The sequence below is a fragment of the Streptomyces vastus genome (assembly GCF_039532825.1).
Classification (GTDB): Bacteria; Actinomycetota; Actinomycetes; order Streptomycetales; family Streptomycetaceae; genus Streptomyces; species Streptomyces vastus.
On sequence record NZ_BAAASJ010000016.1, the window covers coordinates 1 to 55,772 of the forward strand.

Here is a 55,772-nt window from a genome sequence, read left to right on the forward strand (position 1 = left end):
AATCCCCACCGAAGTGGTTCATCGTTCGACTTGCATGTGTTAAGCACGCCGCCAGCGTTCGTCCTGAGCCAGGATCAAACTCTCCGTGAATGTATTCCCGACTGCGTCCAATTAAAGACTGCGGGACGACACCACGAGAGCGGAACAACCAGGCGGAATAAGCCCGGCCGTTCACAGCGTCCTCGCTGTGTATTCTTCAAAGGAACCTCGTTCCCGACCGAAACAGATCCGATCGGAGACGGGGTATCAACATATCTGGCGTTGATTTTTGGCACGCTGTTGAGTTCTCAAGGAACGGACACTTCCTTTGTACTCACCCTTGCAGGCTTTCCTCCGGGCTTCCCTTCGGTCTTGCGTTTCCGACTCTACCAGACCCTTTCGGGCCCGATTCCCAGTCGAAAGTGGGTTGTCTTCACGGCCGTTCGGGCCGTTCCGACGAGTGAGACTTTAGCGGAATCTCCGGCCCCGAGCTAATCGGGGTCGCGCCCTTCGAACGCGGATTCCTCATTTCGCAAAAGCGCATCAAAACGAGCCGACGACGGGTCGTCGATCGTTAGGTGCTTACTACGGAATGGCTGTCCGGGGACCGGCCGGAGTCGGCGCTCACGTCGGACAACTCGGAGAACAGTACGGAGCGGGTTGGGGCGTGTCAACTTGACGCCGTCGAGCACCCAGGAGAGGTAGCCTCGGGCGTATGACGACGCATGCGTGCACCCAGCTGTGGTGGGCCGCCTGAGGGCGGCCGTTCCCACGTATGTACTCAACGGCCGCCGCCTCGGCGGCCGTTCTCGTTTCTCCCTCCTGGAGAACTCGGCCGACGGGCCGCGGCGGTCCTGATCAGGAGGTGGAGAGATGACGCGGATCTTCAGTGGGGTCAAGCCGACGGGGCATCTGACGCTGGGGAACTACCTGGGAGCCGTACGGCGTTGGGCCGATGTCGATCAGCACCGTGCCGATGCGCTGTTCTGTGTCGTCGACTTGCACGCGCTGACCGTGGAGCACGATCCAGGGCGGGTGCGCAGGCTCAGTCGACAAGCGGCCACGCTGTTGCTGGCCTCGGGGCTCGATCCCAAGCTGTGCACTGTCTTCGTACAGAGTCATGTGGACGAGCACGCGCGGCTGTCGTATGTGCTGGAGTGCGTCGCTTCGGACGGGGAGATGCGGCGGATGATCCAGTACAAGGAGAAGGCCGCACGCGAGCGGACGCGGGGTGGGAGCGTACGGCTGTCGCTGCTGACCTATCCCGTGCTGATGGCGGCGGACATCCTTGCGTACGGGACGGATGAGGTGCCGGTCGGGGACGACCAGACGCAGCATGTGGAGCTGGCGCGGGATCTGGCGGTGCGGTTCAACCAGCGGTACGGGCATACGTTCGTGGTGCCTCGAGCCACGCATCCGGTGGTGGCGACGCGGGTGATGAACCTGCAGGAGCCGACGTCGAAGATGGGGAAGTCCGAGGACGTCGGGCCAGGGATCGTCTATCTGCTCGATGAGCCGGATGTGATCCGGAAGAAGATCATGCGGGCGGTGACCGACAGCGGGCGGGACGTCGTGTACGACCGGGAGGGGCGGCCGGGGGTCTCGAATCTGCTGGAGATCCTCGCGGCATGTGAAAGTGGGAACCCCGAAGGCCTGGCCGGTGTATATGAGTCGTACGGATCTTTGAAGAAGGACACCGCCGAGGCTGTGGTCGAGCTCCTCAGGCCCGTACAGGAGAAGCACAGGGAGTTGTGCGCGGATCCTGCGTACGTGGAGGGGGTGTTGCGGGATGGTGCGGAGAAGGCCAGAGAGATGGCGCGGCCGAGGGTGGACGCGGCGTACCGGGCGATCGGATTGCTGCCGTCGGCGTGAGGGCTGAGTCCGCGGGCGCTGTATCCGTGGGCGTTGTATCCGTGACCGCTGGGGTCGGTGATCGCTGGGGTCGGTGATCGCTGACTCGCTTTGCCCTTGGCGCCGAGTGTCTGGACGGTCGGGGTCCAGGCCCGGCGCCGGTGGCGGCGTCAGGTGTTGTTGCCGGAGGCCAGTTCGCGGCCGCGGTCGCGGGCTGCCTCGATTGCGGCGATGAGGGCGGCTCGTACGCCGTGGTTCTCCAGTTCGCGGATCGCGTTGATTGTGGTGCCCGCGGGGGAGGTGACGTTCTCGCGGAGTTTCACGGGGTGTTCGCCGCTGTCGCGGAGCATCACGGCGGCGCCGATCGCGGACTGGACGATGAGGTCGTGTGCCTTTTCGCGGGGCAGGCCGAGGAGGATGCCCGCGTCGGTCATGGCCTCGACCAGGTAGAAGAAGTACGCCGGTCCCGAACCGGAGAGGGCGGTGCAGGCGTCCTGCTGGGACTCGGGGACGCGGAGCGTCTTGCCGACGGCGCCGAAGATCTCCTCGGCGTGGGCGAGGTGCTCGACGGTGGCGTGGCTGCCGGCGGAGATGACGGACATCGCCTCGTCGACGAGGGCGGGGGTGTTCGTCATGACACGGACGACGGGGGTGCCCTGGGCGAGGCGCTCCTCGAAGAAGGAGGTGGGGATGCCCGCCGCACCGCTTATGACCAGGCGGTCGGCGGGGACGTGTGGGGCCAGTTCGACGAGGAGGGTGCCCATGTCCTGGGGCTTGACCGTGAGGATCAGGGTGTCGGCGGTCTTGGCTGCCTCGGGGTTGGTCACCGGGGTGACGCCGTAGCGGGTGCGGAGCTCTTCGGCTCGCTCCGGGCGGCGTGCGGTGACCAGGAGGTCGGCGGGGGACCAGCCGGCTCGGATCATTCCGCTGAGCAGGGCTTCGCCGATCTTGCCGGTGCCGAGCACTGCGACTTTCTGGGTCATGTTCGGTTGCCCTCCGGGCGGGGGTGCGTCGTCCAGGAACCATCCTCGCACCGGGGTCGCGGGGTGGGCCGCCGTGTCCGCTGGGCGGGATGGATGGCGAACCCCGGGCGTGGGGGCACTAGGCCGTGCGGCGGCGAAGGGTTGCGGCGCCGAGGGTGAGGACCAGGAGGGCGCAGGCGGCAACGATCAGGATGTCGCGGATGAAGTGGGCGGTGACGTCGGTGTGCTTGAGGACTTCGTTCATGCCGTCGACGGCGTAGGACATGGGGAGGACGTTGGAGATGCCTTCGAGGACGGGGTGCATGTTGGGACGGGGAGTGAAAAGGCCGCAGAGGAGGAGCTGGGGGAAGATCACCGCCGGCATGAACTGCACGGCCTGGAACTCCGAGGAGGCGAAGGCCGAGACGAAGAGGCCGAGGGCCGTGCCCAGGAGAGCGTCGAGGAGAGCCACGAGCAGGAGAAGCCAGGCCGAGCCCGTGACGTCGAGACCCAGGGCCCAGAGGGCGAGACCGGTGGCGAGGGCGGACTGGACGACGGCGAGGGCGCCGAAGGCGAGGGCGTAGCCAGCGATGAGGTCGGCCTTGCCGAGGGGCATGGCGAGGAGGCGTTCCAGGGTGCCGGATGTGCGTTCGCGGAGGGTGGCGATGGAGGTCACCAGGAACATCGTGATCAGCGGGAAGATGCCGAGGAGGGAGGCGCCGATGTTGTCGAAGGTGCGCTGGCTGCCGTCGAAGACGTAGCGCAGCAGGAACAGCATCACGCACGGGATGAGGATCATCAGCGCGATGGTGCGCGGGTCGTGGCGGAGTTGGCGCAGGACCCGGGCCGCGGTGGCGGTGGTGCGGGAGATGTTCAGCGCGCTCGTCGGGGCGGGCGTCATCGTCGTGGACGTACTCATCGTCGTACTCATCGCGTCGTCTCCTTCTTGCGGCCCGCCGCGACCGCCTCGTCCACCAGGCGCAGGAAGGCCGCCTCGACCGTCTCTGAGCCGGTGCGGTGGCGCAGGGCCTCCGGGGTGTCGTCGGCGAGGATCTCCCCCTCGCGCATGAGGAGGAGTCGGTGGCAGCGCTCGGCCTCGTCCATGACGTGGGAGGAGATCAGGAGGGTGGCGCCGCGTTCTGCGGCGATGGAGTGGAAGAGGTTCCACAGGTCACGGCGGAGTACGGGGTCCAGGCCGACCGTGGGTTCGTCGAGGACCAGGAGTTCGGGGGTGCCGAGGAGTGCCACGGCCAGGGAGACGCGGCTGCGCTGGCCGCCGGAGAGGTTGCCGGCCAGGGCGTCGGCGTGACTGGTGAGGTCGACGTCGGCGATGGCCTGGGTGACGTTCTCGTGACGTCGCTCGGCGGAGCCACGGCCGGGGTCCAGGATCGCGGCGAAATAGTCGAGGTTCTGGCGGATCGTCAGGTCGTCGTAGACGGAGGGGGCTTGGGTGACGTAGCCGATGCGGGTCCGGAGGGTGGGGTGGCCGGCTGGGCGGTCGAGGACGTCGAGGGTGCCGGTGACCTTGGCCTGGGTGCCGACGATCGCGCGCATCAGGGTCGACTTGCCGCAGCCGGAGGGGCCGAGGAGGCCGGTGACCTGGCCGCGCGGGACGATGAAGTCGAGACCGCGCAGGACCGTGCGGGGGCCTCGGACGACGGTGAGGCCCTCGGCGCGGACGGCGGGGGCGCCGGCGGTGCCGGGTGCGCCGTCGGTTCGGGGTGCTCCCTCGCTGGGTTGCCCGGAAGCATAATTCATCATGTGATGAATAATCCTCGCGTGCGCAGGGCGCGTCAAGGGGGAGGTGTACGGCGGCATGGGTGCGCGTCGGGATGAGGGCGCGCGTGGACGCGAGGCCCCCAGGGGCATGAGGGGAGGCGGAGTGCGGGTGGCCCGGCGGTTGCCGTTCACCGACGGTCGCGACCGTCAGCGGGCCTTGGGTGGCGGGGTGCTGTGCGGGGGATTCCGGGCGGGGATGCCGGGGTGGGGTCAGCAGGTGGCGGTGGGCTTGGTGGCCACCAGGAGGATTACGTCGTAGACCTCCTCGACGATGCCGTCCGGGAAGACCTCGAGCAGGTGCTTGCGCTCCTCGGCAAGGAAGGCCGCGGTGCGTTCTTCGCCGCTGACGAGGAAGATCGAGTGACTGCCGATGTTCGCGAGGTGCGTGTCGACGGGGACGCGGCGGCTCCAGCGGACCGTGCGGCGGGTGAAGGCGAGGCGGCCGGTGGGGTCGGCGAGCGCGGCACTGACCTCGGGGCCGTTGCCGTTTCTGTCGACCTCGCGGGCGGTGCCGAGGTGACGCTCGATGCGGTCGGCCTGCTCGGTGATCCACGGGAGTTTCAGGGCGCTGGTGTTCCACCACAGCGCGAGCGAGCCACCCGGGCGCAGGACGCGGAGCGCCTCCGGAACCGAGCGGGCCGGATCGGTCCAGTGCCAGGACTGGGCGTAGGTGAGGAAGTCGGTGGAGGCGGTGGCCAGAGGGAGGGAGTTGCCGTCGCCGCGCAGGAGGGGTACGTCGGGGAGGGTGCGGCGGAACTGGGCCGCCATGCCGTCGCCGGGCTCCACGGCGACGACGTCTGCGCCGCGGGCGTGGAGCAGTGCTGTCGCTATGCCCGTGCCGGCGCCGATGTCCGCGACGCGGGAGCCGGTGAGTGGGTGGCCGGCCAGGTCTTCGATCGCGTCAAAGAGGGCGGGCGGGTAGGAGGGGCGGTTGGCGGCGTACTGGGCCGCGGCGGCGTTGAAGGAGTGGGCTCGGCCGGCGTGGAGAGCGGAGGGCTGTGGTGGGGGTGTCGTGGACATACGGCCATGGTGGCCGGGGGTAGGTGGAGGTGACAGTGGGTTTTCAGTGAGAGATGGCCGTGAGTTTTCAGTGAGGGGTGCGGGGTGAGGGATGGCGGGGCGGTGGCGGTGGCTGGGCAGCGGTCCTGCCCCGGTCGCTAGGAGCGGCGGCGTTTCTTCGATGGGTTGCCCGTGCGGCGGGTGGTGCGCTTCTCGTGTTGTTTGCGGGCCGTCTCGTATTCCTCGCGGTGGAGTTTTTCGCCGGGAGCCTCGATGAGGGAGCGGAAGAAGTAGGCGAGGAGGGAGCCGACGAAGCCGACGGCCAGCAGGCCGCGGAGGGAGGCCTGGCGGTCGGGGTCGGGGCGGCGGGTGAAGCCGTCCCAGGTGTGGCGGAAGGCCAGAGCGCTGCAGATCGTGAACATCACGACCATGAGGAGCGTGACGAAGCCTCCGGTCTCGGAGATCCGCAGGCCCTCGTAGGTGAGGCGGAGCACGAGGCAGGCAGCGGCGGCCGCGGCCAGCGAACCGGCGGCTGCGGCGATGCGGCGGGCGGCGTAGCCGTGGTCGTGGTTCAGCCAGGTCGTGCCGAAGAAGCGGATGGGTTCGGGGCGGGGGCCGGTGGCAGCCGTGGGGCCCGGGGAACCCTGGGAGCCCGCAGCCGTGGTGTCCGGGGTGCCATTCTCTGCGCTCACGCGTTTGATTATGGCTCCGGAGCTGCCGCGGGCTCCGCCGGGTTCAGGAGCAGCGCGGCGCTACGTAGCCGTCGCTGCCGGTGTTCACGTACGTATCCGAGATGTACTGGCCGCTCGAGATGTTGTCCCAGATGTTCGAAGTGCCGTACGGGCCCGTGACCCGCGTGCCCGGCGTCTGGCAGTGGATGGGGACGCGCGCCCCCTCCGCCAGGACTCGGACGATGCGGTAGCTGGTGCCGGGGCCGCTGCGGACGTTGACCCGGTAGCCGGGCGCGACCGAGTAATAGCGCACGGCCGTGGTGGTGATGTCGTCCGTCTCGTCTCTGCCCGCCACCTCTTCGGCACGGTCAACTGACATGCAAACCTCCCCCGTTGAGCCCCATGTCTGTCATGGGGCCCCGTTGATTCCCCTAAATCACATCATGAAACACATGTACACAACTCGCACATGGAGACCAGTAAGCCGCCTCAGCCTCGTAAGAGTCATCGACTAGGCTCCGTGCGTCGCGCGCGCGGACGATTCAGCACGGGGGTGTTTCCCATGGCGCCACAGCAGGACGCGGGAGCGGGCGCGGAAGCGGAACTTCCCGAGTACGCCGGTCACTACCGCCTCGAGTCCTGCCTGGGTTCGGGTGGCATGGGGGTCGTACATCTGGCCCGGAGCACCTCCGGGATGCGGGTCGCCGTGAAGGTGGTGCATGCCCAGTACGCGAAGGACCGCGAGTTCCGGGGGCGTTTTCGGCAGGAGGTGGCCGCGGCGCGCCGGGTCAGCGGTGCCTTCACCGCGCCGGTCGTCGACGCCGACCCCGACGCCGAACGGCCCTGGATGGCCACGCTGTTCATCCCGGGCCCGACCCTCTCCGACGAGGTGAAGCGGAACGGGTCCATGGCTCCGGCGCAGTTGCGCCGTGTGATGGCCGGGCTCGCGGAGGCGCTGCGTGACATCCACCGTGTCGGGGTGGTGCACCGGGATCTGAAGCCGAGCAATGTGCTGCTCGCCGAGGACGGGCCGAAGGTCATCGACTTCGGTATTTCCCGGCCGAAGGACAGCGAACTGCGTACCGAGACCGGCAAGTTGATCGGTACGCCGCCCTTCATGGCGCCGGAGCAGTTCCGGCGGCCTCGCGAGGTCGGGCCCGCCGCCGATGTCTTCGCGCTCGGGTCGGTGATGGTGCACGCGGCGACCGGGCGCGGGCCGTTCGACTCCGACAGCCCGTACATCGTCGCCTACCAGGTCGTGCACGACGAGCCGGATATGACCGACGTACCGGCAGAGCTCGCGCCGCTCGTGCTGCGCTGTCTGGCGAAGGAGCCCGAGGACCGGCCGACCCCCGACGAGTTGATGCGGGAACTGCGGTCGGTGGCGGCCTCGTATGACACGCAGGCGTTCATACCGGGGCAGCGGTCGGTCGAGGTCGGGCCGACACCGAGACCGAAGCCTCGTACGGAACGTACGGGAAAGCCTGAAGAGGCGGAACAGGCTGAAGAGTTCGCCGCGAAAGCGGAACCAGATGCGGCGGAACGAGAGAGTGCGCAAACGACGGCCCAAGTGGCCGGACGGCGGCAGCCCAGAAAGCGCCTGATCAGACGTGCCGCTCTCGGCGCCGGAGCGCTCGGGCTGGCCGCGCTCGGCGTGCTGGCCTCCGTGACCCTGCTCAACGACGGAGGTCCTGCGCCGGCGCCGGCGCAGGAGAACGACGCCGCGCAGAGCGCACCGGCCCGGTTCAGCGCATGGGAGGCGAAGCCGGCCTCCATCGCCGGCAGCCAAGGCACTCAAGGCACCCCCCAATGCTCGTATGGAGCAGGGAAGTTGCTGTGTGCACAGACCGGACTGGTCTTCGCTCTCGATCCGGCCGACGGACGCCGGCTGTGGCGGCACCCCGTCGCCGACACGATCCCGAGCGGGCCGCCGTTCCTGTCGGCCGGACTCGTGCAGCCCTCACTCGACCAGGGGCGCCGCACAGCGGCGCTCGACCCCGCTTCGGGCAAGGTCCGCTGGCAGCGGAGCCTGCCCGCGCACAACAGCATGGCGAGCGCCGGCGGCATGCTGCTGCTCACCGGCGCCGACGGGACGGTCACCGGGGTGGACGGCGCCTCGGGCGACACGAAGTGGAGCCGGCCGATTCCGGGCCAGGCCGCGCCGTACTTCACCACGTTCGCCGGGGATCCCCTCGCCTACGCGACGAGCACGTCCGACGACGGGACGAGCACGCACATCACGGCGGTGGATCCGCGGACGGGCGAGGTGCGGTGGGACGCGCGCCTGGAGGGGCTGCTGGAGTTCCTCGGCACGGTGGACGGATCCGTCTTCTTCGCCTCCACCGATGCCGCGTACGGCGAGACGAAGGCCGTGGTCCGCTACATGCCGGACAGCGGGACGACGCGGCGGGTGGCCCTGCCCGTCCCGCTCCAGCAGGCTCATGGCACTGTGCGCGGAAGTGTCGTCCACCTCAGCGGTACGGGCGGATCGCTGGTCGCCGTCGACATGGACGCGCGCCGGCAGCTGTGGCGGCTCGAAACGGGTGCCTCCCGCAGCTCGGATCCGGTTGCCGACGACCGGCATGTGTACGTCAGTGCCCCGGACGGGCGGCTCCTCGCCGTCGACGCCCGCAGCGGAAAGCTCCTCGGCCAGACGCCCCCACGGCTCGGCACGCACTCCGACCGGGTCGCGGCCTCCCTCCCGGAGCCCGTGATCGCGGGCGGTCATGTGTACGCCGGCGGGCCCGACGGTTCCGTGTTCGCCGTCGACGCACGCGACCCGTCGGTCTGGTCGCACGCGGTCCGGTAGCAAGCGGAAGGACCGCCCCCGACGAACAGGAGGCGGTCCTTATCCAAGATTCAAATGCCGCTCGCCTGGGCTTCAGCCCAGCAAGGACACGTCCCGCACGGCCCCCTTGTCCGCGCTCGTCGCCATCGCCGCGTACGCCTTCAGGGCCGCCGAGACCTTTCGGTCGCGGTTCTTCGGGGCGTACGTCCCGTTCAGGGCCGTACGGCGGGTGGCCAGCTCCTCTTCGGAGACCAGCAGGTCGATCGAACGGTTCGGGATGTCGATGCGGATGCGGTCGCCGTCCTGGACCAGGGCGATCGTGCCGCCGGACGCCGCCTCCGGGGAGGCGTGGCCGATCGACAGGCCCGAGGTGCCGCCGGAGAAGCGGCCGTCCGTCACCAGGGCGCAGGCCTTGCCGAGGCCGCGGCCCTTGAGGAAGGAGGTGGGGTAGAGCATCTCCTGCATGCCGGGTCCGCCCTTGGGGCCCTCGTAGCGGATGACCACCACGTCCCCTTCGCGCACCTGCTTGGCGAGGATCTTCTCTACGGCCTCCTCCTGCGACTCGCAGACCACCGCCGGGCCCTCGAAGGTCCAGATCGACTCGTCGACGCCGGCCGTCTTCACGACACAGCCGTCCACGGCGAGGTTGCCCTTGAGGACGGCCAGGCCGCCGTCCTTCGAGTACGCGTGGGCGACATCGCGGATGCAGCCGTTCGCCGCGTCGGTGTCGAGTTCCTCCCAGCGCTCGGACTGGGAGAAGGCCTCGGCGGAACGCTTGCAGCCGGGGGCCGCGTGCCACAGCTCCATGGCTTCCTCGGACGTCGAGCCGCTGCGGATGTCCCATGCGTCCAGCCACTCCTTGACGGAGGGGCTGTGGACGGTGTGGACGTCCTCGTTCAGCAGACCGCCGCGGTAGAGCTCGCCGAGGATCGCGGGGATGCCGCCGGCGCGGTGCACGTCCTCCATGTAGTACGTCCGCGTCGCCGCGACGTTGGGCGCGACCTTCGCGAGGCACGGGACGCGGCGCGAGACGGCGTCGATGTCGGTCAGGTCGTAGCCGGCCTCGGCCTCCTGGGCGGCGGCCAGCAGGTGCAGGATCGTGTTGGTGGAGCCGCCCATGGCGATGTCGAGGGCCATGGCGTTCTCGAAGGCCGCGTGCGTGGCGATGGCGCGCGGGAGGACGGAGGCGTCGTCCTCGTCGTAGTAGCGCTTGGTCAGCTCGACGACGGTGGCGCCGGCCCGCTCGTACAGCTCCTTGCGGGCCGTGTGTGTGGCGAGGACCGAGCCGTTACCGGGGAGGGACAGGCCGATGGCCTCGGTCAGGCAGTTCATGGAGTTGGCGGTGAACATGCCGGAGCAGGAACCGCAGGTTGGACAGGCGTTCTCCTCGATACGGAGGATGTCCTCGTCCGAGACCTTGTCGTTGACCGCGTCGGAGATCGCGTCGATCAGGTCGAGCGTACGGACCGTGCCGTCGACCAGGGTCGCGCGGCCGGCCTCCATGGGGCCGCCGGAGACGAAGACCGTCGGGATGTTCAGGCGCAGCGCCGCCATGAGCATGCCCGGGGTGATCTTGTCGCAGTTGGAGATGCAGATCAGGGCGTCGGCGCAGTGGGCCTCCACCATGTACTCGACGCTGTCCGCGATCAGGTCGCGGGAGGGCAGGGAGTACAGCATGCCGCCGTGGCCCATCGCGATGCCGTCGTCGACGGCGATCGTGTTGAACTCACGCGGGATGCCTCCGGCCGCCGTGACCGCCTCGCTGACGATCCGGCCGACCGGCGCCAGGTGGGTGTGGCCGGGGACGAACTCGGTGAAGGAGTTGGCGACCGCGATGATCGGCTTCCGGCCGATGTCCGCGCCCGGTACACCGGAGGCGCGCATTAGGGCGCGGGCGCCCGCCATGTTGCGGCCGTGGGTGACTGTGCGGGACCTCAGATCGGGCATCGTCGCTCGCTCCTTAGGAGAGTTCTGACAGGTTTCGAGCCTACGCCGGTGCTCGAGGTCCCCGACGGCTTGTCCGGAATACGGGATGTGTGTCTCGGTCGGCGGCCGGGGTGATCAGGGGTGTGTGTCCCGGCGGCGGCCGTGCCGGAGGCCTCGTTCAGGGCCCCGTCAGATGACCCTGGACCACCGGCGCGAGCCGCGCGATGACCAGCTCCGGGTCCGCCGACGCCAGCGGCTCGATCTTGATCACGTACCGCATCATCGCGACCCCCACGAGCTGGGCGGCCGCGAGTTCGGTGCGCAGTTCCGCGTCCGGGGCGTCGAGCCGGCCGGCGATGCGGCGCATCAGCTGCGCGGCGACCAGGCGGCGGAAGACGGCGGCCGCGGTCTCGTTGTTCACCGCCGACCGGACGATCGCGAGGAGCGGCATCCGGGTCACGGGGTTCTCCCAAAGGCCGAAGATGAGGCGGGTCATGCGCTCGCCGACCTCGTCGAGGGGGCCTTCGAGGACCACGTCGCGCACTTTGAGGGCGGGCGAGAAGGCGACCTCGACGGCCGCCTCGAAGACCTGCTCCTTGGTGCCGAAGTAGTGGTGCACGAGTGCCGAGTCCACGCCGGCCGCCTTGGCGATGCCGCGTACGGACGTCTTGTCGTAGCCGCGCTGGGAGAACTCCTCGCGGGCCGCCGCCAGGATGCGGTCACGTGTCGCGGGCGCGTCCGCCGACTGCGTACGGGAAGGGCGTCCGCGGCGTCGGGGGGCCGTGTCGGTCATGAGCCGGCGACCCGCAGCGCCGAGGCGAGGTGAAGCCGGCTGAAGGCCAGGGCCTCGGCGAGGTCGGCCTCGCGTTCGGCGCTGGACATCGCCCGGCGGGTGTTGACCTCGATGACGACATGGCCGTCGAAGCCGCTCAGGGCGAGCCGCTCCAGAAGCTCGGCGCAGGGCTGGTTGCCGCGCCCCGGGACGAGGTGCTCGTCCTTCGCCGAGCCCCGGCCGTCGGCGAGGTGGACGTGGCCGAGGCGGTCGCCCATGCGGTCGAGCAACTGCATGGCGTCGGCGCGGGCCGTGGAGGCATGGCTCAGGTCGATCGTGAAGTGGCGGTAGTCGTCCTTCGTCACGTCCCAGTCGGGGGCGTACGCGAGCATCTCGCGGTCGCGGTAGCGCCAGGGGTACATGTTTTCGACGGCGAACCGTACGTCTGTCTCGTTGGCCATCCGCCAGATCCCGGTGACGAAGTCGCGGGCGTACTGGCGCTGCCAGCGGAACGGCGGATGTACGACGACCGTGGAGGCGCCGAGCTTCTCGGCGGCGGACCTGGCGCGCTGGAGCTTGACCCAGGGGTCGGTGGACCAGACGCGCTGGGTGATGAGCAGGCAGGGGGCGTGAACGGCCAGGACCGGGATCTGGTGATAGTCGCTGAGCCTGCGCAGCGCCTCGATGTCCTGGCTGACCGGGTCGGTCCAGACCATGACCTCGACCCCGTCGTACCCGAGGCGCGCGGCGATCTCGAAGGCCGTCGCCGTCGACTCCGGATAGACAGAGGCCGTCGACAGCGCGACCTTCGCATCCGGGATGCGGACCACTGGTTCTGCCACGAAGGACAGAGTACGGGTTGCCTCCGGCGGTTGTGCGGGGGCGGCTCGCCTTGGCCGAAGGGTGCCGGTTCTTGTCGTACGGTTCGCCTAATCGCCGTTGTGGTTTTCACCGCGGGCGGGTGCGGGTTCCTCGTGGTTGATCGCGCCCCCGCGGCGGAGCCGCAAATTGATACAGCCCCGCGCCCCTGTCGGGGCCCGGCCCCTACGGGACACGGGCCCCTCCCCCTACGTTGGCGCCATCTGATCCAGGCGCCGGAGGATTACGCCCTCCCTCAACGCCCAGGGGCAGATCTCCAGGGTCTCCACGCCGAACAAGTCCATCGCGCCCTCTGCCACCAACGCGCCTGCCAGGAGCTGGCTTGCTCTGCCCTCTGAGACTCCGGGGAGTTCTGCTCGTTGGTCTGTGGTCATGGTGGCCAGCTGGGGGACCCAGTCCTCCAGGGAGCGGCGCTTCAGTTCGCGTTGTACGTACAAACCCTCTGCCGAGCGGGCGGCTCCTGCTATGCGGGCCAGCTGGCGGAATGTCTTGGAGGTGGCGACGACGTGGTCGGGGGAGCCGAAGCGGCTGAACTCTCCGACCGTGCGGGCGATCTGGGCGCGTACATGCCTACGCAGCGCCTTGACGTCCGCGGGGTCCGGTGGGTCGCCGGGCAGCCAGGCAGCCGTCAGGCGACCCGCGCCGAGCGGCAGCGACACCGCCGCGTCGGGCTCCTCGTCTATGCCGTACGCGATCTCCAGGGAGCCGCCGCCGATGTCGATGACCAGCAGCTTTCCGGCCGACCAGCCGAACCAGCGGCGGGCGGCGAGGAAGGTGAGCCGGGCCTCCTCCTCGCCGGTGAGGACCTGGAGTTCGACGCCCGTCTCGGTGCGCACCCGCTCCAGTACGTCGTCGGCGTTGGTCGCCTCGCGCACGGCGGAGGTCGCGAACGTCAGCAGGTCCTCGACGCCCTTGTCCTCGGCCGCGTCGAGCGCCTCCCGGACGACGGAGATCAGTTTGTCGACGCCCTCGGGGCCGATCGACCCGCTCTCGTCGAGCAGCTGGGCGAGCCGTAGCTCCGCCTTGTGCGAATGCGCGGGCAACGGGCGCGCGCCAGGGTGTGCATCCACCACCAGGAGGTGCACCGTGTTCGAACCCACGTCGAGGACACCGAGTCTCATGGACGGAACGCTACTGCGAGCAGGCCCCCTGCTGGTCCCCGGAGCGGTTCCCGGCGACTTACCCTGGACGCGTGCCAAAGACGAAAAAGGCGAAGACCGACAAATCGGCAGGCTCAGACACATCGGCCAAGGGTTCTTCGCAGGCGAAGGCGACCGGCAAGACCAAGAAGTCCCCGAAGAAGTCCCACAAGCAGTCCCCTCAGGACTCGTCCAAGAACTTCCCGAAGAAGGCCGCTGTCCCGGCGTCCGAGCCGGACGAGAAGGGGCTCGACTTCGCGCGTGCGTGGGTGGAGTTCCCGGACCCGGCCGACGACGAGCAGGTCTTCCGCTGCGATCTGACCTGGCTGACCTCTCGCTGGAACTGCATCTTCGGCAGCGGCTGCCAGGGCATCCAGGCGGGTCGGGCGGACGACGGGTGCTGCACGCTCGGCGCCCATTTCTCGGACGAGGACGACGAGAAGCGCGTCGCCGGGCATGTGGCGAGACTCACGCCGGAGATCTGGCAGAACCACGACGTCGGCATGGAGACCGGCTGGGTCTCGACGGACGACGAGGGCTCCCGGCAGACCCGCCCCTACCAGGGCTCGTGCATCTTCCAGAACCGCCCCGGCTTCGAGGGCGGCGCGGGCTGCTCGCTGCACATCCTGGCGCTGAAGGAGGGCCGCGAGCCCTTGGAGACCAAGCCGGACGTCTGCTGGCAGCTGCCCGTGCGACGGACGTACGACTGGATCGACCGGCCCGACGACACCCGCGTACTCCAGATCTCGATCGGCGAGTACGACCGCCGCGGCTGGGGTCCGGGCGGCCATGACCTGCACTGGTGGTGCACGTCGGCGACGTCCGCGCACGGCTCGGGCGAACCGGTGTACGTCACGTACCGGCCCGAACTCATCGAGATGATGGGCAAGGCCGCGTACGACCGGCTGGTGGAGCTGTGCGAGGAGCGGCTGGCGTCCCGGCTGCCGCTGGTGGCAGCGCATCCTGCCGATCCCGTGGATTGAGTTGTCAGCTTTCCTGGGGGCTCGGGGTGGTGCCGTCACTCGGCGGCGGAGGTGAGCCCGTGGCTTCCATGGGGGTCGGTGTCGGGTCCGGCTCGGACGGGGTCGGGCTGGTGGGCGTGGGCTCGGGGGCCGAGGGGGTCGGGTCGCTGGGTGTGGGGCCGGGGGATGACGGTGTGGGAGCGCTCGGGGTCGGGTCCGGGGCAGGGCCTGGGCCCGGGTGTGACGGGCCCGCCGTCCCGTAGCCGTCGATCGAGACCATCGCGCCTGCGGGTGCGATCGACACCCGCGCGCTCCAGGGGCCGTTCGGCTCGCGGAGATGGTCGACGTACACCTTGATCGTCAACGACTCGCCGGGCCGCAGCGTTCCCGACGACTGGCTCAGGTAGAGCCAGGAGGCGCCGGTGCGCGCGGACCAGTGGACCGGTGAACCACCCGATGCCCTGAGTGTGATCAGCGTGGTGTCGCCACTGGAATCGGCCTCTACGGAGAGACCCTTTTTCTGGTGGCCCGAGGCCACGCCGATAACCTGGACGGCGACTTCGGACGAACCTTTTCCCTCGCCGAATCCCTTGCCCACTCCCTCGCTGAGCTGCGGCTCCGGCTTCGGGTCGGCGCTGCCCGCGTTCTCGTAGTCGTCCGCGTACTCGCCGCCGAGTGCGCCGGGGCCGTGCGCCTCGTTCGCGGTGATCGGGCGGCCGGGCGAGCCCTCGCCGGTGAGGGGAGCGCCGCGGTAGGCCGCCCCCAGGGCGAGTACGGGAGCCGCCACCACGGTGACGACGACCGTCGTAGTGACGGCACGCGCGCGGAGGCGGTTACGGCGGGCAGCGTGGTGCTTGGGGTCCATGGGGAAGCCGCGCCGGTCGAAGCGCAAAGAGCCGCCCCGCGCGCGTGGGGCACGCGCCATCGCCATGTGGAGGGCCGCGCGCGGGGCTTCGAGTACGGGGAGCGCGGCGGGCGTGACGCTGGTGCCCGGCCAGGAGCCGGGGATCGCGCGCTCGGCGGTACGGCGGCATCGCGGGCAGTCGTCGACGTGCCGGACCAGTTCGCGGCGCAGGGGCGTGCTGAGGACCAGCCGGTCCCCGGTGAGCCTGGCGACACCCGGGCAGGCGCCGGTCTCGACGACGGCGAGGGCCGCGCGGGTGCGCTCGACCTCGCAGGCGGCGGCACCGAGGAGTTCGCGGACGGCGACCGGCTCCATGCCGAGGACGGCGGCCACTTCGCGGACGGCGAGCTGGTGTCGTACGGCGAGTTCGAGCGCTTCGCGCTGCTCGGGCGTGGTCCCGGCGGCCTCCGGCCAGGCGAGCAGGGCGAGTTCACGACGGCGACGGTCTTCTTCGGCGTCCGACGCGCGCGTGCCGCGACGTTTCTGCCCGCCGGGCTTGGCCACCTTGGCCTGTTTGGCCTGCTTTGCCTGCCGGTTGGCCTGTCGATTGCCCGGCCGGTCCGTGTCCGTGGTCTCGGCGAGCTTGCGCAGGCATGCCCAGCGGGCGAGGGCGTACAGCCAGGCCCTGCGCTCGTCGGCGGCCTGCACACCGCGCGGGCCGCGGCGCTCGGCGAGCGCGAGGGCGTCCCCGAGGGCGGCGACCGCCGCGTCGTGGTCGCAGAGCACGGACAGGCAGTACGTGAACAGGCCGTCCAGATACGGCTCGTAGCGCGTGGGCGGGCACTGCGCCGACGTACGGACCGCCGCCCGGTCGGGTGCGGCACGGTGCGCCGGGGGTGCGCCGGTGGTGTGCGTGGTGGTTTCCGGACTTCGGCTCATCACCCGAGGGACCGTAGGCGTCGGGCGGCGGCCACTTCTCCCTGCATGAGCGCTTTTAATCCATACGGGTGAAACGATCCTCCATAAGGGGACAGGAAGGATTAATTCCGCGGCGCGTCCCGGATCGGCTAGGGCTGGTTTGCGAAGGATGCCCTGATCTCGGCAACTGGCCGGAAGCAAGTGGTCGTGGGCAGGTTCGTGGGCGGGGACGGCGTTGTCAGTGGCGGCGGTTACGGTTTCGTCCATGGCTGCCCGTACGAAGACCGCGAAGGACCGGCCGTCCTACCGCTGCACCGAATGCGGCTGGCAGACGGCCAAGTGGCTCGGCCGCTGCCCCGAGTGCCAGGCCTGGGGGACGGTCGAGGAGTACGGCGCGCCCGCGGTCCGTACGACAGCCCCCGGCCGGGTCACGACGTCCGCGGTGCCCATCGGCCAGGTCGACGGCCGCACGGCGACCGCCCGCCCCACCGGCGTACCCGAGCTGGACCGGGTGCTCGGCGGCGGACTGGTGCCGGGCGCGGTCGTGCTCGTCGCGGGCGAGCCGGGCGTCGGCAAGTCCACGCTGCTGCTGGACGTGGCGGCCAAGTCGGCAAGTGACGAACATCGCACGCTCTACATCACCGGCGAGGAGTCCGCGAGCCAGGTCCGCCTCCGCGCCGACCGCATCAAGGCGATCGACGACCACCTGTATCTCGCCGCGGAGACCGATCTGGCCGCCGTCCTCGGTCACTTGGACGCGGTGAAGCCGTCCCTCCTGATCCTCGACTCCGTGCAGACCGTGGCCTCTCCGGAGATCGACGGCGCCCCCGGAGGCATGGCCCAGGTCCGCGAGGTGGCCGGAGCCCTGATCCGCGCCTCCAAGGAGCGCGGCATGTCCACCCTCCTTGTGGGCCATGTCACCAAGGACGGCGCCATCGCGGGCCCCCGCCTCCTGGAGCACCTCGTGGACGTCGTCCTGAGCTTCGAGGGCGACCGGCACGCACGCCTGAGGCTCGTACGAGGCGTCAAGAACCGGTACGGCACGACGGACGAGGTCGGCTGCTTCGAGCTGCACGACGAGGGCATCACCGGACTCGCCGACCCCAGCGGCCTGTTCCTCACCCGCCGCGCCGAGCCCGTCCCCGGCACCTGCCTGACCGTCACCCTCGAAGGCCGCCGCCCCCTGGTCGCCGAGGTCCAGGCGCTCACCGTCGACTCGCAGATCCCCTCCCCCAGGCGTACGACCTCGGGTCTGGAGACCTCCCGCGTCTCGATGATGCTCGCCGTCCTGGAGCAGCGCGGCCGGATCAGCGCCCTGGGAAAGCGGGACATCTACTCGGCGACGGTCGGCGGCGTGAAGCTCTCCGAGCCAGCCGCGGACCTGGCGATCGCCCTCGCCCTGGCCTCCGCCGCGAGCGACACCCCGCTCCCCAAGAATCTCGTGGCGATCGGCGAGGTGGGCCTCGCGGGCGAGGTCAGACGGGTCACGGGCGTCCAGCGCAGACTCGCCGAAGCCCATCGTCTGGGCTTCACGCACGCGCTCGTACCGGGCGATCCCGGCAAGATCCCTGCCGGGATGAAGGTCCTGGAAGTGGCCGACATGGGGGACGCGCTGCGGGTGCTCCCGAGGTCGCGTCGTCGAGAGGCCCCACGGGACGAGGAGGAGCGCCGGTAGACTTTGCCCAGGTCTCGCCCGTCCGTACGAAAGAAGTATGCGAAACGGGAGCGCCCCAGATCCTGCGACCGGAGGAGTGCAGTGGCAGCCAATGACCGGGCGGCAGCTCCCGGAAAGTCCGGTGGGAGCTCCGGTGCCGATGGGCTGATGCGCGCCTCACTGAGCGCCGTGGCACCCGGCACGGGTCTCCGCGACGGCCTGGAGCGGATTCTCCGCGGCAACACCGGCGGGCTCATCGTGCTCGGCTGGGACAAGACGGTCGAGTCGATGTGCACAGGCGGCTTCGTCCTGGACGTCGAGTTCACGGCGACCCGGCTGCGAGAGCTGTGCAAGCTCGACGGCGGCATCATCGTCGACAAGGACATCACCAAGATCCTTCGGGCGGGCGTGCAGTTGGTGCCCGACCCCACCATCCCCACCGAGGAGACGGGCACCCGGCACCGCACGGCCGACCGGGTCTCCAAGCAGGTCGGCTTCCCCGTCGTATCCGTCTCCCAGTCCATGCGCCTGATCGCGCTGTACGTGGACGGACAGCGCCGTGTCCTGGAGGACTCGGCGGCGATCCTCTCCCGCGCCAACCAGGCCCTGGCGACGCTGGAGCGCTACAAGCTCCGCCTCGACGAGGTCGCCGGCACGCTGTCCGCCCTCGAAATCGAGGACCTGGTCACCGTCCGGGACGTCTCGGCCGTGGCCCAGCGTCTGGAGATGGTGCGCCGGATCGCCACGGAGATCGCCGAGTACGTGGTGGAGCTGGGCACGGACGGCCGCCTTCTCGCCCTCCAGCTCGACGAGTTGATCGCGGGCGTCGAGCCCGAGCGCGAACTCGTCGTACGGGACTACGTACCGGAGCCGACCGCCAAGCGCTCCCGCACGGTCGACGAGGCCCTCGCCGAACTCGACGCGCTCACGCACGCCGAGCTGCTCGAACTGTCCACGGTGGCAAGGGCGTTGGGCTACACCGGCGCCCCCGAGACCCTCGACTCGGCGGTGTCACCGCGCGGCTTCCGTCTCCTCGCCAAGGTGCCGCGCCTGCCCGGCGCGATCATCGACCGACTGGTCGAGCACTTCGGCGGCCTGCAGAAGCTGCTCGCCGCGAGCGTGGATGACCTCCAGACGGTGGACGGCGTCGGCGAGGCGCGGGCGCGGAGCGTCCGGGAGGGGCTGTCGCGGTTGGCGGAGTCGTCGATCTTGGAACGTTACGTCTGAGGAACCGGAGTTTCGTACGTCCCTGACGGCGCCCTACAGGTCCGTACGAACCCTCAGTCCTTTGCCAGGACGAACGACGTGCGGGACGTTGTCAGGCCCGGGGCCGTGGCCTCCACCAAGTACGTGCCCGCGCTCGCCGTTTCCGCCGGAGGCGTGGCGCACTCGGGGGCGCTGGCCTTGCGGTCCCACTCCAGGGTGCGGGTGACACTTTCCTTCGCCGGAATGCGGTACAGGACGCTGCCGGCGCCTGTCGGGCAGTCGGCCGAGGACCACATCTCGTCGTCGCCGCCCGCCTGAGTGATCGTCAGCACCGCTTCCTTCGGGCCGAGATCGAGCTTGCAGTCGGTGGCGGAGGAGTTCGTGACGACCAGCTCCAGCGCGGGCTGCTCATCGGGGGAGTACGTGTTCTGGACGCTGCGCAGCGTCAACTTGACCGCACCAGGCGTGCAGTTGGGCAGGCTGGAACCGGCGGGAACCGTATCCCCGGACACGCCGCCACCCCCGACGCCCGCCGAGCCACCACCGGCACCGCCCGCACCACCGGAGGAACCGTCCGCCCCGCCGGAGCCCGCGGAGCCACCATCGGAATCACCGGACCCTTCGCTTCCTCCGTTCCCCCCACTGCCGCCGCTGCCCCCAGTCTCCTCGCCCGACTCGTCGCGTCCGCCCGGGGCTTCGCTGATCGCGGGCCCGGAGCTGGTGGGGCCGGGCGTGATGGAGGGCGCGGGGTTCTTGCCGTTGGACCCGTCCGCGCCGTTGTTGCCGCCCCCGCCGCCAGAGGTGACGATCCAGGTGATCAGCAACGCCAACAGCGCGACCAAGGACACCAGAACGGCCCTCCGACGCCAGTAGATGGAGGAGGGAAGCGGCCCGACAGGATTGCGCAGAGATCCCACGGCGCAAACCTTACGAGAGATCGGCGGGTTCGCTGTCCCCACCCGCCGCCGTGAGCCCCAACTTTTCCGGATCATCATCCCGGAACCAGTGCCTCCGGCGGTTGGGCGGGGGACTACGGGGGTGGGGCGTTGGGATCGCGGGCGGCTGCGGGTTCGTTGGGGATGGTCGCGCCCCGCGGCGGAGCCGCTAATGTCACAGCCCCGCGCCCCTGGGGTGGGTGGTGGGTCGGGGCCGTGGGCCGGTGCGTCAGTGGGAGGCTGCGGGTAGTTGGGGGTACGGGCTTTCCCTGGGCGCGGGAAGTCGCAGGCTTTGGTTTTTCAGGGGCGCGGGGAACTGCGCGACCAGCCACACTCAACCCGCACTCGCCCACGAACCCGAACCCACCAGCCCCGTAGGCACCCCGTCCAGCCCCCGGAGGCAACCCGCCACGACCCCATTCCGCCCAACCGCCGGAGGCACGTGGCAGGATCGGTGCCGTCATGACTGCGCCCACAAAGCCCACCCCCAGCACCCCCGAAACCCTCCACACCCCCGTAATCCACTGGTTCGAAGAAAACGCCCGCGACCTCCCTTGGCGCCGCCCCGAAGCCGGCCCATGGGGCGTCATGGTCAGCGAGTTCATGCTGCAGCAGACGCCGGTGAACCGCGTGCTGCCGGTGTACGAGCAGTGGCTCAGCCGCTGGCCCCGGCCCGCCGACCTCGCCGAAGAGTCTCCGGGTGAGGCCGTCCGCGCCTGGGGACGCCTCGGTTACCCACGGCGCGCGCTGCGGCTGCACGGAGCCGCCGCAGCCATAGCGGAGCGCCACGGCGGGGACGTACCCACGGATCATGCGAAGCTGCTCGCGCTGCCCGGCATCGGCGAGTACACGGCCGCCGCCGTGGCTTCGTTCGCGTACGGGCAGCGCCACCCCGTCCTCGACACGAACGTGCGCCGCGTGTTCGCCCGCGCCGTGACCGGCGTGCAGTACCCCCCGAACGCCACCACCGCCGCCGAACGCAAGCTCGCCCGCGCCCTGTTGCCCGAGGACGAGCACACGGCCTCGCGCTGGGCCGCCGCCTCCATGGAACTCGGCGCGCTGGTCTGCACGGCGAAGAACGAGAGCTGCGTACGGTGCCCGATCGCCGCCCAGTGCGCCTGGCGCCTGGCCGGCAAGCCCGCGCACGAGGGTCCGCCGCGTCGCGGCCAGACGTACGCGGGAACGGACCGCCAGGTGCGCGGCCGGCTCCTCGCGGTCCTGCGCGAGGCGGTCGGACCGGTCCCGCAGCCGGCGCTCGACCGTGTCTGGGACGAGCCGGTGCAGCGCGCCCGCGCCCTGGACGGCCTGGTCGCCGACGGCCTGGTCGAACCCCTCCCGGGCGGCCTGTACCGACTCCCGCTCACCTGACGCGTACTGCCACTCCCCTCCACTCCCCTCAGCCGACAACAGGTTCCGCAGACACAGCACTGAAATACAGCGCACAAACCAGCACAGCCCACTGACAGACAACTGCACCGCCCTCGCAGGCAAATCCTCCCAATCTCGCCCCATCCCCCACGGCTCTTTACTCCCGCCCTACTTCCGTTACACAACCGACGGACAGCCGAGCGCTCGCCGCAGGCTCGCTCGGACAACCCCGTGACAAGCCCTCCGTAGCTTCATTGGCGTACCGCGGACCAGCGGCACACGAAGCGGAGAACAGCCGGCAGCAGGCGGGTCGGTAACGGGGATCGGAGGCGGTTGGACATGGCGCACGGCGAGGTGCTCGAGTTCGAAGAGTACGTACGCACCAGGCAGGACGCGCTGCTGCGCAGTGCCCGCCGTCTGGTGCCGGACCCGATCGACGCCCAGGACCTGCTGCAGACGGCGCTGGTACGGACGTACGGCCGCTGGGACGGCATCTCCGACAAGCGTCTCGCGGACGCCTACCTGCGCCGCGTCATGATCAACACGCGTACGGAGTGGTGGCGGGCCCGCAAGCTGGAGGAGGTCCCCACCGAGCAGCTGCCGGACGCGAGCGTGGACGACTCGACCGAGCAGCACGCGGACCGCGCACTGCTGATGGACATCCTGAAGGTGCTGGCTCCGAAGCAGCGCAGTGTCGTGGTGCTGCGACACTGGGAGCAGATGTCCACGGAAGAGACGGCCGCCGCCCTCGGCATGTCGGCCGGAACGGTCAAGAGCACGCTGCACCGGGCCCTTGCCCGGCTCCGCGAGGAGCTGGAGAGCCGCGGCTATGAGGGACGCGCGCTCGACCCGGGCAAGGCGGGTAAGGAGCGGGAGCGTTGCGCGGCCTAGACGCAGGTCCGGACACGGAGCCCCGAGGGGCCCGTAGGGCCATGAAGGCGGCGATCACGGCAGTGGCCGTGCTCGCCGCCCTCGGCCTTTTGGTATCCGCCTGCGCGAGTGGCGGCACCGGGGCCCGAGACGAGGGCCCGGCCCGTTCCGACTCGGTGTCGGTGGGCGCCGTCGCGCCCTCCGCCTCGCCCTCCACGGCTGAGCCGAGCGTGGACGCGGTCCAGCTCCTCAAGGCCGACCCGAAGGTCAGCGCGGCGGTCAAGCGTGATCTGCAGCCGTGCGTCGCCGACGAGTACCCGGTCGACGTGTCGTACGGCAAGCTGACGGGCGGGTCCGCGAACGACATCGTGGTCAACGTGCTGACCTGCGGCGATGCGGTCGGAGTCGGCTCGTATGTGTATCGGGGGCAGGGCGGCGAGTACAAGAACGTCTTCAGGGCCGAGGAGCCTCCGGTCTACGCGGAGATCGACCGGGGCGACCTGGTGGTCACCCAGCAGGTGTACGAGCGGGGCGACTCGGTGGCTCTTCCGTCCGGCGAGGAAGTGATCATGTACCGCTGGATCGGGGACCGCTTCACGGAGCAGGCCCGCACGCACAACGACTACAGCAAGGTAGGGAGCGGCGAGACGCCCGCCCCGGCCGAGAACTGACCTTGACTGACAGCACTGCCCTGGCCGACAACTGACCCTGACCCGACAACTTCCCCGACCCGACAACTGACAGACGGAGAACTGAGAGCACCGGATGGCAGAGCAGACCCACGTCCTGTTCGTCGAGGACGACGACGTCATCCGCGAGGCCACCCAGCTCGCGCTGGAGCGCGACGGCTTCGTGGTCACCGCCGTGCCCGACGGACTGGCCGGCCTGGAGGCGTTCCGTGCGGACCAGCCCGACATCGCGCTCCTCGACGTGATGGTGCCGGGCCTGGACGGCGTCTCGCTGTGCCGCAGGATCCGTGACGAGTCCACGGTCCCGGTGATCATGCTGTCGGCCCGCGCCGACTCCATCGATGTCGTCCTGGGCCTGGAGGCGGGCGCCGACGACTACGTGACGAAGCCCTTCGACGGAGCCGTCCTGGTCGCCCGGATCCGCGCGGTGCTGCGGCGCTTCGGGCATGCGAGCGGGCAGCGGGCCGCCGCCGATGCCGAGCGTTCCTCGTCCGTCGACGGCGGTGTGCTGTCGTTCGGTGACGGAGATCTGGAGATCGACACAGAGGGCATGGAGGTCCGCAGGGGCGGTGCGCCGGTGGCGCTGACGCCCACCGAGATGCGGCTGCTCCTGGAGTTCTCGTCCGCGCCGGGTACGGTCCTGTCCCGCGACAAGCTGCTCGAGCGGGTGTGGGACTACGGCTGGGGCGGCGACACCCGCGTCGTCGACGTTCATGTCCAGCGGCTGCGTACGAAGATCGGCCAGGACCGGATCGAGACGGTCCGCGGTTTCGGCTACAAATTGAAGGCCTGAGCCGATCATGCGGGGGACGAGCAAGAGTCCGAGCCGGAATCCGAGCGCGAATCCGAACGGGAATCCGAGCGCGAATCCGGAACGCCGCCGGAGGTTCAGGCACCCGATGCTGCGTACGGGTCTGCGTACCGGCCTCAGGTGGAAGCTCAGTGCGGCCATCGCCGCGGTCGGGGCGCTCGTGGCGCTCACCCTGAGCGTGGTCGTGCACAACGCCGCCCGGTACTCGATGCTCTCCAACGCGCGCGATCTGGCGGACGAGCGCGTCCAGATCGCGCAGCGGAACTACGAGACGTCCGGGCGGACCAACTTCCCCGGCATCAAGATCGACGATCCGGACCTGCCGAAGGACCTGCTGGCGAAGGCCACGGCCGGCCGGCGGGCGACCTATGTGGCGGACGGCCCCAGCGGTGTGCCCGACATCTGGGCCGCCGTACCGCTCAAGGACGGCCGGATCCTGTCGCTGCACACCGGGTTCACCGACCGCAGCGCCGCCGTGCTGGACGACCTCGACGAGGCGCTGCTCATCGGTTCGATCGCGGTCGTCTTCGGCGGCTGCGCGCTCGGCGTCCTCATCGGCGGCCAGCTCTCGGGGCGGCTGCGCAAGGCGGCCACGGCGGCCCGGCAGGTCGCGCGGGGCGAGACGGATGTACGGGTGCGGGACGCCATCGGCGGAGTCGTACGCGACGAGACCGATGACCTCGCGCGGGCCGTGGACGCGATGGCGGACGCGCTCAGCCAGCGCCTGGAGGCCGAGCGCCGGGTGACCGCCGATATCGCGCACGAGCTGCGTACGCCGGTGACCGGGCTGCTCACGGCGGCCGAGTTGCTGCCGCCGGGGCGGCCGACGGAGCTCGTACGGGACCGGGCGCAGGCGATGCGTACGCTCGTCGAGGACGTCCTGGAGGTGGCGCGGCTGGACAGCGCGTCCGAGCGGGCCGAGTTGCAGGACATCATGCTGGGCGAGTTCGTGACCCGGCGGGTGGCTGCGCGGGACGCGGGCATCAAGGTGCTGGTGGTGCACGAGTCGCAGGTCACCACCGATCCGCGCCGCCTGGAGCGGGTCCTCATCAACCTGCTGGTCAACGCGGCCAAGCACGGCAGGCCGCCCATCGAGGTCACGGTGGAGGGCCGGGTCATCCGCGTACGCGACCACGGCCCCGGCTTCCCCGAGGAACTGCTCGCCGACGGGCCGAGCCGCTTCCGTACCGGGAGCAAGGACCGGGCGGGCCACGGCCACGGCCTTGGCCTGACCATCGCGGCAGGCCAGGCCCGGGTACTCGGCGCACGGCTCACCTTCCGCAACGTACGCCCCGTGGGTGTGCCGGAGGACGTGCCCGCGGAAGGGGCGGTGGCGGTGCTGTGGCTGCCGGAACACGCACCGACGAATACGGGGAGCTATCAGATGCTGCCGGAGTAGCGCGCCGGTGCGGCCCTCCGCTTCCGCAAGTACCTGGGCCTTCGCCCAAGTCCCCGGGGCTTCGCCCAAGAGCCCCGCAGGGCCCTGCGTCCCCTCGGCCCCCTCGGGGCTTCGCCCCGGACCCCGTTTCGGGGGCCAGCCCCCGGACCTCCGGGTCCTCAATCGCCGGACGGGCTGAATTTGGCGCTGGCCCGGCTGATTTGCTGCCGGACGGGCTGATTTGTCGCCGGACGGGCTGATTTTGCGCGGACTGGGCTCACGGCTGGGCTGCACCCTTGGGCTGAACTTTGCAGCTGAGGCCGGCACCAATCAGCCCGTCCGGCGTTTGAGGACGAGGCCGTTCAGGCCGATGGGGGTCTGGGGGCGCAGCCCCCAGCGGGGCTCCAGGGCCGGCCCCGGGATGGGACGGGTAGGGGCGGCGGGGGCGAAGCAAACCCGCCGAAGGCCCCCGCCCCCCACTCAGACCCGCTCCGCCACCGCCCCCGTGGACGGAACGTCCCCAACGTCCTCCCCCGCCTGATGCGCCGCCCCCTTCAACGGCACCTCCTTCACAAACACCGCCGCCACCAAAGAGACAACAGCCACGACCGCCCCCAGCAGAAACGCCGAATGCGTACCGGAGGACACCGCATGCTGGTACGCCTCCTGAGCCGCCTCCGGCAGCCTCGCCATACTCGCCGCATCCAGCTGCGCCGACCGCTCGGTGACCGCGGACCCGAGCGCCCCGGCCCTCTCGGCCATCACATCCTGGACCCGGTTGTTGAACAGCGCACCCATGATCGCGACCCCGAAGGACGCTCCGAGCGTACGGAACAGGGTCGTGGAGGAGGACGCGACGCCCATGTCCTTCATCTCGACGCTGTTCTGCGAGACCAGCATGGTGATCTGCATCAGACACCCCATGCCCGCGCCAAGGACCGCCATGTACACACCGGAGGTGACCCGCGACGTATCCGTGTCCATCTGCGCGAGCAGGAACAGCCCGACGACCATCAGCACACTGCCCACGACCGGAAACACCTTGTACCGCCCGGTGCTCGTGGTGACCCGCCCCGCGACCATCGACACGACGAGCATCGCCCCGAGCATCGGCAGCAACAGCAACCCGGAGTTGGTCGCGGACGCCCCCTGCACGGACTGCTGATACAGCGGCAGGAACAGCGTGGCCCCGAACATCACGAACCCGGTGATGAAGCCGATCACCGACATCAGCGAGAAGTTGCGGCTGCGGAAGATGTGCAGCGGCATCACCGGCTCGGCGGCCCTGGTCTGCACGAACACGAAGCCAACCAGTGCCGCGACCCCGATCGCGATCAGTTCCATGATCATGGCGGAGCCCCAGGCGTACTCGGTGCCACCCCACGTGGTGACGAGCACGATCGCGGTGATGCCCACGGCCAGCAGCCCGGCACCCAGGTAGTCGATCCGCGCCTGCGCCCGCTTCTTGGGCAGATGCAGTACGGCACTGATGGCGAGGAGCGCCACGGCGCCGAGCGGCAGGTTGATGTAGAAGGACCAGCGCCAGCCCCAGTGGTCGGTGATGGTGCCGCCGACGAGCGGCCCGCCGATCATGGCGAGCGCCATCACACCGGCCATCATGCCCTGGTACTTACCGCGCTCCCGGGGTGGTATCAGATCGCCGATGATCGCCATGACGCCGACCATCAGTCCACCGGCACCGAGCCCCTGAACGGCCCGGAACCCGATCAACTGCCCCATGTCCTGGGCCATACCGCTCAGGGCCGACCCGATCAGGAAGAGCACGATCGAGGTCATGAAGACGCCCTTGCGCCCGTACATGTCGCCGAGCTTGCCCCAGATCGGGGTGGAGGCGGCGGTCGCGAGCGTGTACGCGGTGACGACCCACGACAGATGCTCGAGTCCGCCCAGTTCGCCGACGATCGTCGGCATCGCGGTCCCGATGATCATGTTGTCGAGCATCGCGAGCATCATCGCGATCATCAGCGCGCCCAGGACGACGCGTACGCTCCGGGGCTGCTTGCCCCCGTCGTCCACCACTGCCTCGGTGTCCGCCATTGTCCCCACTCCCCTGATGCCCGCCCCACTACTTACTTGCCGCCCGGCAAGTTGACTACACTCGGAACGTAGGTCCGTGACTAGCCGGGCGTCAAGTAAGTTTTTCTTTACCCGCTTCTTCACTCCCGTAGGAAGCGACTACGAAGCCCGAGCACGAAGCCGAGGAGCAGCCACGATGGGCGCCAGCAGGCAGCAACGCGGCCACACCCGCCAGCGCATCCAGGACGTGGCCCTCGAACTCTTCGCCGAGCAGGGCTACGAGAAGACGTCCCTGCGCGAGATCGCGGAGCGGCTGAACGTCACGAAGGCGGCGCTCTACTACCACTTCAAGACCAAGGAAGACATCCTCATCAGCCTCTTCCAGGATCTGACGAAGCCGATGGACGAGCTGATCGAGTGGGGCAAGCAGCAGCCGCGCACCCTGGAGACGAAGCGCGTGATCCTCAACCGCTACAGCGAGGCCCTCAACGACGCAGCCCCCCTGTTCCGCTTCATGCAGGAGAACCAGGCGACCGTACGTGATCTGCGCTCCGGCGAGGACTTCAAGGACCGCATGCTCCGCATGGTGGACCTGCTCAGGGAGCCGGACGCCACGATGACCGACCAGGTCCGGTGCGTCACGGCCCTGTTCTCCATGCACGCCGGAATGTTCGCCCTCAGGGACCTCGAAGGCGACCCCGAGGAGAAGCGCAAGGCCGTCCTCGAGGTCGCCACCGAGCTGATCACGAGGGCGAACGCCCCCAAGGAGTCCTAGCGGGACCTTGTGCGGTCCTTTACACGGTGACGCCCTTGGTGCGCAGGAAGCGTACGGGGTCTATCGCGGAGCCGTAGTTGGGGGATGTACGGATCTCGAAGTGCAGGTGCGGACCGCTGGAGTTGCCGGTGTTGCCGGAGAGCGCGATCTGCTGATCTGTCGCGACGACCTGGCCGACCTTCACCTGGACGCGGGACAGGTGGGCGTACTGCGAGTAGGTCCCGTTGCCGTGCTGGATGACGACGGCATTGCCGTACGCGGGCCCGTCACCGCCGCCGTTACCGCCGGCCTTGACGACGGTGCCGCCGTGCGCGGCGTAAACCTTGGTGCCGGAGGCCACGGCGAAGTCCTGGCCGGAGTGGGTCGAGTTCCACAAGTTGCCGGCCTGGTTGAAGCTGGCGGAGAGCTTGTACTTCTTGACCGGGTCGACCCAGGAAGGCTTCGGCGCCTTCTTGGCGGCGACGACCTTCTGAACCGCGGCCTTCTTCGCGCCCTCGGCGGCCTTGGCCTGAGCGGCGACCTTGGCCTGCGACGCGGCCCTGTCCTGCGCGGCGGCCTGCTCCCGCACGGAGGAGGCAGCGGCACTCTGCACCGCCCCGGTGCTCGCCTCATTACTGGCGGCAACCGCGACCCCGGCCCCCAGCGCGACCGACACCCCCAGCCCGGCGACCATGACAGCCGCCCGGGCACGGAGCGGGGACGTACCGAGAACGTGGGACTTGGTGATGCGCAGCGACATGGGGACTACCTCCGGGGGACGGGCACGAACACACCCGACGCGCTGTCGATGCGCCGGGCGATGCGTCCCTTGGTAACCCGTGCTGCCGGTGTCCCACAAAGAGCCCATCTACGATCTGAAGTCGTACTTGACTCTGAAACTTCCCCTTTCTTGACACGAACGCCGTCCCATATTGGATCCTCCGCGTTTCCTACTGGAAGTCTGGTTTAACCCCACTTCACAGCCGTTCGCTTACGCCCTGGACCCACTCCCCCAAGCCGGTCCGGGCCGCCCTCGAGGCACCCCTCGACCCACTGACCCAAAGGTCCGTTTTGCCCCGCAACACGTCACCACTACTCGCCCTAGTACCGGACAAATCGCCTGTGCGTCATGTCACCGACCGGCAAGATCCAGACGCCTTGGGATGTGACGCGCACTACGCGGTCACCGGTCACGACCAGGTGCGGTGCCGTACCCGAAGGCCGTCACCGCCCCCGTTGTCGCAGCCGTCCGTAACCAGCCAGAGGTCACCGCGAAGGGCGGAGCATCTTCGGTGGCGTGAACCTGGCGTACGTCGGCTCCAACGGCAGGTCCGCACCGGTGCCGAAGTCGAGCACCTTCTGGTACGCCGGACCCATCGCGCTCACCGAGGCGTGCAGCCGGGCCGGCGTGGTGCTCGGCCACCGTCCGTCGCCGATCCGGTCGAACAGCGTCTGCCGGTCGTCACTCAATAGCGACGCGTAGGTCCCGGATGTACCAGTCGAACCGTGTGCCGTCCTTACTGGGAGGCTGCTTGGCGGGGGTGAACCCTGCCCGCTGAGCGACTGCGGCGGAGGCGGGATTCTCCGGCTCCACCTGGATCACGGCTTCCTCCCCGCCCTCACTTGCCGCGTACTGGGACACCAGGACGACTGCGCGAGTAGCCAGGCCAAGCCCTCTCCAGGACGGGTAGAGGCGGTACGCGACGTTCACCTGACCAGGAGCCAAACCCGCGCCAGCGAACCGCAAGTCGATCGCCCCTGCGAGCACCTTGTCGGCGCCCACCCGGATGCCGAAAGCGCGAAGTGGCCCGGAAGTTTCCCATTGTTCCTGGCAGTACCGGAAGTCCCTCGTCCCTCTATGAGGACAGCCCAGAGCGCGAGTGGCGCTGGCTGCAGGGGGTGTGGCGCGGCCGGGGCCGGGTCAGCGCGAGCCTTTGGCGTCTGTACTTCGTCGTGGTCATCGACGGCGAGCCGGTGGGCATGCAGGATCTGATCGGCACAGACTTTGCCACGTTCGGTACGGTCACCACATTCTCCTGGCTCAGCCCGGACGTGCGGGGCGGCGGCTTGGGCAAGGAGATGCGGCAGGCGGTGCTGCATTTGGCTTTCGATGGGTTGGGGGCCCGTGAGGCGAGCAGCGATGCCTTCTTCGACAACCATGCCTCGAACCGTGTCTCCCAAGCTCTGGGTTACGTGCCGAACGGCGTCAGCTGGGACACCCGGCGCGGCGAGCCGGCGGAGATCAAACAATGGAGGCTGCCGCGCTGGCAGTGGATCAAGCGGCGGCGCGACGACATCGAACTCGTTGCCGTTGGTGGCTGCCTGCCCGTCCTCGGGATTGACCCGCCACCAGCTGACTGATCACCAAGCCACCGGGAAGACCCGCCCTCGCCTCGCCTGGGCCGTCGGCCTCACCTTCGCCTGGATCGAGGGCTGACTACCTCACAACAAGATTCATGATCTTCCCAGAGTAAGAGCTACACCCATCACAGAAAGCGTGAACAGTGAAGGGAAGTATGCCCTCCAGGCGCTCAAACGAGCGATGCGTGAACACTACGGGGAGAAGTGCTCACGCTGTGGAACTCGACACCCCCGACCCCACCGCCGCGGCTTGAACATCCACTCGCGCTTCATCACTGACATCGAGGAATAAGCAACGCCTACTCGTCCTCCGCAGCCAACCAGAACCAAACCCCCTTTCCGTCCCGGACCTTGGTCACACCAAACCCGTGTGCCAACGCCTCCACCAGGACAAGCCCCCGCCCGCCCTCGGCGTCCTCGCCGACCTTCGCTTGCGAGCAAGGCGGCACCGGACTTCGGTCATACACAGCGATGCGAACCCCCTTCCCCTCGACGGTGGTCCTGAGATGGATCTCGCCCCGGACATGCTGGTGCACATTGGTCACCAACTCGGAGGTGCATAGGGCAGCCGTATCGGCGAGTTCCCCGAGCCCGAGGGTCTCCAGCGTGGACCGCACGAAGTCCCGGCAGATCTTGGGCGAGGTCACGACAGCGGGGGTGAACAGGGTGTAGGTGAGCGGAAGTTCCATGGCTGACGCCTCCAAGGCGGCCTGACGCTGAACGCAGGAATCTGGATCTGAACTGCCTCGTCGACCGACGCCGGTCGCGGTGGCTCTGCCGCCCCATGGGCGCGACCCCGCCCGGAACGGGATCGCGGATCAGCGGTGCACTTCCGCGACACGGCGTGCGTGTACGCATACGTCGATGGCGAGGCTTCCGACATCACTGCGTGAGCGTCGCCGCACTCAACGTAGCGAATATGGGGTTACTTGTTCAACCTGAACTTCCACCTTGCTGGACCATGCGCCCCCACCCCGGCAAACTGATCCCCACCTCATCGAGGAGAGACCGCGTTGGCTTTGCGTACCCGCCCCACCGCCCGGCAGCTACGACTGGGCGCCGAGCTCAAGAAGTTGCGCGAGCAGGCCGGGATGACCCTGAACGAGGCCGGAGCCGTCATCGGGATGGGTCGCGTGCACCTCACCCACGTCGAGAGCGGCCGAACTCCCCTCGCATCCGACCGTATGCGTACCCTCTGCACGGCCTACGGGGTTACTAGTTCAACCTACGTCGAGAGTCTTGTGAGCCTGGCCGAAGCCAGCGGCAAAGGCTGGTGGAGCTCCTATCGGGATCAACTCCCCGCCTCGGCCCTCGACTTGGCCGAGCTGGAGGAGTCCTCCACTGAGCTCCGCTCTTACGAGTCGCTGTTCCTACCCGGGTTGTTCCAAGTTTCGGCGTACACCCGCTCCATCTTCGAGGCGAGCGATGCCGTGCGCACCACAGCCGAGATCGAAGAGGCGGTGCACTTCCGCCAGGAACGTCAACGCATCCTCACCGCCGACCAGCCGGCCCACCTTCACGCCGTGATCCACGAAGCCGCGCTCCACATGCGCTTCGGCGGCACAGAGGTTATGCGCGAGCAACTGCTGAGGCTCGTCGAATTGGCCGAACTTCCCCACGTGACCATCCAGTTCGTGCCATTCACTGCCGTCGCGGTCTCGGCGCTGACCACGCCGTTCTGCCACATCGCCTCGCACGGCGGCGAGTTGGAGACCGTGCTCATGGAGCACCCGGCGCAGTCGATGTTTCTGCACGGCGACGACGAAGTCACCAAGTACCGCCGCCAGTTCGACCGTCTCAGCACCGCGGCCCTTCCACCCATCGACGCCACGGTGATCCCGGTCAGGCACGCGGCCAAGGACTCACTCAGCCTCGTACAACACATCCTGTACACCCTCTAGGGAGCATCAGCATGTCCGCCCTCGACTGGCAGAAGTCATCCTTCAGCGGCGACCAGGCCAACTGCCTCTACGTCGCCGCCACCCCCACGGGCACCGTCCACCTCCGAGAGAGCGACACCCCCGACACGATCCTCACCACCACCCCGACTGCCCTGGCCGCCCTCATACGAACACTCGCTCCAACCTCACCCGTTCGGATGACATGAAACGGTTCGCCCCCGCGTAACGATCACCGTGCGCGAGCCTCACCTCATGCACGAGAACGTCGAGGCGAAGCCCAGCCTCCCCGCCCAGCAGAAGGCCCTGCCCTCCTGGTACGGCGACCTCCTGGGCGAGGTCAAGGAAACCGTCGCGAGCGCACGCCTCCGCGCACAGCGAGCCGTGAACACCGAACTGGTCCAGATGTACTGGCAGATCGGAAAGCTCATCCTGGCCCGCCAAGAGCAGGAGGGCTGGGGCACCAAGGCCGTGGCCCGACTCGCCGCAGATCTCAAGACGACGTTCCCGAACCAGCGCGGCTTCTCCCGAAGCAACCTGATGTACATGCACAAGATGGCCCGCACCTGGCCGGAGCCAATTGTCCAACAGCCTGTTGGACAATTGCCGTGGGGCCACCCGCAGCTTCGAGCGCGTTTCCAGCGGAGCGCTCAGCGCTGCGACGACCGCGTTCGTTCACCGGAACGTTCGGACGCCGTCGCGTCTCCTGCCGTCACACCAGCCACCTGCTCCGCCACCGCCCCGATCTTCGCCAGCCGGGCCAGCGTGGGCCTCGACAGGACCTCCCCGATGTCGTGCAGGGCCACGATCAGCTCATCGACACCGTCCAGGGGTGCGTCCTTGCCCGCGTACAGGAGGATCCCGCGGTACTCCTCGGGCGAGATGGTCCGGCCCGGCAGTTCGATCTGGTCCGCTTGCGCGAGGAACAGCGCGGGGACCGAGGTGTCCAGCGCCAGGGCGATGGCGGTGAGCTCGGCTGCCGTGAAGGCGCGGCGGCCCCGTTCGGCCTGGTGGACGGCCTGGCGGCTCCAGGGGCGGTCGAGGTACTGGCCCATCGCCTCGCCCAGTTCCGTCAGCGACAGCCGTCGCGCCTCCCTGAAGCGCGCGATCTGCTTTCCGATTGCCTCTTCGACCCGCACCCGTGCTCCTCGCGTCATCCCCCACAATCCGCTACGTCACTCTCCATAATGACAGCGAAAGTCCACCGTTGACAAGCCTCACCGACCGCCCTACTGTAGTTCCACGCAACTCGTTGTCACTCCATGGAGTGACAACACAATGACCCGGCACAGTGCCGACTCAAGACGACCCAACGCCGACACAGGAGACCGACGTGCGCGACTTACACCTGAACTCCATCACCGCCGGCGGCAACTGCGCCGTCCTCCAGGTCTCCGGCGAGATCGACGTCTATACGGCTCCCACCCTGCGCGAAGGCATCATCGATCTCCTCGACAAGGACGTCACCCACGTCATCGCGGACATGCGGAACGTGGATTTCCTGGACTCGACCGGCCTGGGCGCCCTCGTCGGCAGCCTCAAGCGGCTGCGCACCCGCGAGGGCACGCTCAGGCTGGTGATCGACAGCGACCGTATCCACCGCATCTTCCGGATCACCGGACTCGACCGTGTCTTCTCCATCCACCCCTCGCTCCAGGAGGCGATCACCGCCGACGGACACTGGCGAGCGGCCGTAGAAGGCGGCGGCCACGGCATCGAAGAGTGGTGCCGACAGCACGAGTTGCTCCCGGACTAGCCCCCGAGCGGCAACGCCCCGAACACATGCCCCCGCCAAACCTCCCGCGCCGCCTCCTCCGGATACGCCGCCACGGCCGGACTCGTATCGAAGAGCTGGACGAGCCGCCGTTCCAGGTCGTACGCGGGCCAGCCGGGCCCCTCGCCCGACGCGAACCCAGTCCACGCGGAGCGGAAGTGAGCGGACAGCTCCTCCGCCTCCGGAGGTGGTGTCTCGCCGAGCAGTATCGCGGGCAACCCTCCGCTCAAGTTGCCGAACACCAGCGGCACATCCAGCCCATGGCAGGCGCCGAGTCCTCCGCCCATACCCGGCGCGGCCCACGTCAGCTCATAGAAGTGCGCACGTCCACCCGCCCCGACCTGCGCCTCGGCCAGCAGTAGCGACGGCATACGGAACAGCCAGTCGGAGTTGACGAGTTCGTACAGCTCCTCGGGGCCGGCGTCCGGGAACGCGGCGCGGTACGCATCCTCCCTGCCGGGAGCGAACACCTCCAGCGCCACCGCCGCCTGACCCTCCGTCACCTCGCCGATCATCCCGCCGAGCGCCATGAAGAGGCGGTACTCGTCACGCGTGTGCCCGACGACGAGCTCGACATCCCGCCCTGCCCCGTCGGCCAGCGCCTGCCAGGGATCGACCGGCAGAACATCTCCGTCGACGACCGGCGCGAGCGGAACCGACGTATGCGCGACCGGCCCCCACCGCTTCAGGGACCGGCGCATGGAAGCACCCACCGCATCCCCCGCCGCGGGCAGCCGGCTTGGCGCCACCGAGCCCAGATCGGCCACGGTCGGCCGCAGCCCCAGCTCGTCGGCGAAAGCACCGGCGAAATCGGCCGCGAGCTCGGCCGAGAAGAACGTACCGGGCACACTCTGCGCTACAGCCCGCCGAAAGAGCCCGGCCGCGCGCGGCATCGCCAGCAGCGCGGCGACCGATCCTGCCCCCGCCGACTCGCCGAACACCGTGACCCGGTCCGGATCGCCGCCGAACGCCCGGATGTTCTCGCGCACCCACTCCAGCGCGGCGACCTGGTCGAGCAGCCCCCGGTTGGCCGGCGCCCCCTCGATGAGACCGAACCCCTCAATCCCCACCCGGTAGTTGAGCGTCACCACGACCACGCCCTCGCGCGCCAGGCGCCCGCCGTCGTACTCGGGCAGACTGGCCATCCCGATGGTGTACGCACCCCCGTACAGCCACACCATCACCGGCAGCCCGGCGCCCGAACCGTGGTCGGGCGTCCACACGTTGAGCGTCAGCCAGTCGTCACCGGTGTCCTGGGACAGCGCGTCCATCCCGAACGCCGACGCCTGCGGAGGCGGCGGCCCGTACGCCACAGCCTTCCGTACGCCGTCCCAGCCCCGTACGGCCCGTGGCGCCCCGAACCGCAGCGCACCGACGGGCGGCTGAGCGAAGGGTATCCCGCGGAACGCCGCAAGTCCCGGCTCCCCTTCCCCTCGCAACACCCCTGCTGTCGTACGGACTTCGGGTTCGTCGGCGCTCATCGCGGCTCCCTCTGAAGGCAGGTCGGACACCGCGGATCCTCCCGCGACCGTGCCTCCGGAGCCAATGCATTTACCAGCTACGCCGATCACCCACCCGCCATGCCCGCAACGGAGGGCCCGGGAGCGGGCCTGGTCGACAAACCCGTACGCATCTCGGCGTACGTATCCTTCACCGGCGAGAAATGGTCCCTGACCGGGAAGGACGTCCACAAACTCGCCGCCGAGCTGGTTCGTTTCGCCGCTGCGCAGGCTCCATTATCTGGAGATCAGCAGCAATCAGTACGTGGACGACCTCGCGCCCTTGGCCGAAGTACCACTGAAATTGCTGTCGCTGGACCTTGTGGCTGGGCTGGAGAGGCCGGAGACGCTGGCCGCGCTTTCGGCCTCGGCCACCCTGCGCGAGAATGCCCTGCTCCCAGACCTGACGCAATTGCGCCTCAACTGGACTGCGGTCCCGTGGACCGAGGGGCCGTTCTGCCAGGCATTAGGCACCTTCACTTCAACAAATTCACCGGAAACGAAGACCTCTCGGCCGTCCCGGCTTTCTTTCCAGGGCTGGAGCCCATCTCATTCCTCCTCGCCCAGGACGCGACGAAAGTCCCGGAGCACATCCTCGCCCCCCTGCCCGGCGAGCACACCGTCCGGCAAGAGCACGCCATGGAGTGGTCCGGCGCAGCCCAGCACCGACCCCTAGCCCAACTCCACTTGGGCACCTTACAGTTACCAGCCGGTAATACCTTCGCCTCCCTGTGGCCTCACCCGGCCGTGACGATGCAGCGCGACCCCTGCACCTCGGTCGTCCCGCAGTTGTCCCTCAGTGCTCCGACGCGACTCAGACGCGAGAGGAACCCCCCATGACAGGAAGAAGCTGGAAGCGCCTCATCGGCGTGACCGCCGCCGCCACGGCCGTCACGGCGGCCCTGGTCACCCCGGCCGCCGCCGCGAGCCAGGCAGCGGCCCCCGCCGCGGCACCGGCCGCAGCCACCGCCGCCGCCGCGGACGTCGACTACGACACCTGGCAGAAGGACTGCCGGGCGGTGATGGACCAGGCGCTGCCCTATCTGAAGCAGCGGATCGCGAACACCAAGCCGGGCGAGAAGCAGGCGATCGTCTTCGACATCGACAACACCACGCTGGAGACCGACTTCGGCTTCAGCTACCCGTCCCCGGCCAACGCGCCCGTCCTCGAAGTCGCCAAGTACGCCCAGGACCGTGGCGTCGCCCTGTTCTTCGTGACCGCGCGCCCGGACATCATCGGCTCCGTGACCGACTACAACCTCAAGCACGTCGGCTACAAGGTCTCCGGCCTCTATGTCCGCAACTTCGGCGATCTCTTCAGGGACAAGGCCGAGTACAAGACCGCCAAGCGCGCGGAGATCGAGGCCAAGGGCTACACGATCATCGCGAACATAGGCAACACCCCCACCGACCTCTCCGGCGGCCACGCGGAGAAGACGTACAAGCTGCCGGACTACGAAGGCCAGCTGTCGTAAGCCACCGTCATCGGGAGCCACATGGGGAGCCAGAGCCACCCCCCCATCGGGCACGCGAAAGGGGGCCGGTGCGGATAAGCACCGGCCCCCTTCTTTGACTCTTCGGCTCAACCCCCGAAGGGTCAGGCCTCCTTGCTCAGGTTGGGACCAGCCCCACCGGCGGCCTGCTCGATCGGCGGGACGTCCGGCAGCGCCGACTTCTCCTCGCCGCGGAAGGTGAAGGTCTTGGCCTCGCCCTCGCCCTCCGTGTCGACGACCACGATGTGGCCGGGACGCAGCTCGCCGAAGAGGATCTTCTCCGACAGGCTGTCCTCGACCTCACGCTGGATCGTGCGACGCAGCGGACGCGCGCCGAGCACGGGGTCGTAACCCTTCTTGGCCAGCAGCTCCTTCGCGGACTGGGAGAGCTCGATGCCCATGTCCCGGTCCTTGAGGCGCTCGTCGACCTTGCCGATCATCAGGTCGACGATCGCGAGGATGTCGGCCTGGGTCAGCTGCGGGAAGACGACCACGTCGTCGACACGGTTGAGGAACTCGGGACGGAAGTGCTGCTTCAGCTCGTCCGAGACCTTGTTCTTCATCCGCTCGTAGTTGGACTTCGTGTCGCCCTGGGCCGCGAAGCCGAGGTTGAAGCCCTTGGAGATGTCCCGGGTGCCGAGGTTGGTCGTCATGATGATGACCGTGTTCTTGAAGTCCACGACCCGGCCCTGGGAGTCGGTCAGCCGACCGTCCTCCAGGATCTGCAGCAGCGAGTTGAAGATGTCCGGGTGCGCCTTCTCGACCTCGTCGAACAGGACGACCGAGAACGGCTTGCGGCGGACCTTCTCCGTGAGCTGACCGCCCTCTTCGTAGCCCACGTAACCGGGAGGCGAACCGAAGAGACGGGAGACCGTGTGCTTCTCGCTGAACTCCGACATGTCGAGGGAGATCAGCGCGTCCTCGTCGCCGAAGAGGAACTCGGCGAGCGCCTTGGACAGCTCGGTCTTACCGACACCGGACGGACCGGCGAAGATGAACGAACCACCGGGACGCTTCGGGTCCTTCAGACCGGCACGCGTACGACGGATCGCCTTCGACAGCGCCTTGACGGCGTCCGTCTGTCCGATGACCCGCTTGTGGAGCTCGTCCTCCATGCGCAGCAGACGGCTCGACTCCTCCTCGGTCAGCTTGAAGACCGGGATACCGGTGGCGGTCGCGAGGACCTCGGCGATCAGCTCGCCGTCGACCTCGGCGACGACGTCCATGTCGCCGGCCTTCCACTCCTTCTCCCGCTTGGCCTTGGCGGCCAGGAGCTGCTTCTCCTTGTCACGGAGAGAGGCGGCCTTCTCGAAGTCCTGCGAGTCGATCGCGGACTCCTTGTCGCGGCGCACGCCCGCGATCTTCTCGTCGAACTCTCGGAGGTCCGGCGGCGCGGTCATCCGGCGGATACGCATCCGGGAGCCGGCCTCGTCGATCAGGTCGATCGCCTTGTCCGGCAGGAAGCGGTCCGAGATGTACCGGTCGGCCAGCGTCGCGGCCTGGACGAGGGCCTCGTCGGTGATCGAGACGCGGTGGTGCGCCTCGTACCGGTCGCGCAGGCCCTTGAGGATCTCGATGGTGTGCGGCAGCGACGGCTCCGCGACCTGGATGGGCTGGAAGCGGCGCTCGAGCGCGGCGTCCTTCTCCAGGTGCTTGCGGTACTCGTCGAGCGTGGTGGCACCGATGGTCTGGAGCTCACCGCGGGCCAGCATCGGCTTCAGGATCGAAGCGGCGTCGATGGCGCCCTCGGCGGCACCCGCACCGACCAGCGTGTGCAGCTCGTCGATGAACAGGATGATGTCGCCGCGGGTGCGGATCTCCTTGAGCACCTTCTTCAGGCGCTCCTCGAAGTCACCGCGGTAACGGGAGCCGGCGACCAGCGCGCCCAGGTCCAGGGTGTAGAGGTGCTTGTCCTTGAGGGTCTCGGGCACCTCGCCCTTGACGATGGCCTGCGCCAGGCCCTCGACGACGGCGGTCTTGCCGACGCCGGGCTCGCCGATGAGCACGGGGTTGTTCTTCGTACGACGGGACAGCACCTGCATGACCCGCTCGATCTCCTTCTCGCGCCCGATGACCGGGTCGAGCTTGGACTCACGAGCGGCCTGGGTGAGGTTCCGGCCGAACTGGTCGAGGACCAGGGACGTCGAGGGGGTGCCCTCAGCAGGCCCACCGGCTGCGGCGGTCTCCTTGCCCTGGTAACCGGAGAGCAGCTGGATGACCTGCTGCCGCACCCGGTTGAGATCTGCGCCCAGCTTGACCAGGACCTGGGCGGCGACGCCCTCGCCCTCGCGGATCAGGCCGAGCAGGATGTGCTCCGTGCCGATGTAGTTGTGGCCCAGCTGAAGGGCCTCGCGGAGCGAAAGCTCCAGGACCTTCTTGGCACGGGGGGTGAAGGGGATGTGCCCGGACGGGGCCTGCTGCCCCTGCCCGATGATCTCCTCCACCTGCTGGCGGACCGCCTCGAGCGAAATCCCGAGGCTCTCCAGGGCCTTAGCGGCGACACCCTCACCCTCGTGGATCAGGCCCAGGAGGATGTGCTCGGTGCCGATGTAGTTGTGGTTGAGCATCCGGGCTTCTTCCTGAGCCAGGACGACAACCCGCCGCGCGCGGTCGGTGAACCTCTCGAACATCGTTAATCGCTCCTCAGAGCGGTCAGGCAGTAAGGGGACGCTCCCCTCCCTGTCCTTCCGCAGCTTAGTCCCGCAAGCGGGGACCGCTCATTCCATCTGCCGACACCCGTCCTTGGCCTCCCAATCGCCGAACGCCGACATCTACTCCAACCCGATGGTGCGAGACGATGTTCCCGCAGGCCAGGCAGATACCCTCACCAGCTGTACGCCCATGGCGAACGTGAGATGCCTGAACCTTGCGTGTCGCCCCTCCCACTAGGGATGTCTTACCCGTACGCACTGACAGTCCATGCCGCGCGCACCCATTCCCTCCGCTATGGGCGAACATCCTTGCGCCGCCCAGCGCTTCCACACGCCCCCGTTTCCGATACTCGGCGCACACACACGAACACCCAACGTAACTCGAAGCCCGCTTTGGCGGTTGCTCCTGGCATGGGCCCCATCGTTCCTCTCCCGCGCAGCCCACTGGACACCGGCGACCACGTGCGCCAGTGGTACGAGAACGAACTGGGCTGGGCGACAGTGCCCGGACCTCCCGTCGAGCTGCTCACGGGCCTGCGCTTCGACGTCCTGGAGGTGCCGGCGGAGGCGGGTCACGTGGCGCTGCGGCATCTTGGGCCGGGTTCTCCGGTGGCCGTGCGGGCGGACCGGATGCGGCTGCTGGTGGCCGCGGGAAGCGCCGACGAGCTGCCGGGGCTGCTCGACTGGCTGGAGTGGGGATCTCTCGCGCTGGACCTCAAGGCGATCGGCGCGGGCGGGCGCATCGAGGCGCCGCTGCCGCGAAGTGCAGGAAGCAGCGCGGTGGACGGCTCGCAGGGGGCCGCCGTCTGGCTGCGGCCCCCAGAGCCTGACTGCGAGGTGGAGCCTGCGTTGCCGACGCTGTCGGCGCTCGGCGGGGGCGGTGGGGGCGCCCCCGATCTCGTACGACTCGTGGACACGATGGCAACGCAGTGCCACCGGATCCGCCTGCGGCAAGCCCGCTCTCAGGCGTTGGCCTTCTCGTAGGCCTCGCGAATGGACGCCGGAACACGGCCACGGTCATTGACCTCGTAACCGTTCTCCTTCGCCCAGGCGCGGATCTGCGCGGTGTCCTGACTTCCGCCGGAAGCGGCGCGCGCCTTGCCACGCCCACCAGCAGCGCGGCCTCCGGTACGACGACCGCCCTTCACGTACGGGTCGAGAAGGCCGCGGAGCTTGTCCGCATTGGCGGTGGTGAGATCGATCTCGTACGTCTTGCCGTCCAGCGCGAACGTCACGGTCTCGTCCGCCTCGCCGCCGTCGAGGTCGTCGACAAGAAGGACCTGAACCTTCTGTGCCACCGGATTTCCTTTCATCGATAACTTCAGGGCCGAGGGTCCGCGGCGGCTGCCGCTGTTTCATGCCCCCTGTTATATGCACTACTGCAGTACGTCCGAAAGCAAACCGCTTTTGCTGGAAAAACACAAACCCCTGGGAGAGACCAGGAGAGACCGACCCGACCTGAGAAGACCGAAAACGTACGCGTTTCGGACATAGAGCCCCCGGGCAAGGGGTGCCGGGCGTATTCCAAGCCGACGATCACAGATGCAGAAGCATCCGGCTGTTGCCCAAGGTGTTCGGTTTCACTCGTTCGAGACCGAGGAACTCTGCCACGCCCTCGTCATAGGAACGCAGTAGCTCGGCGTAGACCTCGGGGTCAACGGGTGTCTCACCGATCTCCACGAAGCCGTGCTTCGCGAAGAAGTCGACTTCGAAGGTCAGGCAGAATACCCGGCGAACGCCGAGCCAGCGGGCGGTCTCCACCAACTTCCCCAGCAACTGATGCCCGACGCCGGCACCCTTGAGCCTGGGGTCGACCGCGAGAGTACGGACTTCCGCGAGGTCTTCCCACATCACGTGCAGTGCACCGCAGCCGACCACTTCGGCGCTTGACCCGGCATCCCGTTCCGCGACCCAGAACTCCTGGATGTCCTCGTAAAGCGTCACCGTCGCTTTGTCGAGCAGGATGCCGCCGCGGACGTACGCGTCAAGTAGACGGCGTACCGCGGGGACATCGCTGGTCCTGGCCCGGCGGACAGTGAGGGGTTTACGGGTGGTGACTTCGGACTGCTCTGCTGGCATGACCGGACGTTATCGCCCGGTGTCGCCCTCGACGGCGGCGGGGTTCTCGCCCGGGGCGTTCTGGCGGGTGGAGCTTTCGCGAGGGGCGGTTTCGCCGGCCGCCGTTTCGCCCGAGGAGCTTTCGCCGGCCGAACTTTCGCTGGTCGTCGTTTCGCCGCTCGTCGTTTCCGGGCCTTCCACGATGCGGACGGCGTCACGCAGTGCCGCGCGCTGTTCCGGGGACATCATGCCGAAGAAGGCGACGAGAGCGGCGGCCGGGTTGTCGCTCCGCGACCAGGCCTCGTTCATCAGTGCGGCCGCGTATGCGGCGCGGGTTGAGACCGCCTCATATCGATAGGCCCGGCCTTCCGCTTCGCGGCGCACCCAGCCCTTCTGATGGAGATTGTCCAAAACGGTCATCACCGTGGTGTACGCGATGGACCGTTCCTGCTGAAGATCTTCCAGGACTTCTCGAACGGTCACCGGGCGGTTCCACTTCCACACCCGCGACATGACCGCGTCTTCCAGATCTCCCAAGGGGCGAGGCACAACTCAGACCCTAGTGGGACATTCCAGTCAAAGCATTACAGACGTGACCTTGACGGACGTTTGGCAATAAAAGTGGCGTACGAGTTCAGGCGTCGGCGTTGCGATCACGTTCGCCGGAGGCCTGACGGGTGTTCTCGGCACGCGCGAGGGCGGCGTCGACGACCGCGTCCTCCTTGGCCTTGTTGGCGCCGCCCTGCGTCTTCACGATCGTCACGATCAGACCGGTGAAGAACACAGCCATCACTACCGGGGGTACGAGCGCGGAGACGTAGTCCATGCCTTTCAGAGTAGCCAGGGCATGGGGGCGAGCTACTGCGGGGGCTTGCCGGGGGGCGTGGGCGGCTTGCGCCGGGGCGGGAAGACCTCGCCGGGGGTGGGGATGGGCCGGTGCGGCTGAGCGGGCTTTGGGCTGCGCTGCGGCTCGGCCTTCGGCTTTGGCGGCGGCTGAGAGGCGGGCTTTTTCGCCGGCTTCTTGTCGGGGTCCTCGGCGGCGGCACGCGCGGGGGCGTATGGCGTATGCATGAGGCGACGATACGCACTAATCAGACAACCTTCACGGAACGCAACGCGTTGGGTGATTGAGCGCGTGGGTTCGTTGAGGGCTTCCTTTCCCCAGCCCCGCCCCTTCCCGAAACTGGGGCTGCGCCCCCAGGCCCCCGCCAGGGGGTGGAGGTGACAGTCGTGGCGCGGCTGCCAGTCCGTCGTGGCTGGTCGCGCCCACGCGGCGGAGCCGCAAATCGACACAGCCCCGCGCCCCTGAATCGCAAAAGCCTGCGACTCCCCGCGCCCCGGGCAACCCCGCGCCCTGGGCAACCCCGCGCCCGGCAACCCGTAGCCCCGGCTGCCCGCAGCTTCCCACCGGCGGGAGGGGACGTGGGCCGGTGCGTCGTATGCCCGTCGCTCAGGTTCTGTCTCAGGTCACCCGCACCGTGTACCGACACCGGGTCGCATGCCCGGCCTGCGACGGGCTGACGCACCCCGCGGCCCCGCACCCACCACGCACCCAAGGGGCGCGGGGCTGTGACATCAGCGGCTCCGCCGCGGGGCGCGAGCAACCACAACGAACCCGCAGCTTCAAAACCGGCCCAAGCGCCGGAGGCATCACGTACGCGAGACGTTCCGCTCGTACACCAAGCGAAGCCCGATCAACGTAAGCCACGGCTCATGCTCATCGATCACCGAGGACTCACCCAGAACCATCGGCGCAAGCCCACCCGTCGCGATGACCGTGACATCGTCCGGGTCATCAGCCAGCTCACGAGCCACCCGGCTCACGACCCCGTCCACCTGGCCGGCAAAACCGTAGATGATGCCCGACTGCATCGCCTCGACCGTGTTCTTGCCGATCACACTCCGCGGCCGCGCCACCTCGATCTTGCGCAGCTGGGCGCCCCGCACCCCGAGCGCCTCGACCGAGATCTCGATACCGGGGGCGATGACCCCGCCCACGTACTCCCCGCGCGCACTCACCGCGTCGAACGTCGTCGCCGTACCGAAGTCGACGACGATCGCCGGCCCGCCGTAGAGCTCGACGGCGGCGACCGCGTTGATGATGCGGTCCGCGCCGACCTCCTTGGGGTTGTCCATCAGGATCGGCACGCCGGTCTTGACGCCGGGCTCGACGAGGATTGCGGGGACGTCGCCGTAGTAGCGGCGGGTCACCTCGCGCAGCTCGTGCAGGACGGAGGGGACGGTGGCGCAGATGGCGATGCCGTCGATGCCGTCGCCCAGTTCGTCGCCGAGCAGCGGGTGCATGCCCATGAGGCCCTGCAACAGCACCGCCAGCTCGTCGGCCGTGCGGCGCGCGTCCGTCGAGATGCGCCAGTGCTCGACGATGTCCTCGCCGTCGAAGAGGCCGAGGACGGTGTGGGTATTGCCCACGTCGATGGTCAGCAGCATGACCCGTACCTACTCCGCCGCTCGCAGGTCGAGGCCGATGTCCAGGATCGGCGAGGAGTGGGTGAGGGCGCCCACGGCGAGGTAGTCCACGCCGGTGCGGGCGTACGCCGCCGCGTTGTCCAGGCTGAGGCGGCCCGAGGCTTCCAGGAACGCGCGGCCGTCGACGAGGGCGACGGCCTCCTCGCACTCGCCGGGCGTGAAGTTGTCCAGGAGGATCAGGTCGGCGCCCGCGTCCACGACCTCTCGGAGCTGGTTCAGGGTGTCGACCTCGACCTCGATCGGTACGTCCGGGAAGGCCTCCCGTACGGCCTTGAAGGCCTGGGCGACGCCGCCCGCGGCGACCACGTGGTTGTCCTTGACCAGGGCGGCGTCCGAGAGAGACATGCGGTGGTTGACGCCGCCGCCGCAGCGCACCGCGAACTTCTCCATGGAGCGCAGTCCGGGCGTCGTCTTGCGGGTGTCGCGTACGCGGGCCTTGGTGCCCTCGAGAACGTCCGCCCACGCGCGCGTGGCGGTCGCGATGCCTGAGAGGCGGCACAGGAGGTTCAGGGCGCTGCGTTCGGCCGTCAGGAGGTCGCGGGTGCGGCTGGTGATGCTCAGGAGCTTCTGGCCTGCCACCACACGGTCGCCGTCGTCGACGTGACGCTCGACCTCGAACTCGTCCGTGCAGACCACCGAGACGACCGCCTCGGCGATCCTCAAGCCCGCCACCACGCCCGCCTCACGGGCGGTGAAGTCGGCGGTGGCGACGGCCTCTTCGGGGATGGTCGCGACCGTGGTGACGTCAACGCCGTGGTCGAGGTCCTCCTCGACGGCCAGGTGCGCGATGTCCTCCACCTCGACGGGGTCGAGCCCGGCGTCGGCAAGGAGGGCCGCTAGGGCCGGATCGAGGCCGCACTCCATGGGGTCGAGGTCGTAGTCCTCTTCGGCACCTGCGGCACCGCAGCCGCAGCCGTCGCCGCAGCCACCGCTGGAGAGGAGGGGAAGGTCGGGGGTGCTGCTCACTGCTGTCACTGCTCCTGGGGACGGGGTGCCGGGCGCGGCATGGGGGTCCCCCCAAGTCGAGCGGAGTCGAGATCCTGGGGGAGGGTCGAGGGGAAGTCTGGTGTGTCGGTGGTGTGTACGGCGAGGGTTCGGTCCGGATTCAGCCGTACGACGATGTGGCGGGACCAGTCGGTGTCGTCGCGGTCGGCGTGGTCCTCGCGCCAGTGGCAGCCGCGGGTCTCCTCGCGCAGACGGGCGGCGGCGACCAGGACGCGGGCCACGCACAGGAGGTTGGTGGCCTCCCAGGTGTCGACGCCGGGCTCGGCCGTCTTGCCGTTCTCGGCGAGCGCGTCGCGGGCGTCGGAGTGCAGTCGCTCGAGGCGGTCGGCCGCCCGCTCCAGGGACTCCGCGGACCGCAGCACACCGGCTCCGTCGCTCATGACCCGCTGGATCGCGAACCGCGCCTCGGGGTCGAGGAGCGGGTGGACGGGCTGTTCCGGGTAGGCGACGGGCGCGGGCACGCGCGCGTAGAGGCGGTTTTCCTCGCGGCGCGTGGCGATGTCGGCCGCGATGCGCTCGGCGTAGACGAGGCCTTCCAGGAGGGAGTTGGAGGCGAGCCGGTTGGCGCCGTGCACACCGGTGCAGGCGACCTCCCCGCACGCGTACAGGCCGGGGACGGTCGTACGGCCCTGGGAGTCCGTGCGGACGCCTCCGGAGGCGTAGTGGGCGGCCGGGGCGACCGGGACGGGCTCGGTGACCGGGTCGATGCCATGGGCGCGGCAGGCGGCGAGGATCGTGGGGAAGCGGTGCTCCCACATGTCGGCGCCGAAGTGCCGGGCGTCCAGGTACATGTGCTCGGCGTCCTGCTCCTGCATGCGCCGCATGATGCCCTTGGCGACGATGTCGCGGGGCGCCAGCTCGGCCAGTTCGTGCTGACCCTGCATGAAGCGAACGCCGTCCGCGTCGACGAGGTGGGCGCCCTCGCCGCGAACCGCCTCGGAGACCAGCGGCTGCTGGCCCTCGGCATCCGGGCCGAGGAAGAGCACGGTCGGGTGGAACTGCACGAACTCCAGGTCACTGACCTCGGCTCCGGCGCGCAGGGCGAGCGCGACGCCGTCCCCGGTGGACACGGACGGGTTGGTGGTCGCCGAGAAGACCTGGCCCATGCCGCCGGTGGCGAGGACCACGGCGGGCGCGTGAACGGCTCCCACGCCGTCGTGCTGGCCCTCTCCCATGACATGCAGCGTGACGCCCGCGGTGCGGCCGTCGGCGTCCGTCAGCACGTCCAGGACCAGGGCGTTCTCGATCGTACGCAGTCCACGCGCGCGTACCGCCTCGACAAGGGCCCGGGAGATCTCGGCGCCCGTCGCGTCGCCGCCCGCGTGCGCGATACGGCGGCGGTGGTGGCCGCCCTCGCGAGTGAGCTCCAGGTCGCCCTGCTCGGACTCGTCGAAGTGGGCGCCGGTCGCGATGAGGCGGCGTACGGCGTCGGGGCCCTCGGTGACGAGGAGGCGCACCGCCTGCTCGTCGCACAGGCCCGCGCCCGCCACCAGCGTGTCGTCGAGGTGCTGCTCCGGGGTGTCGCCCTCACCGAGGGCCGCCGCGATGCCGCCCTGCGCCCAGCGCGTGGAGCCGTCGTCGAGCATGGCCTTGGTGACGACGACGGTCCGCAGCCCGGCGGCGTCGCAGCGCAGGGCCGCGGTGAGTCCGGCGACTCCGGAGCCGACGACCACGACGTCGGCGGCGATGAACCAGCCGGGGGCGGGGGCGGCCAGACGAGGGAGGCGAGCGCGAAGCGCTCTCGGCTGAGGGTGGTGGTGGGTGACGGGCGGGCGTATGCCTGTGCTGGTCACGAGGCGGCTCCGAAGGTCAGCGGAATGTTGTCGATCAGCCGGGTCGTCCCGACCCGGGCGGCGACGGCGAGGACCGCCTCGCCGGTGTAGTCGTCCGGGATCTCGGTGAAGTCGGACGGATCGACCAGCGCCAAGTAGTCCAGGGCGAGCGGGGGTTGCATACGGGCGGCGTCGTCGAGGACGAGGCGGGCGGCTGCGCGGACCGCGGCGGGGCCGCCGGGCACCGCTTTGGCGACGGCGTGCGCGTCCGCCGCGGCGCGGGACTCGCCGAGCGCGCTGAGCGCCTCGGCACGCGCGCGCGTGGTGGGCACTTCGCGGGCACGCGCGCGCAGGGCCTCCTGCGCGGCGTGCCGGTCACTGCCCGCGAACAGAGCCTGGGAGAGGGCGAGCGCGGTGCGGCGCTCCGCGGCCGAGAGGTAGCGGTTGCGGCTGGACAGGGCGAGGCCGTCCTCCTCGCGCACCGTCGGCACTGCGACGATCTCCACCCCGAAGTTCAGATCGCGCACCATGCGGCGGATCAGGGCGAGCTGCTGGGCGTCCTTCTGCCCGTACAGCGCCACATCGGGCCGGGTCAGGTGCAGCAGCTTGGCGACGACGGTGAGCATGCCGTCGAAGTGCCCGGGCCGCGAGGCGCCCTCCAGGCGCTCGCCCATGGGCCCCGCGCTGATGCGGACCTGGGGTTCGCCGCCCGGGTAGACCTCGTCCACGAAGGGGGCCAACACGACGTCCGCGCCCGCCTGTTCAGCGATCTTCACGTCGGCGTCCAGGGTGCGCGGATAGCGGTCGAGGTCCTCGCCCGCGCCGAACTGGAGGGGGTTCACGAAGACAGTGACCACGACCTCTCCGTCGCCGCCCGCGACCCCGCGAGCGGTGCGGATCAGGGTGGCGTGGCCCTCGTGCAGGGCGCCCATCGTCATCACGACGGCACGACGGCCGGTGCGCACGCGCGCGTGGAGCTCGTCGGCGGTGCGCAGCAGGGCGGTGGTCATCGGGCGTCCCCCTCGGTGCCGTCGGTGCCGTCGGTCCCGTCTGCCGGTACTCCGTCTGCCAGTACCCCGAGAAGGTCCTCTGCGAGCTCCGGCTTGAGAAGTCCGTGGGCGAGGGCCCGGTCGGCGGTCGCGCGGGCCATCGCCAGATAGCCGGGAACGGTCTCCGGGGCGTGCTTGCGCAACTCCGTGACGTGCGCGGCGACCGTGCCCGCGTCACCGCGCGCGACGGGTCCCGTGAGGGCCGCGTCGCCCGACCTGAGGGCGTTGTCCAGGGCGGCACCGAGCAGCGGGCCCAGCATCCGGTCGGGGGCCACCACGCCCGCCGTACGCAGCAGCTCCATGGACTCGGCGACCAGGGTCACCAGGTGGTTGGCACCGAGCGCGAGGGCCGCGTGGTACAGCGGCCGGGCCTCCTCGGCGATCCACTCGGGCTCGCCGCCCATCTCGATGACCAGCGCCTCGGCGGCCAGCCGCAGCTCCTCGGGTGCGGTGACCCCGAAGGAGCACCCGGCGAGCCGCTGTACGTCCACAGGAGTGCCGGTGAACGTCATCGCTGGGTGCAGCGCCAGCGGCAGCGCACCGGACCGCAGCGCGGGATCCAGGACCTTCGCGCCGTACCGCCCGGAGGTGTGCACGAGCAGCTGCCCCGGCCGCACCGCCCCCGTCTCCGCGAGCCCCTCCACCAGCCCAGGCAGGGCGTCGTCCGGGACCGTCAGGAGCACGAGCTCGGCCCGCTCCATGACCTGCGCGGGCGTCACCAGCGGTACGTCGGGCAGCAGCTGCGCCGCGCGCCGTACGGAGGCGTCGGAGACCCCGGAGACGGCCACCGGCCGATGCCCGGCGAGCTGCAACGACGCGGCAAGAGCGGGCCCCACGCGGCCGGCACCGACGACGCCGACGGTGAGCCGCGCGGGGCGATCTTTGGGTTCTGGTTGTGGGACTGTACTCACTCGACGGCGGCCTTCCGTTCCAGTCCGCTCGGGGTACCGGACGATTTCTCGTCATGTTAACGCGATCCGTTCCGGGCCCGTTTTGTTGTCCACAGGCTGTGGGAAATTGGGGAAAATTCGCATGCCCGGCCGCCGCCGGGCACGGCATGATCCAGGGATGAGTGATTCGGCGCAGCAGGACAAGGATCAGTCGGCTGAGCAGGGCGGCGAACAGTCAGAGGAACAGAAGCGGGCGCGGCGCTGGGCTGCCGTGCGAGGAGCCGAACGGGCATTGTGGCGACCCGGTCTCCACTCCACGGTCGGCGAGCGACTGGCGCGGCTGACGGACATGGCGGCCCAGGTGTACGACCTGGACCAGCCGGTGGACATGTACGGCGACCGGATCGTCGAGACCGTGGAGGAGCGGGTCGCGGGCCTCCTCGGCAAGGAGGCCGCCGCCTTCTTCCCCTCGGGCACCATGGCTCAGCAGGTGGCCCTGCGCTGCTGGGCGGGCCGTACCGGCAACCCCGCCGTGGCCCTGCATCCGCTCGCCCACCCCGAGGTGCACGAGCGCGACGCCCTCTCCGTAGTGAGCGGTTTGCGGACCGTCCATCCGACCTACCAGCCCCGGCTGCCGACCGCCGAGGAGGTACGGAACTTCGAGGAGCCCTTCGGGACCCTGATGCTCGAACTGCCTCTCCGGGACGCCGGTTTCGAGCTGCCCTCCTGGGAGGAGCTCTCCAAGGTGGTGGACGCCGCACGGGAACGCGACGCGGTGGTCCACTTCGACGGGGCGCGTCTGTGGGAGTGCACCCCGCACTTCGGGCGCCCCCTGGAGGAGATCGCAGGCCTCGCGGACAGCCTGTACGTGTCGTTCTACAAGTCCCTGGGAGGGCTCGGCGGCGCGGTGCTCGCGGGCCCGCGAACCCTCCTCGACGAGGCGAAGGCCTGGCGGCACCGGTACGGCGGCCAGGTCTTCCAGCAGTTCCCGACAGCCCTGTCGGCGCTGATCGGCCTCGACCAGGTGCTGCCCCGCCTGCCGGAATACGTGGCCCACGCGCGCGTGGTCGCCGCGGCGCTGCGCGAGGGCTTCACGGCGGCGGGCGTCCCCTGGAGCCGCGTCCACCCCGAGGAGCCGCACACGCATGAGTTCCGGGTGTGGCTGCCGTACGACCACGAGGAGCTCAATGAGGCGGCCGTACGGCAGGCCGAGGAGACCAAGACGGCACTGTTCCATCGCTGGTTCCCGGACAGGCTGCCGGGGCTGTCGGTCACGGAGGTGACGGTGGCCGAGGCGGGCCTGGAGTTGACCGCGGAGGACGTCAGGACAGCCGTAGCCGACTTCACGGCGCGGCTGCCCGGCTCGGCGCCCTGAACAGCCGGAGCGGCGCCTGTCAGTCGAACCGGATGTGCTTGACCCCGACCCGTATCTGTCGCAGCCGGGTCCGCAACGCTCCCTCCTTGTTCGGTTTGAGCGTCAGCCCGGCCAGTACGGCGATCCGGTCGGCGGTCTTGGGAACCGTGGTGTCGTCCGTCCACAGGTGCTCGGCGAACTCCGGCTCGCGCAGCCTCTCCAGGCAGTGGTCGAGCTGCTCCACCGCCCAACTCTCCCTGCGCAAGCCGGCGTCCTTGCCGGCGACGTACTGGAGGAGGTGGCCGAATCCGCGCTCGTGCAGCCGCTTCAGGACGGTCTCGCGCTGGGCGAGGAGGGAGAAGTGCCGTACGTCGTGGCCCTTTTCGCGCAGTCGTCCGACGGTCTCGTCGAAATAGCCGAAGTCCGTGACGGTCATGGGGGCGATCACCACGCCGTCGTGCTTGGTGAGGGCGAGGTCGAGCACCTCGACGACGCCCTGCCGCCAGGACACCAAGTCCTGGAAGTTTCCGCGCAGTTCGGGCGGCAGTGCGCGCCGCAGTCCGAAGCCGACATGCTCCGGATCGCAGATGACGCTGCCAGGCAGGCGCCGCTGTATCTCGTGCGCGGTCTGTGTCTTGCCGCCCCCGAAGGGCCCGTTGATCCACAGGAGCATGCGCAGAGACCCTAGTGGCCGAGGGTTACGCCCCGGTCACGTTCACGCAGCGCCCCTGCCAAGGCCCGCTCAGCCCTGTCCGCCCGCCCGTACCAGACCCGTCTCGTACGCCAGAACCACGACCTGTACCCGGTCCCGCAGCCCCAGCTTGGTGAGGATGCGCCCCACGTGCGTTTTTACCGTCGCCTCCGAGAGGACGAGACGTGCCGCGATCTCGCCGTTCGACAGACCCTGCGCGACCAGGATCATCACCTCGCGCTCGCGGTCGGTCAGCCGCTCCAGCTCCTTGTGCTGGGGCTCCTTGCCGCCGCTCGGCAGCATCGGCGCGAACCGGTCGAGGAGACGGCGGGTCGTGGAGGGCGCGACCACCGCGTCACCGCTGTGCACGGAGCGGATGGCGGTGAGGAGTTCGCCGGGCGGCACGTCCTTGAGCATGAAGCCGGAGGCGCCCGCCTTCAGCCCGGAGAAGGCGTACTCGTCGAGGTCGAAGGTGGTCAGAATCAGTACCTTCGGCGAGTCCGGCTCCGAGCAGATGCGGCGGGTCGTCTCGACGCCGTCCAGCTTCGGCATGCGTACGTCCATCAGGACCACGTCGACGGCGGTCGAGCGCAGCTCCTGGAGGGCCTCGACACCGTCGCCGGCCTCCGCGACGACCTCCATGTCCGGCTGGGCGGCGAGCACCATCCGGAACCCGGTGCGCAACAGCACCTGATCGTCGACGAGCATCACGCGGATCGGCATTCCTGGGTCCTCCGGTCGATTCATGGACGGGCGGTGCGTGTGCGGGTGGTTCGTGGGCGAGTGGTGCGTGGGCGGTCGGTTCGCGGGCGGTCGGTGGGTGTCGCGTGCACGTGTCAGTTGGCGGGCTTGAGCGGGAGCAGGGCACTGATCCGGAAGCCGCCGCCCGGGCGCGGTCCCGCGTCAAGGGTGCCGCCGACCATTCCGACGCGCTCCCGCATACCGATCAGACCGTGTCCCCGTCCGTCGACGCCGCCGTCCTCGTACAACTCGTGCGGGGCGCCCTTCCCGTCGTCCTCGACGAGCAGCCCGAGGCCGTCGTCGAAGTAGACCAGGCGCACGCTCGCGCCCGCGTTCGGCCCCCCGTGCTTGCGCGTGTTGGTCAGCGCCTCCTGCACGATGCGGTACGCGGTGAGCTCGACACCGCTCGGCAGCGGTCGCGGGGTGCCCTCGATCTTGTAGTCGACGGGGAGGCCGGCCGTGCGGACCTCCTCGATGAGGTCGTCGAGCTGGTCGACGTCGGGCTGCGGGACGTACTCGCCGCTCTCCTGGTGCTCGCCGGTGCGCAGCACGCCGAGCAGGCGGCGCATCTCGGCGAGGGCCTGACGGCCTGTTCCGGAGATGGTCTCCAGGGCCTTCTTGGCCTGGTCGGGGGCGGTGTCCAGGACGTAAGCGGCACCGTCCGCCTGCACCACCATCACCGACACGTTGTGCGCGACCACGTCGTGCAGCTCGCGGGCGATCCGGGCCCGCTCGGCGGCGACCGCCACCTTGGACTGGGCCTCGCGCTCCTTCTCCAGCCGGGCGGCGCGCTCCTCCAGCTGCGAGAGGTAGGCGCGGCGGGTGCGGACCGAGTCGCCGAGGACCCAGGCGAGTGCGAAGGGAACGATCTGGAAGATCACTATGGCGATGCCGCTCCCGACGCCCTGGTCGGCAGGCCAGCGCAGCTGTGCCACGGGAGCGGCGCACAGGCCGGCGGTCAGCGCCAGCCGGGAGGCCCAGCGGGCGCCGTCCGCCGCGACCGTATAGATGATCACCAAGAAGGCGAAGTCGGCGGGCAGCGTCCCGACGTCCGCGATCAGCTGTACCAGGCCGAGCAGCAGCGCCAGGATCAGCATCTTCTCCGGCATACGGCGGCGCAGGGCGACCACCAGGGACAGCAGAAGCATGATCGGAACCGAGACGGCCGGGAGATCGGCCCCCTGGGCCTCCTCCGTGATCGATCCGCCCAGCACGGAAATCCCGAACAGGAGGACGGCCCAGAAGCTGTCGACCCACGTCGGGTGCCTGCGGAAGAAGTCATAGAGGCGCTGCACGTAACCCAGCGTAGGGAAGGGTGCAGTGTGCAGGGGTCAACCGGAGGGCCGATCCGCGACCAGCGGACGTACTCCCCAAGGTGGAGACCTGCTGATTCCCGGCGCTTAGCCTGAGGCCGTGGGACAAGCCGTGAGACAAGACGCACACGAGGCGGCGGGGGGCCGGCGCGGGTGGCGGCAGGCCGCCGAGGAGGCGCTGTACGGGCCTCGCGGGTTCTATCGCCGGCCTGAGGGGCCCGCGGGTCACTTCCGGACCTCGGTGCACGCGTCGCCGCTGTTCGCGGGTGCTGTGGCCGGGCTTCTGTGCCGGGTCGACGAGGCGCTCGGCCGGCCCGCCGAACTCGCCTTCGTCGACATGGGCGCGGGCCGCGGCGAGCTGGTCACCGGCGTCCTGAAGGCCCTTCCCGCCGAAGTGGGCTCCCGCGCGCGCGGGTATGCCGTCGAACGCGCCGACCGGCCCGCCGCTGTCGACCACCGGATCGAGTGGCTCGCGGAGCCGCCGGCGGGGGTCACGGGGCTGCTGTTCGCGAACGAGTGGCTGGACAACGTGCCCCTGGACGTGGCGGAGGTTGACGCCGACGGGGTGCCACGGATGGTCCTCGTACGGGAGGACGGCACGGAATCCCTCGGGGAGCCGGTCTCCGGAGCTGAAGCGGAGTGGCTGGCTCGCTGGTGGCCACTACCTGGTCATCGGCTTCCCGAAGAGCTTCGTACCCCTGAAAACCAGCATCCCGAAGGGCTGCGTGCCGAAATCGGCCTCCCCAGGGACGCCGCTTGGGCATCCGCCGTGGCCACGCTCGACCGGGGTCTCGCCGTCGCCGTCGACTACGCCCACCGCGCGGACGCACGTCCTCCCTTCGGGACGCTCACCGGCTTCCGCGAGGGCCGCGAGACGGCGCCCGTACCGGACGGGTCCTGCGACATCACCGCGCATGTGGCCCTGGACGCGTGCGCGCTGCCCGGAGCGCGGCTGCTGACCCAGCGGGACGCCCTGCACGCCCTGGGCGTGAGCGGCGGCCGGCCGCCGCTGTCGCTGGCCTCCACGGATCCGACGGCGTACGTACGGGCCCTCGCCGGCGCCGCTGAGGGCACCGAACTCACCGCTCCCGGCGGGCTCGGCGACTTCGGCTGGCTCGTCCAGCCGGTTGGAATTCCGAACCCGCTGCCCGACCCCCTGCCCGGCGAAAACAGCCGTCCATGAAGAGCACGGGGAGCGCGGACAGCCCTACTTGTCGATGTCCCCGACCACGAAGAACAGTGATCCCAGGATCGCCACCATGTCGGCGACCAGCGTCCCCGGCAGCAGCTCCACCAACGCCTGGATGTTGTTGTACGAGGCCGAGCGCAGCTTCAGCCGGTACGGGGTCTTGTCGCCCTTGCTGACGAGGTAGTAGCCGTTGATGCCGAGCGGGTTCTCGGTCCAGGCGTACGTGTGGCCCTCCGGGGCCTTGAGCACCTTCGGGAGCCGCTGGTTGACCGGGCCGGGCGGCAGCTGCGCGAGCCGGTCCAGGCAGGCGTCGGCGAGGTCCAGCGAGTTGTGCGTCTGCTCCAGGAGGACCTCGAAGCGGGCCAGGCAGTCGCCCTCCTGGCGCGTGACGACCTTCAGGACGTCGCCCAGTTCCCCGTACGCCAGATACGGCTCGTCGCGGCGCAGATCGAAGTCGACTCCGCTGGCGCGGGCGATCGGACCGCTCACTCCGTAGGCGTGCACCGTCTCCGGGGACATCCGGCCCACGTCGCGCGTACGCCCGCGGAAGATCTCGTTGCCGAGTACCAGGTTGTCGTACACGTCCATGCGCGAACGGACGTCCGCGACGGTCGCACGCGCGCGTGAAGCCCATCCGGCGGGGAGGTCCTCCTTGAGGCCGCCGACGCGGTTGAACATGAAATGCATGCGCCCGCCGGAGATCTCCTCCATGACGGCCTGGAGCTCCTCGCGCTCCCGGAAGGAGTAGAAGACCGGCGTGATTCCGCCCAGCTCAAGCGGGTACGACCCCAGAAACATCAGATGGTTCAGGACGCGGTTCAGCTCCGCGAGGAGCGTCCGCATCCACACCGCACGGGCCGGGACCTCCATGCCGAGCATGCGTTCCACGGCGAGGACGACACCCAGCTCGTTCGAGAAGGCGGAGAGCCAGTCGTGGCGGTTGGCGAGCATGATGATCTGGCGGTAGTCGCGCGCTTCGAAGAGCTTTTCCGCGCCACGGTGCATGTAGCCGATGACCGGCTCCGCGTGCTGGATCCGCTCGCCGTCCAGCACGAGCCGAAGGCGCAGTACACCGTGGGTGGACGGGTGCTGGGGCCCGATGTTGAGCACCATGTCGGTGCTCTCCGCGGCGCCGCCGATGCCGACCGTGGTCTCCGTCGTGGGAGTCATGGGAACAGTGTCTCGTACGTACTCTTGCGGCATGGAGACGGGGAGCAGGGGGACCATGGGCACCACCGGGAGCACCGAGTCCGAGCCGGAGCCGGTGTGGACCGGCCTGCCGCCGGGACTGCTGCGGATGCGCCGGCTGCTGCTCGTGGTCTGGCTGGTGCCGCTGACGCTCGGTACGGGGCTGCCGCTCGGTCTGCTCGCCGGGC

At 69.4% G+C, this 55,772-nt stretch carries 54 protein-coding genes, 1 rRNA gene and 2 pseudogenes (1 of these 57 running past the window's edge); 22 read left to right on the forward strand and 35 right to left on the reverse strand.

Features of this window, described 5'->3' with window-relative positions; translation table 11 throughout:
• Positions 1–90, reverse strand: a 16S ribosomal RNA gene (locus ABD357_RS05535); the annotation flags it as partial.
• Positions 91–852: 762 nt separating this feature from the next.
• Here ABD357_RS05535 and trpS point away from each other — a divergent pair.
• Complete coding sequence (gene trpS, locus ABD357_RS05540) at positions 853–1,851, forward strand: tryptophan--tRNA ligase (RefSeq protein WP_344387862.1); 999 nt, start codon at positions 853–855, stop codon at positions 1,849–1,851.
• A 149-nt stretch (positions 1,852–2,000) separates the two neighbouring features.
• Here the strand turns inward: trpS and proC are convergent, their stop codons facing one another.
• From proC to ABD357_RS05570, 6 genes are all read right to left on the reverse strand, one after another.
• Complete coding sequence (gene proC, locus ABD357_RS05545; RefSeq protein ID WP_344387865.1) at positions 2,001–2,813, reverse strand: pyrroline-5-carboxylate reductase; 813 nt, start codon at positions 2,811–2,813, stop codon at positions 2,001–2,003.
• 118 nt (positions 2,814–2,931) lie between these two features.
• Positions 2,932–3,723 (reverse strand): ABC transporter permease, encoded by a 792-nt coding sequence (locus ABD357_RS05550; protein ID WP_344387866.1) that lies wholly within the window; start codon positions 3,721–3,723, stop codon positions 2,932–2,934.
• Positions 3,720–4,553 (reverse strand): ABC transporter ATP-binding protein, encoded by an 834-nt coding sequence (locus ABD357_RS05555; protein WP_344387868.1) that lies wholly within the window; start codon positions 4,551–4,553, stop codon positions 3,720–3,722. Before ABD357_RS05555 ends, ABD357_RS05550 begins: the two co-directional genes overlap by 4 nt.
• A gap of 228 nt (positions 4,554–4,781) precedes the next feature.
• Entirely contained in the window at positions 4,782–5,591 is an 810-nt protein-coding gene (locus tag ABD357_RS05560; RefSeq protein WP_344387869.1) for a class I SAM-dependent methyltransferase, read from the reverse strand.
• 137 nt (positions 5,592–5,728) lie between these two features.
• Complete coding sequence (locus ABD357_RS05565; protein WP_344387871.1) at positions 5,729–6,262, reverse strand: EamA/RhaT family transporter; 534 nt, start codon at positions 6,260–6,262, stop codon at positions 5,729–5,731.
• A 43-nt stretch (positions 6,263–6,305) separates the two neighbouring features.
• Positions 6,306–6,620 carry an SH3 domain-containing protein gene (locus ABD357_RS05570; RefSeq protein ID WP_344387874.1) on the reverse strand — a complete coding sequence of 105 codons (315 nt, stop codon included), beginning with the start codon at positions 6,618–6,620 and terminating at the stop codon, positions 6,306–6,308.
• 183 nt (positions 6,621–6,803) lie between these two features.
• Between ABD357_RS05570 and ABD357_RS05575 the strand changes: the two genes are divergently transcribed.
• Positions 6,804–9,050, forward strand: coding sequence for a protein kinase domain-containing protein (locus tag ABD357_RS05575; RefSeq protein WP_344387876.1), 2,247 nt, complete (start codon positions 6,804–6,806; stop codon positions 9,048–9,050).
• A 72-nt stretch (positions 9,051–9,122) separates the two neighbouring features.
• Here the strand turns inward: ABD357_RS05575 and ilvD are convergent, their stop codons facing one another.
• The 4 genes from ilvD to ABD357_RS05595 all read right to left on the reverse strand — a co-directional run bounded on the left by ilvD (position 9,123) and on the right by ABD357_RS05595 (position 13,727).
• Entirely contained in the window at positions 9,123–10,976 is a 1,854-nt protein-coding gene (ilvD, locus tag ABD357_RS05580; protein WP_344387878.1) for a dihydroxy-acid dehydratase, read from the reverse strand.
• Positions 10,977–11,133: 157 nt separating this feature from the next.
• Positions 11,134–11,748, reverse strand: coding sequence for a TetR/AcrR family transcriptional regulator (locus tag ABD357_RS05585; RefSeq protein WP_344387880.1), 615 nt, complete (start codon positions 11,746–11,748; stop codon positions 11,134–11,136).
• The gene (locus ABD357_RS05590; RefSeq protein ID WP_344387881.1) at positions 11,745–12,569 is read right to left on the reverse strand and encodes a sugar phosphate isomerase/epimerase family protein; all 825 of its coding nucleotides are present in this window, start codon (positions 12,567–12,569) and stop codon (positions 11,745–11,747) included. Before ABD357_RS05590 ends, ABD357_RS05585 begins: the two co-directional genes overlap by 4 nt.
• A 225-nt stretch (positions 12,570–12,794) precedes the next feature.
• On the reverse strand, positions 12,795–13,727 hold the full coding sequence (locus tag ABD357_RS05595) for a Ppx/GppA family phosphatase (protein WP_344387883.1): 933 nt from the start codon (positions 13,725–13,727) through the stop codon (positions 12,795–12,797).
• 71 nt (positions 13,728–13,798) lie between these two features.
• Here ABD357_RS05595 and ABD357_RS05600 point away from each other — a divergent pair, with 71 nt between their 5' ends.
• Positions 13,799–14,728, forward strand: coding sequence for a DUF3109 family protein (locus tag ABD357_RS05600; protein ID WP_344387884.1), 930 nt, complete (start codon positions 13,799–13,801; stop codon positions 14,726–14,728).
• Positions 14,729–14,732: 4 nt separating this feature from the next.
• Here the strand turns inward: ABD357_RS05600 and ABD357_RS05605 are convergent, their stop codons facing one another.
• Positions 14,733–16,490, reverse strand: a complete 1,758-nt coding sequence (locus tag ABD357_RS05605) for a BACON domain-containing protein (RefSeq protein ID WP_344388022.1) — start codon at positions 16,488–16,490, stop codon at positions 14,733–14,735.
• Between the two features lie 244 nt (positions 16,491–16,734).
• On the opposite strand from ABD357_RS05605, the gene radA reads away from it, so the two are divergent.
• Both radA and disA read left to right on the forward strand, forming a co-directional pair.
• Positions 16,735–18,144: a DNA repair protein RadA gene (radA, locus tag ABD357_RS05610; protein ID WP_344387885.1), complete on the forward strand. Its 1,410-nt coding sequence runs from the start codon at positions 16,735–16,737 to the stop codon at positions 18,142–18,144.
• An 81-nt stretch (positions 18,145–18,225) separates the two neighbouring features.
• Complete coding sequence (gene disA / locus ABD357_RS05615; RefSeq protein WP_344387886.1) at positions 18,226–19,350, forward strand: DNA integrity scanning diadenylate cyclase DisA; 1,125 nt, start codon at positions 18,226–18,228, stop codon at positions 19,348–19,350.
• 53 nt (positions 19,351–19,403) lie between these two features.
• Here the strand turns inward: disA and ABD357_RS05620 are convergent, their stop codons facing one another.
• Positions 19,404–20,246: a hypothetical protein gene (locus ABD357_RS05620; RefSeq protein WP_344387888.1), complete on the reverse strand. Its 843-nt coding sequence runs from the start codon at positions 20,244–20,246 to the stop codon at positions 19,404–19,406.
• A 480-nt stretch (positions 20,247–20,726) separates the two neighbouring features.
• Here ABD357_RS05620 and ABD357_RS05625 point away from each other — a divergent pair, with 480 nt between their 5' ends.
• The 5 genes from ABD357_RS05625 to cseC all read left to right on the forward strand — a co-directional run bounded on the left by ABD357_RS05625 (position 20,727) and on the right by cseC (position 25,401).
• Positions 20,727–21,632 (forward strand): HhH-GPD family protein, encoded by a 906-nt coding sequence (locus tag ABD357_RS05625; protein WP_344387890.1) that lies wholly within the window; start codon positions 20,727–20,729, stop codon positions 21,630–21,632.
• 339 nt (positions 21,633–21,971) lie between these two features.
• The gene (locus tag ABD357_RS05630; protein ID WP_344387891.1) at positions 21,972–22,523 is read left to right on the forward strand and encodes a SigE family RNA polymerase sigma factor; all 552 of its coding nucleotides are present in this window, start codon (positions 21,972–21,974) and stop codon (positions 22,521–22,523) included.
• The gene (locus ABD357_RS05635; RefSeq protein WP_425584748.1) at positions 22,511–23,173 is read left to right on the forward strand and encodes a hypothetical protein; all 663 of its coding nucleotides are present in this window, start codon (positions 22,511–22,513) and stop codon (positions 23,171–23,173) included. The genes ABD357_RS05630 and ABD357_RS05635 overlap by 13 nt, the downstream gene beginning before the upstream one ends.
• Before the next feature lie 94 nt (positions 23,174–23,267).
• On the forward strand, positions 23,268–23,984 hold the full coding sequence (gene cseB / locus ABD357_RS05640) for a two-component system response regulator CseB (RefSeq protein ID WP_344387894.1): 717 nt from the start codon (positions 23,268–23,270) through the stop codon (positions 23,982–23,984).
• Positions 23,985–24,090: 106 nt separating this feature from the next.
• Entirely contained in the window at positions 24,091–25,401 is a 1,311-nt protein-coding gene (gene cseC, locus ABD357_RS05645) for a two-component system sensor histidine kinase CseC (protein ID WP_344387895.1), read from the forward strand.
• 459 nt (positions 25,402–25,860) lie between these two features.
• Here the strand turns inward: cseC and ABD357_RS05650 are convergent, their stop codons facing one another.
• The gene (locus ABD357_RS05650) at positions 25,861–27,438 is read right to left on the reverse strand and encodes an MDR family MFS transporter (RefSeq protein ID WP_344387897.1); all 1,578 of its coding nucleotides are present in this window, start codon (positions 27,436–27,438) and stop codon (positions 25,861–25,863) included.
• A 175-nt stretch (positions 27,439–27,613) separates the two neighbouring features.
• Between ABD357_RS05650 and ABD357_RS05655 the strand changes: the two genes are divergently transcribed.
• The gene (locus tag ABD357_RS05655) at positions 27,614–28,192 is read left to right on the forward strand and encodes a TetR/AcrR family transcriptional regulator (protein WP_344387898.1); all 579 of its coding nucleotides are present in this window, start codon (positions 27,614–27,616) and stop codon (positions 28,190–28,192) included.
• Between the two features lie 19 nt (positions 28,193–28,211).
• Here the strand turns inward: ABD357_RS05655 and ABD357_RS05660 are convergent, their stop codons facing one another.
• From ABD357_RS05660 to ABD357_RS05670, 3 genes are all read right to left on the reverse strand, one after another.
• Positions 28,212–28,931, reverse strand: coding sequence for a M23 family metallopeptidase (locus ABD357_RS05660; protein WP_344387900.1), 720 nt, complete (start codon positions 28,929–28,931; stop codon positions 28,212–28,214).
• A gap of 506 nt (positions 28,932–29,437) precedes the next feature.
• Positions 29,438–29,641: a hypothetical protein gene (locus ABD357_RS05665; protein ID WP_344387901.1), complete on the reverse strand. Its 204-nt coding sequence runs from the start codon at positions 29,639–29,641 to the stop codon at positions 29,438–29,440.
• Complete coding sequence (locus tag ABD357_RS05670) at positions 29,634–30,044, reverse strand: GNAT family N-acetyltransferase (RefSeq protein WP_344388023.1); 411 nt, start codon at positions 30,042–30,044, stop codon at positions 29,634–29,636. Before ABD357_RS05670 ends, ABD357_RS05665 begins: the two co-directional genes overlap by 8 nt.
• On the opposite strand from ABD357_RS05670, the gene ABD357_RS05675 reads away from it, so the two are divergent.
• On the forward strand, positions 29,975–30,532 hold the full coding sequence (locus ABD357_RS05675; RefSeq protein ID WP_344387903.1) for a GNAT family N-acetyltransferase: 558 nt from the start codon (positions 29,975–29,977) through the stop codon (positions 30,530–30,532). The genes ABD357_RS05670 and ABD357_RS05675 overlap by 70 nt on opposite strands.
• A 299-nt stretch (positions 30,533–30,831) precedes the next feature.
• Here ABD357_RS05675 and ABD357_RS05680 read toward each other — a convergent pair whose 3' ends face one another.
• The gene (locus ABD357_RS05680; protein WP_344387905.1) at positions 30,832–31,221 is read right to left on the reverse strand and encodes an ATP-binding protein; all 390 of its coding nucleotides are present in this window, start codon (positions 31,219–31,221) and stop codon (positions 30,832–30,834) included.
• Between the two features lie 324 nt (positions 31,222–31,545).
• On the opposite strand from ABD357_RS05680, the gene ABD357_RS05685 reads away from it, so the two are divergent.
• The 3 genes and pseudogenes from ABD357_RS05685 to ABD357_RS05695 form a co-directional block, all read left to right on the forward strand.
• Positions 31,546–32,433: a helix-turn-helix domain-containing protein gene (locus tag ABD357_RS05685; RefSeq protein WP_344387907.1), complete on the forward strand. Its 888-nt coding sequence runs from the start codon at positions 31,546–31,548 to the stop codon at positions 32,431–32,433.
• 11 nt (positions 32,434–32,444) lie between these two features.
• Positions 32,445–32,639: a DUF397 domain-containing protein gene (locus ABD357_RS05690; RefSeq protein WP_344387908.1), complete on the forward strand. Its 195-nt coding sequence runs from the start codon at positions 32,445–32,447 to the stop codon at positions 32,637–32,639.
• A gap of 46 nt (positions 32,640–32,685) precedes the next feature.
• Positions 32,686–33,066 (forward strand): annotated as a pseudogene (locus tag ABD357_RS05695) (DUF1016 N-terminal domain-containing protein); the annotation flags it as partial.
• Between the two features lie 14 nt (positions 33,067–33,080).
• Here ABD357_RS05695 and ABD357_RS05700 read toward each other — a convergent pair.
• Positions 33,081–33,569 (reverse strand): helix-turn-helix domain-containing protein, encoded by a 489-nt coding sequence (locus tag ABD357_RS05700; RefSeq protein ID WP_344387909.1) that lies wholly within the window; start codon positions 33,567–33,569, stop codon positions 33,081–33,083.
• A gap of 194 nt (positions 33,570–33,763) precedes the next feature.
• Between ABD357_RS05700 and ABD357_RS05705 the strand changes: the two are divergent.
• Positions 33,764–34,102: pseudogene (locus ABD357_RS05705) on the forward strand (STAS domain-containing protein); the annotation flags it as partial.
• A gap of 80 nt (positions 34,103–34,182) precedes the next feature.
• On the opposite strand, the gene ABD357_RS05710 reads toward ABD357_RS05705, so the two are convergent.
• Positions 34,183–35,685, reverse strand: coding sequence for a carboxylesterase/lipase family protein (locus tag ABD357_RS05710; RefSeq protein WP_344387911.1), 1,503 nt, complete (start codon positions 35,683–35,685; stop codon positions 34,183–34,185).
• A gap of 99 nt (positions 35,686–35,784) precedes the next feature.
• On the opposite strand from ABD357_RS05710, the gene ABD357_RS44575 reads away from it, so the two are divergent.
• Together ABD357_RS44575 and ABD357_RS05715 are read left to right on the forward strand one after the other, a co-directional pair.
• Complete coding sequence (locus ABD357_RS44575) at positions 35,785–36,543, forward strand: NACHT N-terminal Helical domain 1-containing protein (RefSeq protein ID WP_425584749.1); 759 nt, start codon at positions 35,785–35,787, stop codon at positions 36,541–36,543.
• Positions 36,540–37,178, forward strand: coding sequence for an HAD family acid phosphatase (locus ABD357_RS05715; protein ID WP_344387913.1), 639 nt, complete (start codon positions 36,540–36,542; stop codon positions 37,176–37,178). The genes ABD357_RS44575 and ABD357_RS05715 overlap by 4 nt, the downstream gene beginning before the upstream one ends.
• A gap of 122 nt (positions 37,179–37,300) precedes the next feature.
• On the opposite strand, the gene ABD357_RS05720 is transcribed toward ABD357_RS05715, so the two are convergent.
• Positions 37,301–39,826 (reverse strand): ATP-dependent Clp protease ATP-binding subunit, encoded by a 2,526-nt coding sequence (locus ABD357_RS05720; RefSeq protein WP_344387916.1) that lies wholly within the window; start codon positions 39,824–39,826, stop codon positions 37,301–37,303.
• A gap of 432 nt (positions 39,827–40,258) precedes the next feature.
• Here ABD357_RS05720 and ABD357_RS05725 point away from each other — a divergent pair, with 432 nt between their 5' ends.
• Positions 40,259–40,831 (forward strand): SCO3374 family protein, encoded by a 573-nt coding sequence (locus tag ABD357_RS05725; RefSeq protein WP_344387918.1) that lies wholly within the window; start codon positions 40,259–40,261, stop codon positions 40,829–40,831.
• Here the strand turns inward: ABD357_RS05725 and ABD357_RS05730 are convergent.
• The 10 genes from ABD357_RS05730 to ABD357_RS05775 all read right to left on the reverse strand — a co-directional run bounded on the left by ABD357_RS05730 (position 40,810) and on the right by ABD357_RS05775 (position 49,129).
• Positions 40,810–41,145: a histone-like nucleoid-structuring protein Lsr2 gene (locus tag ABD357_RS05730; protein WP_344387920.1), complete on the reverse strand. Its 336-nt coding sequence runs from the start codon at positions 41,143–41,145 to the stop codon at positions 40,810–40,812. The two genes, ABD357_RS05725 and ABD357_RS05730, sit on opposite strands and share 22 nt — an antisense overlap.
• Positions 41,146–41,383: 238 nt before the next feature.
• Positions 41,384–41,926: an amino-acid N-acetyltransferase gene (locus tag ABD357_RS05735; protein WP_344387923.1), complete on the reverse strand. Its 543-nt coding sequence runs from the start codon at positions 41,924–41,926 to the stop codon at positions 41,384–41,386.
• 9 nt (positions 41,927–41,935) lie between these two features.
• Positions 41,936–42,454: a BlaI/MecI/CopY family transcriptional regulator gene (locus ABD357_RS05740; RefSeq protein ID WP_344387925.1), complete on the reverse strand. Its 519-nt coding sequence runs from the start codon at positions 42,452–42,454 to the stop codon at positions 41,936–41,938.
• A gap of 85 nt (positions 42,455–42,539) precedes the next feature.
• A complete protein-coding gene (locus tag ABD357_RS05745) occupies positions 42,540–42,731 on the reverse strand; it encodes a hypothetical protein (protein WP_344387926.1) in 192 nt (63 codons plus the stop codon).
• A 32-nt stretch (positions 42,732–42,763) separates the two neighbouring features.
• A complete protein-coding gene (locus tag ABD357_RS05750) occupies positions 42,764–42,976 on the reverse strand; it encodes a hypothetical protein (protein ID WP_344387929.1) in 213 nt (70 codons plus the stop codon).
• Between the two features lie 579 nt (positions 42,977–43,555).
• A complete protein-coding gene (locus tag ABD357_RS05755) occupies positions 43,556–44,353 on the reverse strand; it encodes a type III pantothenate kinase (protein WP_344387931.1) in 798 nt (265 codons plus the stop codon).
• A gap of 9 nt (positions 44,354–44,362) precedes the next feature.
• On the reverse strand, positions 44,363–45,367 hold the full coding sequence (gene nadC, locus ABD357_RS05760; RefSeq protein WP_344387933.1) for a carboxylating nicotinate-nucleotide diphosphorylase: 1,005 nt from the start codon (positions 45,365–45,367) through the stop codon (positions 44,363–44,365).
• Entirely contained in the window at positions 45,364–47,175 is a 1,812-nt protein-coding gene (locus ABD357_RS05765) for an L-aspartate oxidase (protein WP_344388026.1), read from the reverse strand. Before ABD357_RS05765 ends, nadC begins: the two co-directional genes overlap by 4 nt.
• 11 nt (positions 47,176–47,186) lie before the next feature.
• Positions 47,187–48,179 (reverse strand): pantoate--beta-alanine ligase, encoded by a 993-nt coding sequence (panC, locus tag ABD357_RS05770; protein ID WP_344387935.1) that lies wholly within the window; start codon positions 48,177–48,179, stop codon positions 47,187–47,189.
• Positions 48,176–49,129 carry a Rossmann-like and DUF2520 domain-containing protein gene (locus ABD357_RS05775; protein WP_344387936.1) on the reverse strand — a complete coding sequence of 318 codons (954 nt, stop codon included), beginning with the start codon at positions 49,127–49,129 and terminating at the stop codon, positions 48,176–48,178. Before ABD357_RS05775 ends, panC begins: the two co-directional genes overlap by 4 nt.
• Positions 49,130–49,286: 157 nt before the next feature.
• Between ABD357_RS05775 and ABD357_RS05780 the strand changes: the two genes are divergently transcribed.
• Entirely contained in the window at positions 49,287–50,483 is a 1,197-nt protein-coding gene (locus tag ABD357_RS05780; RefSeq protein WP_344387937.1) for a threonine aldolase family protein, read from the forward strand.
• A 19-nt stretch (positions 50,484–50,502) separates the two neighbouring features.
• Here the strand turns inward: ABD357_RS05780 and ABD357_RS05785 are convergent, their stop codons facing one another.
• From ABD357_RS05785 to ABD357_RS05795, 3 genes are all read right to left on the reverse strand, one after another.
• Positions 50,503–51,135 carry an AAA family ATPase gene (locus ABD357_RS05785; RefSeq protein ID WP_344387938.1) on the reverse strand — a complete coding sequence of 211 codons (633 nt, stop codon included), beginning with the start codon at positions 51,133–51,135 and terminating at the stop codon, positions 50,503–50,505.
• A gap of 69 nt (positions 51,136–51,204) precedes the next feature.
• Positions 51,205–51,876, reverse strand: coding sequence for a response regulator (locus ABD357_RS05790; protein WP_344387939.1), 672 nt, complete (start codon positions 51,874–51,876; stop codon positions 51,205–51,207).
• A 113-nt stretch (positions 51,877–51,989) separates the two neighbouring features.
• Positions 51,990–53,189, reverse strand: coding sequence for a sensor histidine kinase (locus ABD357_RS05795; protein ID WP_344387940.1), 1,200 nt, complete (start codon positions 53,187–53,189; stop codon positions 51,990–51,992).
• Between the two features lie 118 nt (positions 53,190–53,307).
• Between ABD357_RS05795 and ABD357_RS05800 the strand changes: the two genes are divergently transcribed.
• The gene (locus ABD357_RS05800; RefSeq protein WP_344387941.1) at positions 53,308–54,390 is read left to right on the forward strand and encodes an SAM-dependent methyltransferase; all 1,083 of its coding nucleotides are present in this window, start codon (positions 53,308–53,310) and stop codon (positions 54,388–54,390) included.
• 24 nt (positions 54,391–54,414) lie between these two features.
• On the opposite strand, the gene ABD357_RS05805 is transcribed toward ABD357_RS05800, so the two are convergent.
• On the reverse strand, positions 54,415–55,566 hold the full coding sequence (locus ABD357_RS05805) for an NADH-quinone oxidoreductase subunit D (RefSeq protein WP_344387942.1): 1,152 nt from the start codon (positions 55,564–55,566) through the stop codon (positions 54,415–54,417).
• Positions 55,567–55,597: 31 nt separating this feature from the next.
• Here ABD357_RS05805 and ABD357_RS05810 point away from each other — a divergent pair, with 31 nt between their 5' ends.
• Positions 55,598–55,772, forward strand: partial view of a PH domain-containing protein gene (locus ABD357_RS05810; protein WP_344387943.1) — the 5' portion only. 344 nt of this gene lie beyond the right edge of the window; 175 of the gene's 519 nt are visible here — the first part of the coding sequence; the start codon lies at positions 55,598–55,600; the stop codon falls past the right edge of the window.

Bases quoted from the DNA above. Each gene is read 5' to 3' on its own strand.
- trpS (WP_344387862.1), top strand. From the start codon at position 853: ATGACGCGGATCTTCAGTGGGGTCAAGCCGACGGGGCATCTGACGCTG.
- proC (WP_344387865.1), bottom strand. From the start codon at position 2,813: ATGACCCAGAAAGTCGCAGTGCTCGGCACCGGCAAGATCGGCGAAGCC.
- ABD357_RS05550 (WP_344387866.1), bottom strand. From the start codon at position 3,723: ATGAGTACGACGATGAGTACGTCCACGACGATGACGCCCGCCCCGACG.
- ABD357_RS05555 (WP_344387868.1), bottom strand. From the start codon at position 4,553: ATGATGAATTATGCTTCCGGGCAACCCAGCGAGGGAGCACCCCGAACC.
- ABD357_RS05560 (WP_344387869.1), bottom strand. From the start codon at position 5,591: ATGTCCACGACACCCCCACCACAGCCCTCCGCTCTCCACGCCGGCCGA.
- ABD357_RS05570 (WP_344387874.1), bottom strand. From the start codon at position 6,620: ATGTCAGTTGACCGTGCCGAAGAGGTGGCGGGCAGAGACGAGACGGAC.
- ABD357_RS05575 (WP_344387876.1), top strand. From the start codon at position 6,804: ATGGCGCCACAGCAGGACGCGGGAGCGGGCGCGGAAGCGGAACTTCCC.
- ilvD (WP_344387878.1), bottom strand. From the start codon at position 10,976: ATGCCCGATCTGAGGTCCCGCACAGTCACCCACGGCCGCAACATGGCG.
- ABD357_RS05585 (WP_344387880.1), bottom strand. From the start codon at position 11,748: ATGACCGACACGGCCCCCCGACGCCGCGGACGCCCTTCCCGTACGCAG.
- ABD357_RS05595 (WP_344387883.1), bottom strand. From the start codon at position 13,727: ATGAGACTCGGTGTCCTCGACGTGGGTTCGAACACGGTGCACCTCCTG.
- ABD357_RS05605 (WP_344388022.1), bottom strand. From the start codon at position 16,490: ATGAGCCGAAGTCCGGAAACCACCACGCACACCACCGGCGCACCCCCG.
- radA (WP_344387885.1), top strand. From the start codon at position 16,735: ATGGCTGCCCGTACGAAGACCGCGAAGGACCGGCCGTCCTACCGCTGC.
- ABD357_RS05625 (WP_344387890.1), top strand. From the start codon at position 20,727: ATGACTGCGCCCACAAAGCCCACCCCCAGCACCCCCGAAACCCTCCAC.
- ABD357_RS05630 (WP_344387891.1), top strand. From the start codon at position 21,972: ATGGCGCACGGCGAGGTGCTCGAGTTCGAAGAGTACGTACGCACCAGG.
- cseB (WP_344387894.1), top strand. From the start codon at position 23,268: ATGGCAGAGCAGACCCACGTCCTGTTCGTCGAGGACGACGACGTCATC.
- cseC (WP_344387895.1), top strand. From the start codon at position 24,091: ATGCTGCGTACGGGTCTGCGTACCGGCCTCAGGTGGAAGCTCAGTGCG.
- ABD357_RS05650 (WP_344387897.1), bottom strand. From the start codon at position 27,438: ATGGCGGACACCGAGGCAGTGGTGGACGACGGGGGCAAGCAGCCCCGG.
- ABD357_RS05655 (WP_344387898.1), top strand. From the start codon at position 27,614: ATGGGCGCCAGCAGGCAGCAACGCGGCCACACCCGCCAGCGCATCCAG.
- ABD357_RS05660 (WP_344387900.1), bottom strand. From the start codon at position 28,931: ATGTCGCTGCGCATCACCAAGTCCCACGTTCTCGGTACGTCCCCGCTC.
- ABD357_RS05680 (WP_344387905.1), bottom strand. From the start codon at position 31,221: ATGGAACTTCCGCTCACCTACACCCTGTTCACCCCCGCTGTCGTGACC.
- ABD357_RS05690 (WP_344387908.1), top strand. From the start codon at position 32,445: ATGTCCGCCCTCGACTGGCAGAAGTCATCCTTCAGCGGCGACCAGGCC.
- ABD357_RS05710 (WP_344387911.1), bottom strand. From the start codon at position 35,685: ATGAGCGCCGACGAACCCGAAGTCCGTACGACAGCAGGGGTGTTGCGA.
- ABD357_RS44575 (WP_425584749.1), top strand. From the start codon at position 35,785: ATGCCCGCAACGGAGGGCCCGGGAGCGGGCCTGGTCGACAAACCCGTA.
- ABD357_RS05715 (WP_344387913.1), top strand. From the start codon at position 36,540: ATGACAGGAAGAAGCTGGAAGCGCCTCATCGGCGTGACCGCCGCCGCC.
- ABD357_RS05720 (WP_344387916.1), bottom strand. From the start codon at position 39,826: ATGTTCGAGAGGTTCACCGACCGCGCGCGGCGGGTTGTCGTCCTGGCT.
- ABD357_RS05725 (WP_344387918.1), top strand. From the start codon at position 40,259: ATGGGCCCCATCGTTCCTCTCCCGCGCAGCCCACTGGACACCGGCGAC.
- ABD357_RS05735 (WP_344387923.1), bottom strand. From the start codon at position 41,926: ATGCCAGCAGAGCAGTCCGAAGTCACCACCCGTAAACCCCTCACTGTC.
- ABD357_RS05745 (WP_344387926.1), bottom strand. From the start codon at position 42,731: ATGGACTACGTCTCCGCGCTCGTACCCCCGGTAGTGATGGCTGTGTTC.
- ABD357_RS05750 (WP_344387929.1), bottom strand. From the start codon at position 42,976: ATGCATACGCCATACGCCCCCGCGCGTGCCGCCGCCGAGGACCCCGAC.
- ABD357_RS05755 (WP_344387931.1), bottom strand. From the start codon at position 44,353: ATGCTGCTGACCATCGACGTGGGCAATACCCACACCGTCCTCGGCCTC.
- panC (WP_344387935.1), bottom strand. From the start codon at position 48,179: ATGACCACCGCCCTGCTGCGCACCGCCGACGAGCTCCACGCGCGCGTG.
- ABD357_RS05780 (WP_344387937.1), top strand. From the start codon at position 49,287: ATGAGTGATTCGGCGCAGCAGGACAAGGATCAGTCGGCTGAGCAGGGC.
- ABD357_RS05785 (WP_344387938.1), bottom strand. From the start codon at position 51,135: ATGCTCCTGTGGATCAACGGGCCCTTCGGGGGCGGCAAGACACAGACC.
- ABD357_RS05790 (WP_344387939.1), bottom strand. From the start codon at position 51,876: ATGCCGATCCGCGTGATGCTCGTCGACGATCAGGTGCTGTTGCGCACC.
- ABD357_RS05805 (WP_344387942.1), bottom strand. From the start codon at position 55,566: ATGACTCCCACGACGGAGACCACGGTCGGCATCGGCGGCGCCGCGGAG.